This window comes from Acinetobacter baylyi DSM 14961 = CIP 107474, from assembly GCF_000368685.1.
GTDB lineage: Bacteria > Pseudomonadota > Gammaproteobacteria > Pseudomonadales > Moraxellaceae > Acinetobacter > Acinetobacter baylyi.
The window spans coordinates 548,517-606,187 of the sequence record NZ_KB849626.1 but is presented as its reverse complement, the minus strand read 5'-3'; the positions used below and the strand labels follow the sequence as shown (position 1 = coordinate 606,187).

The 57,671-nt window shown below is 41.8% G+C and carries 55 protein-coding genes (1 of these 55 only partly in view); 20 read left to right on the top strand and 35 right to left on the bottom strand.

Features of this window, described 5'->3' with window-relative positions:
* Nucleotides 1-167: 167 nt before the first annotated feature.
* Nucleotides 168-3,071, bottom strand: coding sequence for a DUF2339 domain-containing protein (locus F952_RS07055; protein ID WP_004924575.1), 2,904 nt, complete (start codon nucleotides 3,069-3,071; stop codon nucleotides 168-170).
* Between the two features lie 154 nt (nucleotides 3,072-3,225).
* On the opposite strand from F952_RS07055, the gene polA reads away from it, so the two are divergent.
* The gene (gene polA / locus F952_RS07050) at nucleotides 3,226-5,988 is read left to right on the top strand and encodes a DNA polymerase I (protein ID WP_004924572.1); all 2,763 of its coding nucleotides are present in this window, start codon (nucleotides 3,226-3,228) and stop codon (nucleotides 5,986-5,988) included.
* Between the two features lie 50 nt (nucleotides 5,989-6,038).
* Here the strand turns inward: polA and F952_RS07045 are convergent, their stop codons facing one another.
* Genes F952_RS07045 through ppx form a run of 5 tightly spaced genes read right to left on the bottom strand, consistent with a single transcriptional unit; the run spans nucleotide 6,039 to nucleotide 11,151 of the window.
* Nucleotides 6,039-6,605, bottom strand: coding sequence for a YggT family protein (locus F952_RS07045; RefSeq protein WP_004924570.1), 567 nt, complete (start codon nucleotides 6,603-6,605; stop codon nucleotides 6,039-6,041).
* Between the two features lie 16 nt (nucleotides 6,606-6,621).
* Complete coding sequence (proC, locus tag F952_RS07040) at nucleotides 6,622-7,458, bottom strand: pyrroline-5-carboxylate reductase (RefSeq protein ID WP_004924568.1); 837 nt, start codon at nucleotides 7,456-7,458, stop codon at nucleotides 6,622-6,624.
* A complete protein-coding gene (gene tilS, locus F952_RS07035; RefSeq protein WP_011182676.1) occupies nucleotides 7,455-8,834 on the bottom strand; it encodes a tRNA lysidine(34) synthetase TilS in 1,380 nt (459 codons plus the stop codon). Before tilS ends, proC begins: the two co-directional genes overlap by 4 nt.
* Nucleotides 8,771-9,595 carry an acetyl-CoA carboxylase carboxyltransferase subunit alpha gene (locus tag F952_RS07030; RefSeq protein WP_004924563.1) on the bottom strand — a complete coding sequence of 275 codons (825 nt, stop codon included), beginning with the start codon at nucleotides 9,593-9,595 and terminating at the stop codon, nucleotides 8,771-8,773. The genes tilS and F952_RS07030 overlap by 64 nt, the downstream gene beginning before the upstream one ends.
* A 35-nt stretch (nucleotides 9,596-9,630) precedes the next feature.
* The gene (gene ppx / locus F952_RS07025; RefSeq protein WP_004924560.1) at nucleotides 9,631-11,151 is read right to left on the bottom strand and encodes an exopolyphosphatase; all 1,521 of its coding nucleotides are present in this window, start codon (nucleotides 11,149-11,151) and stop codon (nucleotides 9,631-9,633) included.
* A 277-nt stretch (nucleotides 11,152-11,428) separates the two neighbouring features.
* Here ppx and trxA point away from each other — a divergent pair, with 277 nt between their 5' ends.
* The 3 genes from trxA (at nucleotide 11,429) to F952_RS07010 (ending at nucleotide 14,043) form a co-directional block, all read left to right on the top strand.
* Nucleotides 11,429-11,755: a thioredoxin gene (trxA, locus tag F952_RS07020; RefSeq protein ID WP_004924558.1), complete on the top strand. Its 327-nt coding sequence runs from the start codon at nucleotides 11,429-11,431 to the stop codon at nucleotides 11,753-11,755.
* A 337-nt stretch (nucleotides 11,756-12,092) separates the two neighbouring features.
* The gene (gene rho / locus F952_RS07015) at nucleotides 12,093-13,361 is read left to right on the top strand and encodes a transcription termination factor Rho (RefSeq protein ID WP_004924555.1); all 1,269 of its coding nucleotides are present in this window, start codon (nucleotides 12,093-12,095) and stop codon (nucleotides 13,359-13,361) included.
* A gap of 415 nt (nucleotides 13,362-13,776) precedes the next feature.
* Nucleotides 13,777-14,043, top strand: coding sequence for a hypothetical protein (locus tag F952_RS07010; protein WP_004924552.1), 267 nt, complete (start codon nucleotides 13,777-13,779; stop codon nucleotides 14,041-14,043).
* Between the two features lie 156 nt (nucleotides 14,044-14,199).
* Here the strand turns inward: F952_RS07010 and F952_RS07005 are convergent, their stop codons facing one another.
* The 3 genes from F952_RS07005 to pheS are packed head-to-tail and all read right to left on the bottom strand — an operon-like array spanning nucleotide 14,200 to nucleotide 17,886.
* Nucleotides 14,200-14,493: an integration host factor subunit alpha gene (locus tag F952_RS07005; protein WP_004924549.1), complete on the bottom strand. Its 294-nt coding sequence runs from the start codon at nucleotides 14,491-14,493 to the stop codon at nucleotides 14,200-14,202.
* Nucleotides 14,490-16,871, bottom strand: coding sequence for a phenylalanine--tRNA ligase subunit beta (gene pheT, locus F952_RS07000; protein ID WP_004924546.1), 2,382 nt, complete (start codon nucleotides 16,869-16,871; stop codon nucleotides 14,490-14,492). The genes F952_RS07005 and pheT overlap by 4 nt, the downstream gene beginning before the upstream one ends.
* A gap of 34 nt (nucleotides 16,872-16,905) precedes the next feature.
* Nucleotides 16,906-17,886, bottom strand: coding sequence for a phenylalanine--tRNA ligase subunit alpha (gene pheS, locus F952_RS06995; protein WP_004924544.1), 981 nt, complete (start codon nucleotides 17,884-17,886; stop codon nucleotides 16,906-16,908).
* Nucleotides 17,887-18,040: 154 nt separating this feature from the next.
* Between pheS and F952_RS06990 the strand changes: the two genes are divergently transcribed.
* Nucleotides 18,041-19,081 (top strand): hypothetical protein, encoded by a 1,041-nt coding sequence (locus F952_RS06990; RefSeq protein WP_004924540.1) that lies wholly within the window; start codon nucleotides 18,041-18,043, stop codon nucleotides 19,079-19,081.
* Nucleotides 19,082-19,132: 51 nt separating this feature from the next.
* Here F952_RS06990 and F952_RS06985 read toward each other — a convergent pair whose 3' ends face one another.
* The 3 genes from F952_RS06985 to rpmI all read right to left on the bottom strand — a co-directional run bounded on the left by F952_RS06985 (nucleotide 19,133) and on the right by rpmI (nucleotide 20,364).
* A complete protein-coding gene (locus tag F952_RS06985) occupies nucleotides 19,133-19,330 on the bottom strand; it encodes a hypothetical protein (RefSeq protein WP_004924537.1) in 198 nt (65 codons plus the stop codon).
* A 468-nt stretch (nucleotides 19,331-19,798) separates the two neighbouring features.
* Nucleotides 19,799-20,158 (bottom strand): 50S ribosomal protein L20, encoded by a 360-nt coding sequence (rplT, locus tag F952_RS06975; protein WP_000124858.1) that lies wholly within the window; start codon nucleotides 20,156-20,158, stop codon nucleotides 19,799-19,801.
* 11 nt (nucleotides 20,159-20,169) lie between these two features.
* On the bottom strand, nucleotides 20,170-20,364 hold the full coding sequence (gene rpmI, locus F952_RS06970; protein ID WP_002054552.1) for a 50S ribosomal protein L35: 195 nt from the start codon (nucleotides 20,362-20,364) through the stop codon (nucleotides 20,170-20,172).
* Nucleotides 20,365-20,600: 236 nt separating this feature from the next.
* Between rpmI and F952_RS06965 the strand changes: the two genes are divergently transcribed.
* Together F952_RS06965 and F952_RS06960 are read left to right on the top strand one after the other, a co-directional pair.
* Nucleotides 20,601-21,854 (top strand): MFS transporter, encoded by a 1,254-nt coding sequence (locus F952_RS06965; RefSeq protein WP_004924529.1) that lies wholly within the window; start codon nucleotides 20,601-20,603, stop codon nucleotides 21,852-21,854.
* Between the two features lie 92 nt (nucleotides 21,855-21,946).
* Nucleotides 21,947-22,675, top strand: coding sequence for an energy transducer TonB (locus tag F952_RS06960; RefSeq protein ID WP_004924526.1), 729 nt, complete (start codon nucleotides 21,947-21,949; stop codon nucleotides 22,673-22,675).
* Between the two features lie 42 nt (nucleotides 22,676-22,717).
* On the opposite strand, the gene F952_RS06955 is transcribed toward F952_RS06960, so the two are convergent.
* Nucleotides 22,718-23,143 carry a YqaA family protein gene (locus F952_RS06955; RefSeq protein WP_026056880.1) on the bottom strand — a complete coding sequence of 142 codons (426 nt, stop codon included), beginning with the start codon at nucleotides 23,141-23,143 and terminating at the stop codon, nucleotides 22,718-22,720.
* 105 nt (nucleotides 23,144-23,248) lie between these two features.
* Entirely contained in the window at nucleotides 23,249-23,869 is a 621-nt protein-coding gene (locus F952_RS06950; protein ID WP_004924520.1) for a glutathione S-transferase N-terminal domain-containing protein, read from the bottom strand.
* A 298-nt stretch (nucleotides 23,870-24,167) separates the two neighbouring features.
* Between F952_RS06950 and F952_RS06945 the strand changes: the two genes are divergently transcribed.
* Nucleotides 24,168-24,635 carry an Hsp20 family protein gene (locus tag F952_RS06945; RefSeq protein ID WP_004924516.1) on the top strand — a complete coding sequence of 156 codons (468 nt, stop codon included), beginning with the start codon at nucleotides 24,168-24,170 and terminating at the stop codon, nucleotides 24,633-24,635.
* Between the two features lie 108 nt (nucleotides 24,636-24,743).
* Here the strand turns inward: F952_RS06945 and infC are convergent, their stop codons facing one another.
* Together infC and thrS are read right to left on the bottom strand one after the other, a co-directional pair.
* Nucleotides 24,744-25,295 carry a translation initiation factor IF-3 gene (gene infC, locus F952_RS06940; RefSeq protein ID WP_011182684.1) on the bottom strand — a complete coding sequence of 184 codons (552 nt, stop codon included), beginning with the start codon at nucleotides 25,293-25,295 and terminating at the stop codon, nucleotides 24,744-24,746.
* A 5-nt stretch (nucleotides 25,296-25,300) separates the two neighbouring features.
* Complete coding sequence (gene thrS, locus F952_RS06935) at nucleotides 25,301-27,223, bottom strand: threonine--tRNA ligase (RefSeq protein ID WP_004924510.1); 1,923 nt, start codon at nucleotides 27,221-27,223, stop codon at nucleotides 25,301-25,303.
* Between the two features lie 412 nt (nucleotides 27,224-27,635).
* Between thrS and F952_RS06930 the strand changes: the two genes are divergently transcribed.
* A complete protein-coding gene (locus tag F952_RS06930; RefSeq protein ID WP_004924508.1) occupies nucleotides 27,636-29,279 on the top strand; it encodes an acyl-CoA synthetase in 1,644 nt (547 codons plus the stop codon).
* A gap of 84 nt (nucleotides 29,280-29,363) precedes the next feature.
* On the opposite strand, the gene yjgA is transcribed toward F952_RS06930, so the two are convergent.
* From yjgA to mazG, 9 genes are all read right to left on the bottom strand, one after another.
* Nucleotides 29,364-29,897 (bottom strand): ribosome biogenesis factor YjgA, encoded by a 534-nt coding sequence (gene yjgA, locus F952_RS06925; protein ID WP_004924503.1) that lies wholly within the window; start codon nucleotides 29,895-29,897, stop codon nucleotides 29,364-29,366.
* Nucleotides 29,898-29,899: 2 nt separating this feature from the next.
* The gene (locus F952_RS06920; RefSeq protein ID WP_004924499.1) at nucleotides 29,900-30,169 is read right to left on the bottom strand and encodes an HPr family phosphocarrier protein; all 270 of its coding nucleotides are present in this window, start codon (nucleotides 30,167-30,169) and stop codon (nucleotides 29,900-29,902) included.
* Nucleotides 30,166-31,017 (bottom strand): RNase adapter RapZ, encoded by an 852-nt coding sequence (gene rapZ, locus F952_RS06915; protein ID WP_004924498.1) that lies wholly within the window; start codon nucleotides 31,015-31,017, stop codon nucleotides 30,166-30,168. The genes F952_RS06920 and rapZ overlap by 4 nt, the downstream gene beginning before the upstream one ends.
* A 21-nt stretch (nucleotides 31,018-31,038) precedes the next feature.
* Nucleotides 31,039-31,884 carry a pantoate--beta-alanine ligase gene (gene panC / locus F952_RS06910; RefSeq protein WP_004924494.1) on the bottom strand — a complete coding sequence of 282 codons (846 nt, stop codon included), beginning with the start codon at nucleotides 31,882-31,884 and terminating at the stop codon, nucleotides 31,039-31,041.
* 3 nt (nucleotides 31,885-31,887) lie between these two features.
* Entirely contained in the window at nucleotides 31,888-32,697 is an 810-nt protein-coding gene (gene panB / locus F952_RS06905; protein WP_004924492.1) for a 3-methyl-2-oxobutanoate hydroxymethyltransferase, read from the bottom strand.
* 37 nt (nucleotides 32,698-32,734) lie between these two features.
* On the bottom strand, nucleotides 32,735-33,223 hold the full coding sequence (gene folK / locus F952_RS06900) for a 2-amino-4-hydroxy-6-hydroxymethyldihydropteridine diphosphokinase (RefSeq protein ID WP_004924489.1): 489 nt from the start codon (nucleotides 33,221-33,223) through the stop codon (nucleotides 32,735-32,737).
* The gene (pcnB, locus tag F952_RS06895) at nucleotides 33,220-34,677 is read right to left on the bottom strand and encodes a polynucleotide adenylyltransferase PcnB (RefSeq protein ID WP_004924487.1); all 1,458 of its coding nucleotides are present in this window, start codon (nucleotides 34,675-34,677) and stop codon (nucleotides 33,220-33,222) included. The genes folK and pcnB overlap by 4 nt, the downstream gene beginning before the upstream one ends.
* Nucleotides 34,678-34,801: 124 nt before the next feature.
* Nucleotides 34,802-35,188 (bottom strand): ComEA family DNA-binding protein, encoded by a 387-nt coding sequence (locus tag F952_RS06890; protein WP_004924483.1) that lies wholly within the window; start codon nucleotides 35,186-35,188, stop codon nucleotides 34,802-34,804.
* Between the two features lie 3 nt (nucleotides 35,189-35,191).
* On the bottom strand, nucleotides 35,192-35,959 hold the full coding sequence (gene mazG, locus F952_RS06885; protein ID WP_004924480.1) for a nucleoside triphosphate pyrophosphohydrolase: 768 nt from the start codon (nucleotides 35,957-35,959) through the stop codon (nucleotides 35,192-35,194).
* A 113-nt stretch (nucleotides 35,960-36,072) separates the two neighbouring features.
* Between mazG and F952_RS06880 the strand changes: the two genes are divergently transcribed.
* Nucleotides 36,073-36,855, top strand: a complete 783-nt coding sequence (locus tag F952_RS06880; RefSeq protein WP_004924478.1) for an SDR family oxidoreductase — start codon at nucleotides 36,073-36,075, stop codon at nucleotides 36,853-36,855.
* Nucleotides 36,856-36,901: 46 nt separating this feature from the next.
* On the opposite strand, the gene F952_RS06875 is transcribed toward F952_RS06880, so the two are convergent.
* Genes F952_RS06875 through cysM form a run of 4 tightly spaced genes read right to left on the bottom strand, consistent with a single transcriptional unit; the run spans nucleotide 36,902 to nucleotide 42,418 of the window.
* The gene (locus F952_RS06875) at nucleotides 36,902-39,208 is read right to left on the bottom strand and encodes a RelA/SpoT family protein (protein ID WP_004924472.1); all 2,307 of its coding nucleotides are present in this window, start codon (nucleotides 39,206-39,208) and stop codon (nucleotides 36,902-36,904) included.
* Between the two features lie 32 nt (nucleotides 39,209-39,240).
* A complete protein-coding gene (gene rlmD / locus F952_RS06870; RefSeq protein ID WP_004924469.1) occupies nucleotides 39,241-40,632 on the bottom strand; it encodes a 23S rRNA (uracil(1939)-C(5))-methyltransferase RlmD in 1,392 nt (463 codons plus the stop codon).
* Complete coding sequence (locus F952_RS06865; RefSeq protein WP_004924466.1) at nucleotides 40,629-41,462, bottom strand: 3'-5' exonuclease; 834 nt, start codon at nucleotides 41,460-41,462, stop codon at nucleotides 40,629-40,631. Before F952_RS06865 ends, rlmD begins: the two co-directional genes overlap by 4 nt.
* A gap of 32 nt (nucleotides 41,463-41,494) precedes the next feature.
* Nucleotides 41,495-42,418, bottom strand: coding sequence for a cysteine synthase CysM (gene cysM, locus F952_RS06860; RefSeq protein ID WP_004924463.1), 924 nt, complete (start codon nucleotides 42,416-42,418; stop codon nucleotides 41,495-41,497).
* Nucleotides 42,419-42,573: 155 nt separating this feature from the next.
* Here cysM and F952_RS06855 point away from each other — a divergent pair, with 155 nt between their 5' ends.
* The 5 genes from F952_RS06855 to rsfS all read left to right on the top strand — a co-directional run bounded on the left by F952_RS06855 (nucleotide 42,574) and on the right by rsfS (nucleotide 48,466).
* The gene (locus F952_RS06855; protein ID WP_004924459.1) at nucleotides 42,574-45,372 is read left to right on the top strand and encodes a GacS-like sensor histidine kinase; all 2,799 of its coding nucleotides are present in this window, start codon (nucleotides 42,574-42,576) and stop codon (nucleotides 45,370-45,372) included.
* Between the two features lie 80 nt (nucleotides 45,373-45,452).
* Nucleotides 45,453-46,241, top strand: coding sequence for a crotonase/enoyl-CoA hydratase family protein (locus tag F952_RS06850; RefSeq protein ID WP_004924457.1), 789 nt, complete (start codon nucleotides 45,453-45,455; stop codon nucleotides 46,239-46,241).
* 14 nt (nucleotides 46,242-46,255) lie between these two features.
* Entirely contained in the window at nucleotides 46,256-47,131 is an 876-nt protein-coding gene (locus F952_RS06845; RefSeq protein WP_004924453.1) for an NAD(P)-dependent oxidoreductase, read from the top strand.
* Nucleotides 47,132-47,149: 18 nt separating this feature from the next.
* A complete protein-coding gene (locus tag F952_RS06840) occupies nucleotides 47,150-47,944 on the top strand; it encodes a hydroxypyruvate isomerase family protein (protein WP_026056878.1) in 795 nt (264 codons plus the stop codon).
* A gap of 120 nt (nucleotides 47,945-48,064) precedes the next feature.
* Nucleotides 48,065-48,466, top strand: a complete 402-nt coding sequence (gene rsfS / locus F952_RS06835; RefSeq protein WP_004924449.1) for a ribosome silencing factor — start codon at nucleotides 48,065-48,067, stop codon at nucleotides 48,464-48,466.
* 104 nt (nucleotides 48,467-48,570) lie between these two features.
* Here the strand turns inward: rsfS and F952_RS06830 are convergent, their stop codons facing one another.
* From F952_RS06830 to F952_RS06815, 4 genes are all read right to left on the bottom strand, one after another.
* A complete protein-coding gene (locus F952_RS06830) occupies nucleotides 48,571-48,885 on the bottom strand; it encodes a hypothetical protein (RefSeq protein ID WP_004924447.1) in 315 nt (104 codons plus the stop codon).
* Between the two features lie 76 nt (nucleotides 48,886-48,961).
* The gene (locus tag F952_RS06825; RefSeq protein ID WP_004924445.1) at nucleotides 48,962-50,416 is read right to left on the bottom strand and encodes an NAD(P)(+) transhydrogenase (Re/Si-specific) subunit beta; all 1,455 of its coding nucleotides are present in this window, start codon (nucleotides 50,414-50,416) and stop codon (nucleotides 48,962-48,964) included.
* Nucleotides 50,417-50,428: 12 nt separating this feature from the next.
* The gene (locus tag F952_RS06820; RefSeq protein ID WP_004924444.1) at nucleotides 50,429-50,743 is read right to left on the bottom strand and encodes a proton-translocating transhydrogenase family protein; all 315 of its coding nucleotides are present in this window, start codon (nucleotides 50,741-50,743) and stop codon (nucleotides 50,429-50,431) included.
* A gap of 11 nt (nucleotides 50,744-50,754) precedes the next feature.
* The gene (locus tag F952_RS06815; protein ID WP_004924443.1) at nucleotides 50,755-51,882 is read right to left on the bottom strand and encodes a Re/Si-specific NAD(P)(+) transhydrogenase subunit alpha; all 1,128 of its coding nucleotides are present in this window, start codon (nucleotides 51,880-51,882) and stop codon (nucleotides 50,755-50,757) included.
* A 234-nt stretch (nucleotides 51,883-52,116) separates the two neighbouring features.
* On the opposite strand from F952_RS06815, the gene F952_RS06810 reads away from it, so the two are divergent.
* Complete coding sequence (locus tag F952_RS06810) at nucleotides 52,117-53,043, top strand: DMT family transporter (protein WP_004924442.1); 927 nt, start codon at nucleotides 52,117-52,119, stop codon at nucleotides 53,041-53,043.
* Here the strand turns inward: F952_RS06810 and soxR are convergent.
* Entirely contained in the window at nucleotides 53,040-53,534 is a 495-nt protein-coding gene (gene soxR / locus F952_RS06805; RefSeq protein ID WP_004924441.1) for a redox-sensitive transcriptional activator SoxR, read from the bottom strand. The two genes, F952_RS06810 and soxR, sit on opposite strands and share 4 nt — an antisense overlap.
* Before the next feature lie 65 nt (nucleotides 53,535-53,599).
* Between soxR and F952_RS06800 the strand changes: the two genes are divergently transcribed.
* The 4 genes from F952_RS06800 (at nucleotide 53,600) to F952_RS06785 (ending at nucleotide 57,125) form a co-directional block, all read left to right on the top strand.
* Nucleotides 53,600-54,019, top strand: coding sequence for a RidA family protein (locus F952_RS06800; protein WP_004924440.1), 420 nt, complete (start codon nucleotides 53,600-53,602; stop codon nucleotides 54,017-54,019).
* Nucleotides 54,020-54,033: 14 nt separating this feature from the next.
* On the top strand, nucleotides 54,034-55,230 hold the full coding sequence (locus F952_RS06795; RefSeq protein ID WP_004924439.1) for an MFS transporter: 1,197 nt from the start codon (nucleotides 54,034-54,036) through the stop codon (nucleotides 55,228-55,230).
* A 91-nt stretch (nucleotides 55,231-55,321) separates the two neighbouring features.
* Nucleotides 55,322-56,329, top strand: coding sequence for a tRNA dihydrouridine(20/20a) synthase DusA (gene dusA, locus F952_RS06790; protein WP_004924438.1), 1,008 nt, complete (start codon nucleotides 55,322-55,324; stop codon nucleotides 56,327-56,329).
* 316 nt (nucleotides 56,330-56,645) lie between these two features.
* Nucleotides 56,646-57,125, top strand: a complete 480-nt coding sequence (locus F952_RS06785) for a hypothetical protein (RefSeq protein WP_004924436.1) — start codon at nucleotides 56,646-56,648, stop codon at nucleotides 57,123-57,125.
* A gap of 26 nt (nucleotides 57,126-57,151) precedes the next feature.
* Here F952_RS06785 and F952_RS06780 read toward each other — a convergent pair whose 3' ends face one another.
* Nucleotides 57,152-57,671, bottom strand: partial view of a tRNA threonylcarbamoyladenosine dehydratase gene (locus tag F952_RS06780; protein WP_004924434.1) — the 3' portion only. It continues 254 nt past the right edge of the window; the window shows 520 of its 774 coding nt (coding positions 255-774); its start codon lies beyond the right edge, outside the window; it ends in the stop codon at nucleotides 57,152-57,154.

Here is a 57,671-nt window from a genome sequence, read left to right as displayed (position 1 = left end):
CTTTAGGATGTGTCACCATACAACTGGGTGGCACACCCATCTCAATCGTATATTCCGATGATGAGACGGCAGAGGATGAATGAGAAGGCATCGGAAAGCCATGGAATGTCCACATCAATAGATAAACGCATCCTAAAACCATAACGATAAAAAATAGAATTTTTAAACTATTTATGACCATCGGTTTGTTTCTCTGTATTCCCATTTCCAATAGGCGGTAAAGGTGCCAGATATGCAATTACAAGCATCACGCCACCTGCACCAATAAATGAAACTACACGGGTCAATGTTCCACTTTGCGATAAATCCAAACCCACCAGTTTGATCACCACAATACCAAGTAAGGCAGCACCTACAAACCAGATTTGGCGAATATGTCGTCGACTTGAATAGGTCATCAAAACAAAGGCCAGAATGACCCAAAGCAAGGTCAGGCTAAGCTGTACGATGCCATTTGACCAGACCGAAAGACTCCATAACGGCGTTGCCAAATAAATATGTAAGGCGCGCACAACCACACTACTCAGCACCATTAATGCAGTCAAAATACCAGTCACTTTGAACGTCCATTCGACCGTTTGATTTTGGGTATTGAAGTTATGTTGATAAATCATCCACAACAAACCAGCCAGACACAATAAAGACATGACATCAACAGGATTAAATACAGGAAGATCATACCCAATAAATGTTTGATCAATTAAATTGAGGTGTAATAACCATAACCAGCTAAGTATCCAGACAGAGATCTGGTCCAGCAAAATAAATTGTTTTTGTTTAAATAGCCACATGCCATAGATAAGTGGAAATATTCCTAAACATAGCCATCCAGATGCAGGCCAAACTGCGCAGCCTATTGCTGCCAAGCTTAACCACAGCAAACCACCCCAATATAAACGTAACTCATACTTTAAATGAGCACTTTTTTGCAGCAGGATCAGAAGCGCTGAAAGTATAATTGTGGTGACAAAAAATGAAAGCTGCTGAGTGGTATTCATCCAATGCGATGATGACAGCACAGCAGATTCGGTTAGCTCAAGATAACACAGTAACAATAAAGCACTCACTAGACCCAACTGTGCCAATGCCCATTCAATTTTTGCCTGGAAATACATCAGCCCTGAAAAAAGCAACAATAAAATTGTGGCTACTGCCAGATAAGGACTTAAGCCGTGTCCTAACCATGCCAACGCATTCACAACAGCAACCGCCCCAGCATACAAGGCAAGACCAAGTGAAATAGTTGCAAAAACCGAGTAACTGCTTTGCTGCTGGGTAAATTTGAATAGAAAGTAGGCTGCTATAAATTGAGCAATGGCATAAATACTGGTGCTCAATACTGGAAATTGCTGATCTGTCCAGAATTGATAAAATAAGGCTATCGAACTCAAAAAGATTAATACCATTCCAAGGTAACGACTGGTTCTATAGCGTTCAGAAACACCCCATACAATCAGTGCTGCACCCTGAATCACCCATCCCACTGCTGTCCAATGAGCGCCTTTCCATAATGGAAAAACCAGAGCAATAAAGACCGAAGCTAAAATAAAGAAACTCTTTGCCAGAATAGAAAGTTCTGATTGTTTTTGTTTAATCCAGATTCCCAAAACCGTATAAAGTATGCCAAGCCCCAATGCACCCCATGTCAATGCCATACTGGACTGATGCATTAAAAATGCATGTAAAGAAAATCCCAAGATTGGCACACTAAAAATCAATCCCACATCCAAAATAGGTGGAAGCTGCACGGTCTGTGAATCAAGGATAGGCTGAGCATTGAAAACTTGAGCTTTAAAAGAACGATATTCTTTTTGAATGAGTTGGCTATAACGGATACTCAACCAAATAAAGAGTAAAATATGCAACCACAGAATAATATCTAAAGTCTGATATTGTGCCTGATCGGCATACAGCATAATAAAACTACTGGCAATTAATCCTGTTGCAAAAAAAGCAATCTGATTCAGAATCTTCCATGGCTTGACAAAATTCATCGCTGCCACAGCAAGATTAATCACCAGATAATAACTGATTAGAAATACACTATCTGGCCGATATTGTGGAATGACCAACGGTGCCAGATAAGCCATACTCAACGCCAACATCGAAAGATAGACCGCATTTTGTTTCAGACTCAATCCCACTGTAATCATCAGTAAGATGATGAAACAGACACTCGCACTACTTAAGCTGGCAATCACGGCATAGTGGTGAGCAAAGATTAATGTTAAAAAAATAACTGCAAGTCCGGCTCCTTGTAAGGCAATGCCAAATAGCGCATTCTTGTTGCGTAAAAACAGGCCAAGTACAGTGACTCCTCCACCTGTTAGCGCAATGCCTAATAATTTTATACTCAGGCTGAGCTGCCAATGTTCACTGGCAAATCTGAGTAACAGCACGACCCCAATCATTAATAATGCGATAGCAACACGCAAAATTGGATTCCCATGCATTAACCACTGAAGCGCAGGTTGCCACCATGCAGTTTTTGTTGTGGAAATTGTTGAAAGTGTTGTCGTGGAATGAGTCGATATTGAATTTGAATCAGGTAATTTTTCTGACTGCGACGTTGTAGTGAACCATTCTGGTGAATTTGTTATTGTAGTCGAATGTGCACTGTTCACTGAAGCTGACTTTTCAACAGGTTTCGGCTCTAATATTTCGTGATCGGTTGGAGGCTGTAATATAGGTTGTTGTCTCACCTGTTCGATTCTAGATAAACGTTCATTTAACGAATTCAAAATTTGCAGTAGACACCATACGCCACCGATAATACCGACCAAAAGTAACGGGATAAGTCCCCAATATGCACCGACCAGACCAACCAAAGCACCAAGTCCAATCCCCCACTGCCAGCCACGACTAGAATGAGGCGTGATATTGGCTAGATATTGCTGTTCGAGCTGCTGGAGTCTTTTTTCAAAATGATTGAATTGCTGCATCACAAAAAAGATTATCAATGCCATCACCACAATCACTGCATTGGTCATATCGAGTGCATAACTTACCAGCAAGCCAATTCCGAGAATTAGCAACACTATTGTCATATTATACTTATCATTTTTATACATGATCAGAAAACAAACTCATTGATTTATAGATTATCTTAAACCATACGCCACAGAGCGTATATTTAGACATACAAAACAACCGTAAAAGTGAATCACAGCATTTTGATGCTTTTTCACGTAGAATAAGACGCAATTGATAGTGAGGAAATGTTCAATGCCACCATTTGTCTTGGTTGATGGGTCTTATTTTTTATTTCGTGCCTTTCATGCACTGCCACCCTTGACCACGTCAACAGGCTTACAGACGAATGCCATTCGTGGTGCAATTTCAGCCATTCAAAAACTCATGCGTCGTACTCAGCCCACGCATATGGCTGTCATTTTTGACACACCTGAACCAACATTTCGTCATGAACTTTCTCCTATTTATAAAGGTGATCGCCCAAGTATGCCAGATGAACTGGCACAACAAATTCCATATCTCCATGCCTTAATCAAGGCATTGGGTATTCCGCTTTACATGCTGCCAGGTGCAGAAGCTGACGATGTCATTGGCACGCTTGCAAAACGTGCTGAAAAAGAAGGTCATCAGGTTCTCATTTCGACTGGTGACAAAGATATGGCTCAGTTGGTCACAGAAAAAGTCACGCTTGAAGATAGCTTCAAAGACAAACCCATGGATATTCAGGGCGTGTTTGACAAGTTTGGTGTCTGGCCAAATCAGATTATCGACTACCTGACTTTAATGGGCGATGCATCTGATGGCATTATGGGTGTTCCTGGAATCGGTGCTAAAACCGCAGCCAAACTTTTAACAGAATATGGTTCAATTGGCGGCATTTTAGAAAATGTCGACCAGATTAAGGGTAAAGTCGGTCAAAATATTAAAGACAACGCCGATGGTATTGTCATTGATCACCAACTGGCCAGTATCGTTTGTGATCTGGATTTGGCACTGACCTGGGATGATTTACAATTACGCGATCCGCACGTTGAGACATTACGCAACCTATATACCGAGCTCGAATTTAGAAACCAGTTACAGTCGCTTGATCATCCTCATAATCCTGTGAGTCAAACGTATAAACAAACTGCCCAGCAAATGGACAAGGTAGAAGTCGCACCTCAAATTGAGACAGAAGATCAAGCAAGTCTTACCAGTGAAGATGATCAATTAGGGACAGCAAACTACCATACAGTATTGACTCAAGAGGCGTGGGATGCCTTACTCAAGCGCTTTCAAAGTGAAAAGCGTTTTGCAATTGATACAGAAACCACCAGTTTGGATTATCGTGTTGCAGAAATGGTCGGATTTTCAGTGGCCTTTGATGCTCAGGATGCTTATTACGTTCCATTGACACATGACTATGACAATGCACCTGAACAATTAAATCGCGAGCAGATTCTGGCTCAACTTAAACCGATTCTCGAAGATGAGACTGTCCATAAAATTGGTCATCATCTCAAGTATGATGCGCATATTTTTGCCAATCACAGTGTTGAGCTGAAAGGCTGGTACTTCGATACTATGCTGGCCTCTTACGTAATCAACTCGGTGGCCACACGTCATGGCATGGATGACGTTGCACGCGTGTATTTAAGTCATCTCACCACAACCTTTGAGCAAATTGCGGGCAAAGGGGCCAAACAAAAAACCTTTAATCAGATTGAAATTGAAGTCGCTGCGCATTATGCAGCCGAAGATGCACATGTTACGTATCGCTTATATGAAGTCCTGGCGCAGAAACTAAAAAGTGCACCAGAGCTAGAAAATATCCTCTACAACATCGAAATGCCTGTTGCCCGTATTTTAACAGGTATGGAAGAAGCTGGAATTAAACTGGATCACAGTTTTTTGGGTCAGTTAAGCGTCGAATTTACCGAGACAATTTTAGGACTTGAAAATCAGGCCATTGAACTGGCAGGTGAAAGCTTTAATGTCAGTTCGCCAAAACAGGTCGGTGAGATTCTGTTTGATAAGATGGGGCTTAAGGGCGGTAAGAAAACGGCCACGGGACAGCACAGTACCAGTGAAAGTATTCTGGAAAAAGTTGAGCATCCCATTGCAGAAGTGATTTTGGAACACCGTACGCTTTCCAAACTAAAAAATACCTATACCGATCGTCTGGTCGAACAGTCTCATAATGAAACGCATCGGGTTCATACCAGCTACCATCAAGCCTTGACTGCTACAGGACGGTTATCCTCATCCGATCCTAACCTACAAAATATTCCTATTCGTGGGGAAATTGGCCGTCAAATTCGTAAAGCATTTATTGCACCTGAAGGTCGTATTTTACTTGCTGCTGATTACTCACAGATTGAACTCCGCTTAATGGCGCATTTTTCTCAAGATGAAGCCTTACTTGATGCCTTTCAACACGGTCAGGATGTGCATCGTCGTACAGCAGCAGAAGTGCTGAATATTCCACTCGAAGAAGTCACCAACGACCAACGTCGTCAAGCCAAAGCGGTTAACTTTGGACTACTGTATGGTATGTCCGAGTTTGGTCTGATTCGCCAACTTGGGTTTACCCGTGAAGAGTCGCAAAACTATATCAAGCAGTACTTTCACCGTTACCCTGGTATATATGAGTATATGCAACGTACACGTCAGGTTGCATTAGAACAGGGATTTGTCGAAACAATCTTGGGACGACGTCTATATACCCCAGATATTGATGCGCGTAACATGATGGTACGTAAAGGTGCAGAACGTGCCGCTATTAATGCACCATTACAAGGAAGTGCTGCTGATATTATTAAATTGGCAATGATTGAAGTCGATAAAATGCTACCGAAAGATCAGGCCAAATTATTGCTTCAGGTTCACGATGAACTTGTATTTGAAGTAGATGCAGATCTTGCCGATGAACTTGCTCCAAAGCTTGCTGAAACCATGCAATCGGTAGTCAATATCTCTGTTCCACTATTAGTGGAAGTGGGTCAAGGTCTCAACTGGGAAGAGGCACACTAATTTTTCAAACATAAAAAAGGCCGATTATATCGGCCTTTTTCAGATCTATCTTATAAACCTGTCAATAAAACTTTTGCGACTTCATTCATCAGGATTTCTGCAATATAAAGCGCCAGAAAGGCCAAAATTGGAGATAAGTCAATCATTCCCATATTGGGCAATAAGCGACGGAACGGTGCCAGCAAAGGTTCAGCAAGCTCCTGAATCACCTCAATATACGGCGAACGTGATTGTGTAAACATCACCACCCAACTTAAAATGATGGTTGCAAATATCAAATAACGACAGAAGCGAATTAAGTCTTGAATCATGGTGACAAAAGTCAAAATCAATAAATGAATCGGACTATTTGGCATTACACCCGAAAGATACATGACCCCAAAAATTTTAAGCAAATATAAAACAACCAAAAGTGCAATAGCAGCCAAGTTGACTCGGCCTTTTGCCACTGTCGGAAAAATACGGCTAAAAATATCAACAATTTTGGTGGCTTTAACGGTAGATAAAACAACAGGATTGTACGGACTCACCCCTGTCAACTGGATCAGAAAACGGAAAAATACCAATAAAATGGCAACGTTAATTAAAATACCAAAAATGAGCGCAGAACTCGCCATAGTGTTACTATCCTACTTAAGTCGTTTTGGTGCTGTCACTGAGCTCATGGGCTAACTCTTGACTTCTTTTTTGGGCTGCAGCAAGTGCAGTCTGAATATTTTGTGAAATCTGGGCACGATCAAATACTTCAAGTGCGGCTTGTGTCGTTCCATTTGGAGACGTAACATTCTTACGTAATTCAGATGGGGTATTTGAACTGGTAATTGCCATTTGTGCCGCTCCCAAAGCTGTTTGCAAAGTTAATGCTGTTGCAACTTTTTCGTCCAGCCCCATATTTTTACCTGCACGAATCATACTTTCCATCAAGTAGAAAAAATATGCAGGACCCGAACCTGAAACTGCAGTGACTGCATCAATCTGGGCTTCTGAATTAACCCAAATCGTTAAACCTGTTGCAGCTAAAATCTGGCTCGCGAGATCACGGTCATCACTACCGACATTTTCATTGGCATATAAACCATGTGCACCCGTTTGAACTAAAGCAGGGGTATTTGGCATCACACGTACAATTCGGTCTGTACCAGATAATTCAGCAATAGTTTCAATCTCTGCACCTGCAATAATCGAAACAATCAGTTTTCCATCGAATAAACCCTGTAAAGGTTTGAGGACGGTAGCCAAAACTTGTGGCTTAACTGCTAATACAACAACATCTGCATGCTGAATTGCTTCAACATTGTTGTTAAGTGCTTGAATCTCTTTTTCTTGCAATACTTGGCGAATCGCTTCTACTGGATCAGAAACCATAATCCGAGTTGAAGGTAATCCACGCGCAATCAGCCCTCCGATGAGGGCTTGCGCCATGTTACCACCACCAATAAATGTGATATTTGATTTTAATGTCGCACTCATGAATTCTGCTCAACTCGCAAATAATTTACATCAGAAATTAAATTAGGTTGCCATCCCCCAGCTTCACAATACGATGATTGTGCCAGCCAAAAACCTTTGGGAGTAAAAACGCCTAGCATAACATTATCCAACGCCAATATTTGAATTGTATGACGCAACCAAGGCAAAATTTGTGCCTCCTGAATGGCTTTTTTTAATGGCCAATGTCCTACACGTCCGTACAGATGAATTTTTTCTCCGCCTTGTCTGGGAAGTAGCTGCAAAGGCTGTTCGAATAATTGTGGTGATAAGCCCATTTGCATGGGCTGAATCTGAAATACCCCAGAGGCAAGCTGCAAGGATGCATCCATCTGCAACTCAATAGTACTCACTACATTAGAAACTAAATCTTTTTGCAAATATTTATTTTTTTCAACACGATATAAAATATTTTGGTAGCGTACGTAGTAATGATGATTCCAGTGCAATGCCGCTTTTGCATCAGCTTTTGCACAAATGACTTCCTGTTGTACTCGTTCCACCATTTCAAATGCTGGCCGATAAATCGCCTTCCCTTTCATCCAGAAAGATAAAAGCTGTCGTTGTCTTGCCAGAGAAAGTTGTTGTAATCGACTAAGATCTAGATGATTAAGGTCACCACACTGATTCAAATCTTGCTGCAAAACCTCATGTAGAATTTCATCAGCATCCTGCATCAAAATACTGGTTCGACTGATCGCTTCCTGCATTTTGGGAAAACGCTTTTGAAGGACAGGCCAAACAGTTTCACGGCACCATGCCCGATCATAAGTGGTATCAAAGTTAGTCAAATCTTGGATATAAGGTATTTTAAGATGTTCTACCCAGTGTTCAATCTGTTGTCTTGAAACAGATAACATAGGCCGCCAGCAGCATATATTTTTTTTCTGTTCGATTTCTTTCATGGCACCCAGCCCTTTCACACCACTGCCAGAGAGTAACCTGAGTAAAACGGTTTCAGTCTGATCTTGCTGATGATGGGCCAATACTAAAACTTCATTCGATTTTAAATGCGATTCAAACGCAGCATATCGTGCTTCTCTGGCCTGATTTTCCAGATTACCCGTATCAACAATAACCGGCTGGATAGTGAAGGGAATATGAGACTGTTGTGCAAAATTTTGAACAAACACTCCCCATGCCCGACTACTGGATTGTAGCTGGTGATCGATATAAATCGCACGTACTTTATGAGGAAACAGTTCCGACATCAAATGCAGCAATAACATGGAATCCATGCCACCGCTGCATCCAATTAAGAATACGGTATCAGCAGGAAATTGCTGAGCCTGTATTAAGAGGCGATGCCTAAATTTTCGCTGCCAAATTTCATCAAACGTTGGTAACGCGCTTCGCATCGTTCATCTGCATCCATAGCAAGCAATTCATCTAGCGCCTGTTTTAACACGACTTGAAGATTTTGCATAACCTGTTCTGGATGTAAATGCGCACCTTCGCCTTCATCGACTACGTATTCAACGATACCAATCTTTTGCAGTTTATCTGCTGTCAATGCCAATGCATTGCTGGCTTGCTCAGCTTTTTCAGCAGTTTTCCACAAGATTGTAGCGCAGCCTTCTGGAGAGATCACAGAATAGATGCTGTGAGACAACATCACGACACGATCGGCAACACCGATACCTAATGCACCACCAGAACCACCTTCACCCAGTACTGTCGCAATGACAGGCACTTTAAGGCTCGATAGCTGTGCAAGACTGGTCGCAATCGCTTCTGCCTGACCACGTTCTTCAGCGCCGACACCTGGATATGCACCCATGGTATCGATAAACGTAAATACAGGTAGATTAAAACGCTCAGCCATATCAAGCAAACGTTGCGATTTACGATAGCCTTCAGGATTACACATACCAAAGTTGTGCTTGAGCTTCTCACGTGTACTACGACCACGGTGTTGACCAACCACCATCACAGGTTGACCTTCAAAGCGAGCTAAACCACCCACCATCGCACCGTCATCACCAAACAGACGATCACCATGTAAAGCATCAAATTCGGTGAAAATTTCTCCGACATAATCTAAGAATTGCGGACGATCTGGATGTCGTGCAATTTGAACCGTTGTCCACGCTTTAGACTGAGCAGCTTTATTTTTCATAAGTCGAGCATTATCCCTAAATTAACCAAATCGAGTTAATCGATAAATTTTTCCGACTGAATATTCAACTCAATGTCCCAGTGCTTAAATTGCTCTTGCTCATCGTGCAAATCGGCAACCAGCAATGGCCATTGTTTGGCATCACCAGAAACGCTAAGCTGCCATTGTTGATCATTTACAATGCTTAATTCAATGGCAGGAAGCATCTGATCACTGCGACTATGATTGAGTAAAACAGCAAGGCGAAGCAGCAAACATAGGTAAAGTAGCTTGGTACCGCCTACCTTTAATACGTCATTTTTACTGTCGTTGCGTAGCTTGCGGCGATGGTGGGCTACCAAATGTGCCAGATGATTTTGATCAATTTGTGAAAAGCCAGGAATATCGGAATGTTGCAATAAATATGCACCATGACGATGATATCCGCCATGACTGATGGCCAAGCCAATTTCATGTAAATACGCTGCACGACGCAATAAGTCACTGTCTTCACTCACTAAATCTAGCTTGTGTGCGACATCATCAAACAAATGTTGAGCAGTATTTACCACACGTTCTGCCTGTTTGAGATCGGCATTATAACGTCCCATCAGTGCTTGAACACTGCGGTCGCGGATGTCTTCATGCTTGAAACGTCCAAGCAAGTCGTACATAACACCTTCACGTAATGCACCATCTGAATAAGCCAGCTTATCGATATTCAACACTTCAAAGACTGCGTACAAAATTGCCAACCCAGCTGGCAAAACTGCTCGACGATCATCTTTTAGACCTTCAAAATCAATTTCAGACACATGCTTAAACTTGATTAATCGATCTTTTAACTTTTCCAGACCTTCACGCGTGACATTCTCTTGCTCATCGCTCAGCCCCATATTCACCATAATCTGTTTGGCAGCTTTAATCGTTCCACTCGAACCAACAACCGTATCCCAGCCTTCAGCTTTATAAATATTGGCAATGGCTGATAATTCTTTGCGCGCGGCCACCACCGCCTTATCAAATACTTTCGAGCTAATATCACCATCTGCAAAATAAGCTTTGGTATACGCTACACAGCCCATTTGCAAGGATTCAGTCTGAATCGGCTCAAATTCTTCACCAATAATAAACTCGGTCGACCCCCCACCGATGTCTACCACCAGTCGACGGCCACCATTGGCCATGGTGTGTGAAACCCCCAGATAAATCAGACGTGCTTCTTCACGTCCTGCAATAATCTCAATCGGTTTGGGTAAAATTTCGGCAGCACGCTGAATAAACTCGTGTCCATTTTTAGCCTGACGCAATGCGTTGGTTGCCACAATACGCAAACGATTTGGCTGTACAGAACTTAAACGTCCCACAAACCGTGCCAGACAAGCCAAACCACGTTGCTGAGCAGCTTCAGTCAAATTTTTATTTTCATCAAGTCCCGCTGCAAGCTGAACCTTTTCTGACATAGAAGCCACTTTCTTAACTTCCCCATGATCTACACGTGCAATGGCTAAGTGAAAACTGTTCGACCCCATATCGATGGCAGCAAGTAATTCTTCATCTATCAAAAAGTCAGCCATTATTGATATAAACCTTTATAAAATTCACGCTAAGATTAATTCACATATATACAATTGAAAAGCCATATTTCGGCTCATTTTCAGAGTGTTTACCACTCAAATCGTAATTTTACGATAGTGTAATACGATTACAAGTATCGTGAGCATCCATTAGACAAAATATAAGATAAACTTGAATAATGTAGATCAACCCCTATATTGATATAGAAGACAATGTCATACTTGAAGTTTCATTCGCCGAACTTCTATATCTTTTAAAAATAATTTGGAGCAAACTATGTCTGCCAATATTGTAAATACAACCGATGCTAACTTCCAAGCAGACGTGTTAGATGCTGAAACACCTGTACTTGTAGATTTTTGGGCAGGCTGGTGTGCGCCATGTAAAGCTATCGCACCTGTTTTAGAAGATTTGTCTCGTGAATACGAAGGTAAAGTAAAAATTGTAAAAGTTGACGTCACTGCATGTGAAGATACGGCTGTGAAATACAATATTCGTAATATTCCTGCACTTCTTCTATTCAAAGACGGTAAAGTTGTTGCACAACAAGTCGGTGCTGCACCGCGCTCAAAACTTGCTGCCTTTATTGATGAAAACGTTTAATCCGTTTTTGTGAATAAAATTTAAATACGCTATTGTTCAATAGCGTATTTTTTTTGCAGGGAAATTGACAAATATCATCATCTGACTTATAGTTCTTGAGCAGGAAGTGCTGAAGGAAAATCACTTCATTTGCCTCCTTTTCGCAAGACACAAAACATAAGATCGCCGCTCGGCAACAGAAATTGTTTCACATATTTCTTTTTTGAAATAACCAACCAAACTTCTGCGTTTGTGATTGTGCAAGTGCGATTTTTATCGTCATTTGAATGCTTGCGGCTGACCTTTATATCTTTCCATTTCTGTGCTCTACACACTCCTTTTATCTATCTGACCACTTATGAATTTAACCGAACTCAAGAAAAAACCGATTGGCGAACTCATTAAGATTGCAGAGTTTATGGGCCTTGAAGGTATGGCTCGTAACCGCAAGCAAGATATTATTTTTGCCATCTTAAAACGTCATGCAATGAACGGCGAAGAAATTTTTGGCGATGGTGTGCTTGAAATTCTCTCTGATGGTTTTGGTTTCTTACGTTCAGCTGCAGGTTCTTACCTTGCAGGTCCAGACGATATCTATGTTAGCCCATCGCAAATTCGTCGTTTCAATTTGCGCACAGGTGACACTATTACAGGAACCATTCGTCCACCTAAAGAAGGCGAACGTTATTTTGCATTATTAAAGGTTAATCAGATTAATTACGATACGCCAGAAAACTCGCGTAATAAGATTTTATTTGAAAACCTCACACCGCTTTTCCCAACCGAACAACTCGTGATGGAACTAGGGAACGGTACCACAGAAGATTTAACGACGCGTGTGGTCGACTTAATCGCACCAATCGGTAAAGGTCAGCGTTCGATTATCGTTGCACCACCCAAAGCTGGTAAAACCATGTTGTTGCAAAGTATTGCGCAATCGATTGTTCGCAACAACCCAGAGGTGTTCCTGATTGTTCTTCTCATCGACGAGCGTCCAGAAGAAGTCACCGAAATGGAACGTACTGTTCGTGGTGAAGTCGTTGCCTCAACATTTGATGAATCGCCTGCACGTCACGTTCAAGTAGCAGAAATGGTGATTGAAAAAGCCAAACGTTTGGTTGAACACAAAAAAGACGTCGTAATTCTACTTGATTCGATTACCCGTCTGGCACGTGCTTATAACACTGTTATTCCATCATCTGGCAAAGTATTGACTGGTGGTGTGGATGCACATGCCCTAGAGCGTCCTAAGCGCTTCTTTGGTGCTGCACGTAATATCGAAGAAGGTGGATCACTGACCATCATCTCGACTGCATTGATTGAAACTGGCAGTAAGATGGATGATGTCATTTATGAAGAATTCAAAGGAACAGGTAACCAAGAAATTACGTTAGACCGCCGTATTGCCGAAAAGCGTGTGTTCCCTGCCATGAATATCAAAAAATCAGGTACACGTCGTGAAGAACGCCTGATGGATGAAGATAACCTGCGCAAAGTCTGGATCCTGCGTAAGCTTTTACATCCAATGGATGAGTTGGCGGCAATGGAGTTCTTGCTTGATCGTATGAAAGAAACCAAAACCAATGATGATTTCTTTGATCAAATGAAACGTAAAGCTGCAAACTAAGTTTCATCAAAACTATCAGAAGGCTGTCTATAACGACAGCCTTTTTCATTTGGTTGACTTTGATTACATAAATATACAATTGCAAAATCTGACTGTTAAATTAAGTATAAGCGTTTGATTAATATCAGCTTCAAATACAAAAACTGTATAAATTTTAGTTAGTTATTCATTGTTTATCCAATGCAGAATTCTCTTTTGATTGTTATTTTCTGTTAAAAAACAGACAATTTTATCTGTTTTTTACTTAAATTTTGACTTCAGGCAGTAGTAATTGGCAAATGGCAGTGATAGCATATCCGCAGACCAGTTAGACTGCTCTATGCGTTGTTACCTAACTACGTTTTAGGAATAATTAAAGCACAAACAGGCTAACGTAGGTTTTTTTTAATCTCAATTTTTTTATGAGAGTGATGCCATGTTATTCAAGAAAATCGCTATTGCTGCTGCTATCGCTACTACTTTAGCTTTCGTTGGTTGTGCAAAGAAAACTGAAGAAGCTGCTGCTGACGCTAATGCTGCTGCATCTCAAGCAACTGCTGCTGCTTCTGAAGCTCAAGCTGCTGTAGACGCTTCTGCTGCTTCTGCTCCAGCTTCTGCTGCTGTTGCCGCTACTGCTGCAACTGACGCTGCTGCTGCTGCAACTGACGCTGCTCACGCTGCTTCTGCTGCTGCTTCTAAATAATCTAAAATTTAGATTATTTGAAAAAAGAGAGCCTCTGGCTCTCTTTTTTATTGCTTGCCATTTGGCTTTTAGTCATGGTGTTTCTTTATGTCTAATCAAGAGATCAGAGATAGAGTTATCCTGTTAATCTCAAATAAAAACAAAAAAAAGAGCAGGTTATTCCTGCTCAGTTCCTACGCGCTGTCTAAACTTCTGACCCGCTCTAAATGTGACGACGCGACGAGCAGAAATTGGAATTTCCTCTCCTGTCTTTGGATTGCGTCCTGGACGCTCACGTTTGTCACGTAACTCGAAATTACCGAATCCAGAAAGCTTTACATGCTCACCGGCGATCAAGGCTTGGCTGATTTCATCAAAGAATAACTCTACCATTTGCTTCGCTTCACGGCGATTTAGACTGGTAAGTTCACTTAAATGATCTGCCATATCTGCTTTTGTTAATGCTGTCATGAGGCCCTCAATGTCGCTTGATAAGTGTTTTCCAACACTTCAATTATATTATCCATACCTGACTTTATTTCAGCATCTTCAAGCGTACGTGATGGGTGTTGCCATAAGAGTGCAAATGCCAGAGAACGTTTGCCCTCTTCAACACCTTGACCCGTATACACGTCAAACAACCAAGTTGAATCCAGAAGATCACCACCCGTTTGTTTAATTAACTGCTGAATATCGCTCACATTTATCTTATCACTGATTAATAAGGCAATATCACGTCTAACTGATGGAAAACGTGATAATTCTGTAAAATTAGATACATAAGATTGCAAAATCGCCTGTTGATCCAGTTCAGCAACCCACGTTACGCCCAAATCCAGATCATTTTCTAATGATGGATGTAATCGTCCAAGGTAACCAATTGACTGACCTGCAATTAAAATTTCCGCAGACTGACCTGGATGCAACCATGCACGTTCAGAACGTACATATTCAACCTTTACGCGACCTGCTGCCAGAATTTGCTCGATATCATGCTTCAGATCGAAGAAATCCATAGGCTGGGTTTTACCATGCCATTGTTCTGGCACAGATGAACCTACTGCAATCAGAGCCAAAGTTGGTGTCTGTTGAAGATCATGGATAGATGCTGCATTCTGATAATCAAAACGTAAACCCAACTCAAAAAAGCGAACACGGTTTTGTTGGCGATTGAGGTTGTGTTGTACACACGGAATCAAGCTTGACAGTAAAGTACTACGCATGACAGCCAAATCACTTGAAATTGGATTCGCTAGCGCCAAAGGATTGACGTCTGGATTCAACTGCTTTTCAAGTTTGAGGTCTGCAAAACTAAAACTAATCGCTTCTTGATAACCCAATGTCGCAATCGTTTGACGCAACTGTCCCAGCTCAAGATGATCTTGATATTTTGCAAGTTTTACATCAATTTTTGGAAGACGGATCTGAATATTGTCATAGCCATGAATACGTGCGACTTCCTCAATCAGGTCCTGATAAATCGTGATATCGAAACGATGTGAAGGTGCAACCACCACCCACTCGCCTTGCGCTTTTACAGCAACCTGACAACCAAGACGAGTTAAAGCATCTGCAATAAAGTCGGTTTCAACTTCATAACCTAAAAGCTGACTCACTTGTTGCTGATTCAGTTCAATTGCTTCGCGTTTTGGTAACAATGCTGTATTTTCGGCCACTGTAATTGGACCAAATTCACCGCCTGCAAATTGCTGAATCAATTGTGATGCACGATTCATCGCTAGTAATGGCAGCTCAAAATCGACACCGCGCTCGAAACGCTGTGATGAATCGGTATGCAGCCCAAAGCGACGTGCACGGCCAGCAATTGCAAGCGGTGCAAAGAAAGCACTTTCAAGGAAAATATCTTGAGTGTCATCAGTCACACTCGATTCAAGCCCCCCCATAATGCCAGCAATTGCCAGCACCTTGGCATCATCGGCAATGACCATGATATCTTCGTTTAATTCAACATTCTGATCATTGAGCAGCGTCAATTTTTCTTGAGCTGAAGCCTGACGTACATGAATTGCTCCGTTTAGTTTCGCCAAGTCAAATGCATGCATCGGTTGACCGAGTTCCATCAGCACATAGTTGGTCACATCGACCAGAATACTGTGGGTACGGATTCCCGAAGCAGCCAGTGCCTGTGCCATCCATTCAGGTGTCGTGGCTTTTACATTTACATTTTTGATGATACGCCCTAAATAACGTGGTGCGCCTTCAGTTTCAAGATGAACCTGTTTCTGCTCATTCAACGTTGCTTCTACAGCCTGAATATCAGGTGGTGTAACTTCAAGTTGGTTAAGCACTGCAAGATCACGGGCAATACCACGGATACTAAAACAATCACCACGATTTGGTGTGATACTAATATCAATAATATTGTCATCAAGCTTGAGGTATTCACGGATATTGAGTCCAACAGGTGCATCTTCTGGCAACTCAAGCAAACCATCAATCTTATCTTCAAGATCAATTTCTGATGCACCACACAGCATGCCTTGTGACTCAATGCCACGCAGCTTGCCTTTTTTGATTTTAAACTCGCCAGGCAACACCGCACCAATCGTTGCGACAGGTGCTTTCATTCCCACACGAAGATTAGGTGCACCACACACAATTTGTAGTGGCTCACCATTGCCAATATTCACAGTCGTTACACGCAATCGGTCTGCATCGGGATGCTGTTCAACCGTCAACACTTCGCCCACGACCACACCCGTAAATGGCTTGGCAACTGGTGCCAATTCATCTACTTCAAGACCCAACATGGTGAGCTGATCGGCCAATGTTGTGCTATCAATTGCAGGATTTACCCAAGTGCGTAACCAACTTTCACTAATTTTCATCTTTATAAAACCTTAAATTTAATCCAGAAAATGTTTAAGCAAATTGGCGTAAGAAACGCACATCATTTTGATAGAACATTCGCAAATCATTGATGCCATAACGCAACATTGCAAAACGCTCTACCCCTAAACCAAAGGCAAAACCTTTATATTTTTCAGGATCAATGCCAGCAGCACGTAATACATTTGGATGTACCATGCCACAGCCTAAAACTTCTAACCAGCGACCACGCTCATCCATAATATCCACTTCGGCACTTGGTTCTGTAAACGGAAAGTAAGATGGACGGAAACGGACCTTGAGGTCTTTTTCAAAAAATTCATTCAATAGATTGATCAGCAGGCCTTTAAGCTCTGCAAAACTGGTATTTTCGGCAACGTAAAGACCTTCAATCTGATGGAACATTGGAGAATGTGTCTGATCTGAATCACAACGATATACACGCCCTGGGCACACAATACGAATTGGTGGTTGCGTGGTTTCCATTGTACGAATCTGTACACCAGAGGTATGTGTACGCAATAAATGATTCACATCAAAATAGAATGTATCGTGCATGGCACGCGCAGGATGATGACCTGGAATATTCAATGCTTCAAAGTTGTGGTAGTCATCTTCAACTTCTGGCCCTGTCGCGACACTAAAGCCTGCTTTGGTAAAAAATTGGCAAATACGTTCTTGTACTTGAGTAACTGGGTGAATACTGCCCATATGCTGACCACGCCCAGGCAGCGTAATATCGATGGTTTCACTTGCCAGTTTTTGTTGTAATGCGGCTTGCTGCAATGCAGTCTGACGCTCAGTTAAGGCAGCGTTAATTGCTTCACGGACAGCATGAATGGCTGCACCTTGCACTTTACGTTGCTCAGGATCCATTTTTCCTAATGCTTTCGATTGTTCTGCAAGCTGGCTTTTTTTCCCTGTAAACAGAACTCTAACTTGATCGAGTGCAGCAAGGTCTTGAGCTGCTGCTATAGCAGCAAGCGCTTCGGTGGTCAGGGCTTCCAGTGACATAGTAACTCTCAAAGCAACAATTTATAAATAAAATAAAACTCTGCATTCTAACAGTTTTTAAATGGATTGATGAAGCATAAACACAGGAAAATTACTAGGCAGTAGATTTATAAAACGTATAAGATAAACCACAGTGTGAATGAGAAACTCAACAATGGCACTTGATCAAATCTGGAAACAACAACTCACTCTGGTCACTTATGGCAATGAATATCTTAGCCATGACTTGAGTTTTTCGCGGTGGAAGCAACACTCTATCTTTTGCCAGCATGCCTTATACTTTCGAGATTTGCTATCACAGCATTTATTGGCCCAGCATTTTCAGGTTTGGCTTGAAGGCTTAAAAAGACAAGGTAGTTATCGAATTAGCCTGCATCTTTCAAGCTTGCTCAACGAAGAGCAAAATCCAAATGCCAATGTTGAGCTACTTCCCTATGCACATTTTATTGTGAGCCATGAAAAAAACAAAAAGACGGCATGGCTGCTTGGGAAAGAACTTGCTGAATGGTATTTAAATGACAATGATTTTGAAATACCTGCGTCTCAGCAGGTCAAAATTCATCAGGAAACCTTCTGGCGATTTGAGCTCAATGACAAATTATCTAAGAAAGTTGAAGCAGATTTAGATGCTACAGACTGGAAAAAAATTCCATCGTTCTTAAATACCGAACTATTCGAACAGCGTTTGGCTCAAGGTTTTACAGCCACTCAAGAACTTGATGTTCCATTTTACGGGATCGAAAAATCTAAAATTCAAGAAGTAGAAGACTTAAAACTTCAAGAAGTCCAGTATTTATCCTTATTGCCAACAGATTACTCGGCCGATCTGGCACATGAACTGCTTTATAAGATGGAACGTTTTAACAATTTTATTCAGCAAAAACGTCAAAATCCTTATCACGATTCAGGAGAAATGATTTCTCCAGAAGAACAAATCAATTTAAGAAATTTCAGTCAGAAACTTGATGATTTGTATGCAAAACTGATTGTTAAAATTGCAAATCATTATCAATCTGCACAACGTCTACCTATCGAGATTGTATCGCCTCTTGATCCACAGGCTCAAACTGCTTTTTCTCAAAAGCAAGCTCTAGCATCTGAAAGCACACATCATAAGGTGAGTTCATCTGGTGTCATCAAGCTGATTATTTTGACCATTATTATTTGTGCTTGTGCCTATTATTTTGGTCTGTAATCGCTTACAAAGCCTGAGATCCGTTTGGATCTCAGTTCTCATATTTATTGGTTAGAATGTTGGCTTAATTTTAATAATGACATGGTGCCCGCCATCATGCTGATTAATCACATGATGAACACCCTCAACCAATCCTTCAATTTCAGCATCCGGACCATAAAAAATTCGTACACTTTCACCTAAACGTGGTAACAATCCTAATTCAATTTCAATGGAACCTTGCTCGATACCTTCAACAAGTACTTTCATAAATGATCTCCTTTTTTACTACTTTAAGAAGAATCATCAAAGTATGTCTAATCAATCCTGTTGATCATCTGTAATTTTTAGGCTTTTCCAAACGTGTATCAAAACAAAGCCAAGAAGGTTTAAGCCGCTCCATTGTTTTGGATTTTGAATATTCAGATGTTCTTCGGTCATGCCGATCATCCTAAATAGCATCTCGCAATGTCCAGCAGTCAGATGCTTAATGTCCGTTGAAATGCAGAAGGCAACCATGGGCTTAAGAAGCTATTCTCCACATGATTAGTTTGCTTTGGAATATGCTCACAGAAATATAAATATTAAAAAATGGCCTTGTTCGACTTGTTAAATTAAGTCATTTAAGAATTTTTCATCATTCATTTTTAGTATCTTATTCTTTTTATTTACACTTAATTGTACGTTTTAAAGCAAAAAAAGACCGCTAAAAAGCGGTCTTTTTTTGAATCTCTAAGCTTATGCAGCCAAAGCGCCTTTTGCTTTTTCAGCTAAAGCAGCAAATGCTACTGCATCATGCATAGCGATGTCAGCTAATACGCGACGGTCGATGATCACTTGAGCTTTTTTCAAGCCATCGATCATACGGCTGTAAGACAAACCGTTTTGACGAGCACCAGCGTTGATACGCGCAATCCATAGAGCACGGAATTGACGTTTCTTCTGACGACGGTCACGGTAAGCGTATTGACCAGCTTTGATTACCGCTTGGAACGCTACGCGGTAAACGCGTGAACGAGCACCATAGTAACCTTTAGCGCGAGCAAGAATTTTTTTGTGACGACGATGAGCCACTACACCACGTTTTACACGAGCCATTTATAATCTCCTTAGATGTATGGGCACATACGACGAACTGAATTCATGTCAGAAACATGAACCATTACACAGCCGCGTAATTGACGAATACGTTTCGCAGATTTTTTGGTCAAGATGTGGCGCTTGAACGCTTGTTTACGCTTAAAACCGTTTGCAGTCGCTTTGAAGCGTTTAGCTGCACCACGGCGAGTTTTTAACTTAGCCATAGTAACCTCTTTTGAGCACCTGTTCGGCGCGTTTGCACCATTGCAAATCGACCTGCAGGTAAGGAAGGCGAAATCATACATGATCCTTGCTCAAAACAAAAGCATTTTTAGAGCACACCCAAGACAATCCGATCATTTACTTGAGGAAAAATTTCATCATAAAAAACCAAAAACTGATCATTATTTTTAAGGAACTGCGCTTATAATTAGGCAAATATTCTCAATATATGATACTTATGAAACCTAAGCAGGACGCTTTTGCCGCTCTCCGATATCGTGATTTCTCCATTATTACAGTCAATCAGTTTTGCCTGACACTTGCGATTCTGATTCAGGAGATTATTGTCGCCTATTCACTCTATCAAATTACCAAGGATCCTCTCACCTTAGGATTAATTGGACTTGCAGAAGCCATTCCATTTATCAGTCTTTCACTTTGGGGCGGCTATGTTGCCGACAGGTTTAATAAACAATTGATTATGAAAATCTGTCTGTTTTTTTCCTTTCCATTACCTTTGGTACTTTGGGGATTATTTCACCTTTATGGCCTTGGACAGATTGGTGTCCATACGCTGGCGCTTGGAATTTACGCAGTTATTTTTTGCTTCGGTGTGATTCGTGGCTTTTATAGTCCATCAGCGACCTCACTTAAGCCTTTTCTGATTCCTAGAGCGCTTTATGCCAATGGCGCCACATGGACCACCATCGGCTGGCAAAGTGGGGTTATTCTAGGCCCTATGCTAGGCGGATTTATGCTGGCATTTTTAGGCCGTGAAACCAGTCTTTTTAGCGTCTCCATTTTGCTCTTCATCTGTTTTTGTCTCATTCTCTTATTGAGTAAACGAACATTTCCAAGTATCGAACATGAAAATGTCTGGTCAAGTCTTGGCGATGGCTTTCGTTTTATCTGGAAAACCAAGATTGTACTTTGGGCAATCTCACTGGATCTGGTTTCAGTTCTATTTGGTGGCGTGATCGCATTGTTGCCTATTTTTGCAGAAGATATACTGAAAGTTGGACCCGAAGGTTTAGGCTATTTAAGAGCAGCTCCATCAATTGGCGCATTATTGACAATGATCGCACTGACCAAATTTCCTCCCACCCATCATGCTTGGCGTAATATGCTACTTGCGGTTGCTGGATTTGGTGTATTTACAATTATTTTTGCGTTTTCAAGTCATATGTGGCTATCACTATTTGCTTTAGCCATGACAGGAGCATGTGACAGTATTTCGGTGGTTGTACGTCAAACGATTTTGCAAATTTTTCCTCCAGAAAACATGCGTGGTCGCGTAGCTGCGGTCAATGGTATGTTCGTCTCTAGCAGTAATGAACTGGGTGCATTTGAATCTGGGCTGGCCGCAAAGTATCTGGGAACCATTACAGCAACGCTACTTGGCGGATGCATGACTTTGGGCGTCGTCGTGCTCAGTTGGAGCAAAACTAAAGAGCTATTTAAAGTCGATATTACTAAAAGTTCAGAACATTAAGCATTTTCTTGTTGCGAGTATTCTTTAAACAAGGAATACTTTCAGGAGTTATATTTTTATTTTTTTCCATCACTCATTCTCAAGAACAACGTATGAAAGCTTTTGTTTATTTGTCTTTGCTCCTTTGCATACCCATTGCTCATACGCATGCAAAAGAAATAGCAGCAAACGTTCAACTTACCCCACAAAAAAGTTCGGCTCTTCCTGCACATCTCACGACACGATTACAATGGGCCAGAACACCACAGCTTGAATATTCGGACAATGACTTGAATCATCAGGATCGTGCAGCGATTGTGAGGGTGGTTTCAGATGAAACAGGTCAAGCCACGATTCAAGAAAGTACAGGTCTTCCTCAACTTGACCAGATGCTGACCAGTGCTGCAAAGGCAGCTCAGATCAAACCGTTTACAGTGGACGGTAATGCAATTCCAACCATTGGTTATCAGGCATTTACCCTAAAACTGACCCAGCCACTCAACAGTAACGATTGTATCTATACCTTTAATTCTGAAAACTGGTTGAAACAACAACAAGATAAATCCGTTCCATTTAAATATTTGAAACAGCCAGTATTACAAGTTGAGCGTGAAGAATTAAAAGGTAAAGACCGCTTGATCAAATTCAAATTTAAGGTCGATAAAGACGGACAAGCCACCCGAATCAAAATTAAGAAAGGTTCAGGCATCTATGCATTAGATGAAAAAATCATGCAGGCTATTTCGACGGCCTCTGTTGAAGTACCTAAAACATTATGGCTCTATAAGAAATCAAGTCTAAAAGACCAGATCGAATTTAGGTTGGATAACTGTCAGCAATAAATCTGATGGTGGATCTGAACAAATAAAATTTATTCAGATCCTTTAGAAGAATCCCAGATAAAGTAAATAAATACAGACGTATCGTCCTGCTTTGGCTAAAGTCACCATTAAAATAAAACGATAAAAATTCTCTTTCAGCACTCCCGCAATGAGGGTAATTGGGTCACCAATAATAGGTACCCAACTGAGCAATAGAGAATAAAAACCATATTGGTGATAGATTTTCTGGGCAGATTGCATGTGCCGCTCAGAGACTGGAAACCATTTCTTGTGTTTAAACTGTTCAATCTTAATACCCAGCCACCAGTTCACGCATGAACCCAATACATTCCCAATCGTTGCAACCAGTAAAAGAAAAAGTGCAGATTGCTGTTTCAATGCCAGAAGCGAGAACAAGACTGCTTCAGACTGTAAAGGAAGTAAAGTTGCCGCACCAAAGGCCGAAATAAATAAGGCCAGATAACTCATCATAAACGTTGTCGCATGGATTACATTATCTGGCTAATATCTCAGTTTTAAGTCTGATATCCAATATGTCCATCTTATGCTGATCGAATTTGCTTTTAAGCAAAATTAAATGATTTGAATTGAAAGCGCTTTTTGTATAGCTGGACGTGCGGTCAGACGCTCAACATAATCCTGAACATAGGGATAGTCATTGAGATCAACCGACTGCCATTCATGCCGTAATATCCAAGGTAGGATCGCCATGTCCGCAATCGAATACTCACCAGCAACAAACTTCTGACCAATCAACTGCGTATTGAGCACTTTATACAGACGTTTGGTTTCGTTGACATAACGATCAATTGCATAGGGAATTTTTTCTTTGGCAAAGCGCCCAAAATGATGATTTTGACCCAGCATAGGGCCAAAACCGCCCATTTGCCACATCAACCATTGCTCTACCTCAACCCGTTCTTGCTCATCTATAGGATAAAATAAGCCTGTTTTACGTCCGAGATACTGCAAAATTGCACCTGACTCAAAAATTGAAATCGGCTGATCACGCGGACCATTCTGATCTACAATTGCAGGAATTTTGTTATTCGGCGAAATTCTTAAAAAGTCAGGTTGAAACTGGTCATTTTCTAAAATATTGATGGGATAGATGGTGTATTCCAGCCCCATTTCTTCAAGGGCAATTGTAATCTTATGTCCATTGGGTGTCCCCCAATAATATAGGTCTATCATGAAATACCTTCTTATCCTAATTTTGTTTCTTGGCGTCTTTTTATACTTTTATACATGATTTTAATCTTCGATCAAAAGTATTAAAGACAATTTATTCTAACAGTCACTTAGCTTAACAACCTTAAAGAAACTCATCTGTTGAGAATTTTAGATTTTTGTCTTGAAAAATTAAAAGACGATCCTATATTTTATTTAGCAACAATTTGGCGATGTTGCAAATTCTTGATTGATGCCACGGTATGTTCATCAATCTATTCTTATTCATATGACTTTGCTGAATGATCAGGAGGTTTTATCAATGAGTAGTGTCAGTTTAAGTCCATTATTTCGTCGTAGTATCGGTTTTGATCGTTTGAATGATCTATTTGATTATGCCATGCAATCTGAAACACCGAATTATCCCCCTTATAATATCGAAAAAGATGGAGAAAATAATTATCGGATTTTGATTGCTAGCGCAGGCTTCGATCAGGATGAACTTCGCATCCATCTTGAAAATCAGGTGTTAACTATTAGTGGTCAACCTGATTCCGAACAGGTAGATAAAAATATTGAATATTTACATAAAGGGATTGCTCGGCGAGCATTTAAATTATCGTTACGTCTGGATGAACACATTGAAGTACAACAGGCAGACTATGAAAATGGTTTGCTCAAAATTGAGTTACAACGCATTATTCCAGAAGAAAAAATGCCTCGTCAGATTCCAATTGGCCAGTCTAAAAGCATCAAAAACATTGAAAGCAGTAAAATTGTGAATTCTTGATTCAAAGAAAAAAGGAGTGCCAATATGCACTCCTTTTTTCTTTCTGAGTTATAAAATGGAAGTATAAAAAAACGCAGCTGTTACGCTGCGTTTTTTAGAAATGGTCAATTACTTTTTCTTTTTCGGTCCAAGTAACATTCCCATTTGACGGCCTTCCATTTTAGGTGCTTGTTCAACAACACCATACTCTGTCACGTCTGCTTCAATTTTTTGTAACTGAGCAAGACCCAACTGTTGATGTGCCATTTCACGACCACGGAAACGTAATGTGATTTTAACTTTGTTACCTTCTTCAAGGAACTTTAAAATCGCACGAAGTTTGACCTGATAATCACCTACATCCGTTGCGGGACGCAGTTTGATTTCTTTCACTTGCACTTGATGCTGTTTTTTCTTCGCATCTTTTTGCTTTTGCTTCAAATCAAACAAGTGCTTGTTGTAATCCATGATTTTACAAACAGGTGGTTCTGCATTCGCAACGATCTCGACTAAATCAAGTTCAACTTCTTCTGCAGCACGCAACGCTTCATTTAATGAAACGATTCCTTTTTGTTCCCCATCTGCACCAACGAGACGCACTTCTTTAGAACGAATCTCGTCATTAATCGCAGGACGGTTACTCTTTGCACCTTGTTGTTGGTTACGGTCAGGCTGTTTAATCTCTCTTACTCCACAATGTACCGGCCACGTTCGGCAACGGCAGATTTCACTAAGTCAACGAATGCATCGATTGACATAGTACCTAAATTTTTTCCTGAGCGAGTACGAACATTAACAGTACCTTCCTCAACCTCACGGTCACCTAATACTAAAAGGTACGGAATACGCTCAAGTGTACGCTCACGAATCTTAAAGCCGATTTTCTCATTTCTCAAGTCAGAAATCGCTCTAAGACCATTTTCTTTGAGTTTTGCCACCACTTGTTGACATGCTTCAGCCTGTGAATCGGTAATATTCATCACGCAAGCTTGCACTGGCGCCAACCAAGGTGGCATAAAACCCGCATAGTGTTCAATAAGTATACCAATAAAACGCTCGAAACTGCCAAGTATTGCACGGTGCAACATCACAGGCTGATCACGTTCATTGTCTTCTGTCACAAAAGAAGCATCTAGACGTATTGGTAAGTTAAAGTCACATTGAATGGTACCGCATTGCCAGACACGGCCTAAGCAATCTTTCAACGAGAATTCAATTTTTGGACCGTAGAATGCACCTTCACCCGGCTGTAATTCCCATTCAAGACCCGCAGCATCCAAGGCATCAGCCAATGATTTTTCTGCTAAATCCCAAAGTCTATCATCGCCAACACGTTTTTCAGGACGCGTAGACAGTTTCATTTGAACATCTTCAAAGCCAAAGTCTTTGTAGACATCAAGCGTCAACTGAATAAAGTCTGCCACTTCTTTACCAATCTGTTCTTTGGTACAGAAAATATGACCATCGTCTTGAGTAAAGCCACGTACACGCATAATACCGTGCAATGAACCTGACGGCTCGTTACGGTGACACGAACCAAACTCAGCCAAACGCACAGGAAGGTCACGGTACGATTTCAAGCCTTGATTAAAAACCTGTACGTGACATGGACAGTTCATTGGCTTGACGGCATAGTTACGGCTTTCTGAATGTGTGGTAAACATGTTTTCTGCATAATTGGCAGCATGTCCCGACTTTTCCCAAAGTGTAAAGTCGACAATTTGTGGCGTACGGACTTCTTGGTAGCCGTTGTCTTGCTGAACTTTACGCATGTATTGTTCAAGCGCTTGATAAATGGTCCAGCCATTGGCGTGCCAAAACACCATACCTGGTGCTTCTTCCTGCATATGAAACAAATCAAGTGCTTTACCAATTTTACGGTGATCACGTTTTTCAGCTTCTTCAATACGCTTAATATAGGCTGCGAGTTCTTTCTTGTCTGACCAAGCAGTACCGTAAATACGCTGAAGCTGTTCATTTTTGGCATCACCGCGCCAATATGCACCAGAAATTTTTGTTAATTTAAAATTTTTCAGAAACTTAGTGTTTGGTACATGCGGACCACGGCACATGTCAACGTATTCTTGATGATAGTACAAACCCATTTGAGTTTCTTCGGGCATGTCATCAATCAAGCGTAGCTTGTAGGTTTCACCACGTGTTGTAAATTCTTGAATGACTTGTTCTCTTGGTGTCATTTTTTTTACAACATCATAGTCCTGATCAATCAATTGCTTCATACGCGCTTCGATTGCAGCCATGTCGTCTAGCGTAAATGGCTTTGGACTAAAGATGTCGTAGTAAAACCCTTCTTCAATCACTGGACCAATGACCATCTGTACGTCTGGAAACAATTGTTTTACCGCATGTCCAACCAGATGTGCACAAGAGTGACGAATGATTTCCACACCTTCAGGATCTTTAGGCGTAATAATCTGCAAGGTGGCATCTTCAGTGATCAGGTCACATGCATCGACTAGACGATCATTAACACGACCCGCGACGGTATTTTTAGCAAGACCAGGCCCTATACTTTGGGCGACTTGCATAACGGAGACAGGTTGATCAAATGATTTTTGATCGCCATTTGGCAATGTGATAATTGGCATAAGAAAATCCTTAAGGAGTGATGCCCCGCACAATGGAGCATATCACCGCGAGATTATGATCGAGGTAAGCCTCAAAAGATAAAAACGGTGGATGAATAAAAACAAAAGAGAAGGAATTTTACACGTGTTCAGACATGGATGAAACCTATTCAGGCCTAAAAGATTGAATTGGGGCTGAAATGATGCTTTTCAATGCCATAAATCGAAATACGCAACTTCTGTATGCATAATCATAACGCAGCCGCTATAGACAGAATTACATTTTTACGCGATAAAAAATAACAGGGCTGTTTTTTCGTATCACCGGATGTGTGAAAAAAAGATCTTATTCTAAGACTAAAGCATAAATGATTTGATGAATTCAAACCCATATCTTTTTAAACAGATTAGAACAATTACATGGAGTATCAATATGGTGAGTGCTTATGATGAACTTCCTCGCACACCTGCCAATTTTGTTGCATTATCACCATTACGTTATTTAGAACGCGCAGCTTATATTTACCCTCAACAAGCCGCAATTATTCACGGCACACGTGTCATCACATGGCAGGAAACCTATACGCGCTGTCGTCAGTTTGCGTCACAACTCAAACAACTTGGCATTCAAAAGAACGATACTGTTTCAGTGCTTTTGCCAAATGTGCCTGCCATGATTGAAGCTCATTTTGCAGTGCCAATGAGTGGTGCAGTACTCAATACCATCAATACCCGACTCGATGCCAAAACTGTAGCCTTTATGCTGGAGCATGCAGAGACCAAAGTATTACTAGTCGATCAGGAATTTTCTGAATTAGCCAAAGCAGCGTTATCTTTGATCAATCAGGATATCTTTGTGATTGATGTCGATGATGCCGAGTATGAAAAATGTTTTACCCCACCCATTGGTGCAATTGAATATGAGGACTGGATTTCTGAGGGTGATGAATATTTTGAATGGATTCTTCCCAACGACGAGTGGGATGCGATTAGCTTAAACTATACTTCGGGGACCACAGGAAACCCCAAAGGTGTAGTGTATCACCACCGCGGTGCATATATTAATGCAGCCAGTAATATTATTGCCTGTGGTATGACCCCACGTGCCAAGTATCTCTGGACGCTACCGCTATTTCACTGTAATGGCTGGTGTTTTGCTTGGACGGTTGCTGCAAATGGCGGCACCAATATTTGTTTGCGCAAAGTCGATCCTGCCCTGGTTTTTAAACTCATTGAACAACATAAAATCGATTATTTCTGTGGAGCACCGATTGTTTTATCAATGCTGATTAATGCACCTAAACAACATCAAATCAAATTTAATCATCGTGTTGAAGTGATGGTAGCGGGTGCCGCCCCACCTGCTGCCATTATTGAAGGTATGCGTCATCTAGGGGTCAATGTGACCCATGTATACGGCTTAACCGAAACCTATGGGCCTTCTGGCCTGTGTGCGGCACAGGCAGGCTGGAGTGATCTTTCTATTCAGGAACAAGCACAACTGCATGCACGTCAAGGGGTTCCATATCCCTTGCAGGACAGTATGCGGGTACTCGATCCCAAGACCATGCAACCTGTGCCTGCAGATGGACAAACATTGGGGGAAATTATGTTTCGTGGCAATATCGTGATGAAGGGTTATCTCAAAAATCCGAAGGCGACAGAAGAAGCGTTTGCTGATGGGTGGTTCCACAGTGGCGATCTGGCAGTTTGCCAACCTGATGGCTATGCAAAAATTACAGATCGTGCCAAAGATGTCATTATTTCAGGTGGTGAAAATATTTCTTCTCTTGAGGTTGAGGAGGTGCTATACCGTCATCCTGCCGTGCTGACTGCGGCAGTAGTTGCTAAACCTGATCCGCAATGGCAGGAAGTCCCATGTGCTTTCATTGAGTTAAAAGCAGGCGTAAATATCACCACGGAAGAGCTTATTGAACATTGCAAAAAGGATTTGGCTCGCTTTAAGGTTCCTAAAGATATTGTAATCACCGAAATTCCCAAAACCTCAACAGGTAAATTACAAAAATTTATTTTACGAGATTGGGCAAAAGAGCGCGCTACAGGCCAATTCACTTAGATCAATTGACCAATAAAAAGCCAGTCCATCGTCAGGAACTGGCTTTTTAATGTGCAACATAGATTCAGTGCATATCACATTTGTTTAGTTATCTGACAGAAGCGCCACTTGCTGAACATAGTTAAAGAACTTCTGCTTCGATGCCGTTAGTTCATCTTCAGCTAACCCCTGAGTAATATCTCGCTGGATACGCAATACATGCTGGCGCAATGTATGTCGTTCTGAGGCGTTATGCAACTTATTAAATTCACTAATTGCAGGATCACCCTGTTCAATCATCCGATCTACCCAGCGTTGTAATTGTGCCTGCTTTTTAGCACCTTGCTGTGGTGTAAGGTAAGATAAAATGACGGTTTCATCTTCGTTGCGAAGCAGCTTGCCTACACGCTGAAATTGACGACGTTTAGCCTCAAAAGATGTAATCGTTTGAGCATCTAACAATGCATCAATTAAACGTTCATCCACAGGAAGTTTCTGAATCTGTTTTGGTGAAAGCTGAGCAAGCTGTTCACCTAGTGCAGCCATACGTTGTACAGCTTTTTTTTGCTCTGTTTTACTCGCACGTCCTTCTAAAGAATCAAAATCATCTTCATTATAACGTTGGGTACGACGTGCCACGATTAATCTGCCTCATAAAATTTTGCTGCGAATAATGCTTGAATTTCATCAAGTGCCTTATCTTCATCAGCACCTTCAATCACTAAACGCAAAGTGGTTCCCTTACCTGCACCAAGCATGAGTAAGGACATAATGTTTTTTGCATCGATCAGCTTATCGCCCTTACCAATTTGGATGGAAGAGCGAAATTTTGTGGTCACCTCAATCAGCTTTCCTGATGCGCGTGCGTGTAAACCAAGTTTGTTAATTACATCTACCGTCGTATCAATCATGACCAGTGCTTCATTTCTCTATGTAAGACCTGAATAGACCATTTTGCCTCAAGGGCTTTTTTTAGTCTATCTACAATATAAACTGAACGATGCTGACCGCCTGTGCAGCCTATTGAAACCGTCATATAGTGACGATGCCCCTCTGCAAATACAGGCAACCATTTATCTAAAAAATGAAAAATGTCATCAAACATTTCATTGGTCTGGTCACTAGATTCCAAAAACCGACGAACAGGCTCATCCAAACCAGAAAAACGTCGCAATTCTAAATCCCAATGCGGATTTGGTAAATGCCGTACATCAAAAACATAATCCGCATCTAGCGGTATTCCATGCTTATAACCAAACGACTGTAAGATCAAAATGAGCTTATCGGACTGTCCAAGCTTAGAAAGCAACGTGTGCTTGAGATCGTGCACACTTTTATCAGTGGTATCGATATGCACTGTCGAACGAAACTGGATCGGCAATAACAGTTGTTTTTCTTCCTGAATACATTCATTCAGGCTTTTGAAACGGCTTGCCAAAGGATGCGGACGACGCGAAGCACTAAAACGTGCAATCAATTCCTGATCTTGAGTAGTCAGATAGATGACATCAACCGTTCCATGCTTTTGTAATTGCTCAAATACCAGATCAAATTCCTGCATGTCGGCGCGGGTACTACGAACATCGACCCCTAATGCCAGCTGTTCCAGATTATTTTCATGATCGAGCTTGGCAACAATTTCTGGCAGCAATGCCAAGGGCAAATTATCTATACAGTAGTAGCCTAAATCTTCAAGCACCTGTAATGCCGAAGATTTTCCAGACCCTGATTGACCTGTGACGATAAGAATACGTTTCATGGCATGGCTGTCCTTTCGAAATTATGCCTTCAACTTAACCTGTAAATTATCAATGAGTCGTGTCTTACCCAGCTTTGCAGCAACAAAAAGTACCAGATCACGATCAAATTGCGCAATTGGCTGTAAATTGGGCTGGCGCGCCTCAACATAATCAACAACGAAGCCTGCGGCTGTCAATCGAAACTTTAACTCATCCAATACATCTACCAACTCAACACCTTGATGGAGTTGCTGTTCCGCCAATTTTAATGACTGATAAATGGTAGGCGCAATCTGACGTTCTGCTTCAGACAAATAACCATTTCTTGAACTCAATGCCAGTCCATCATGATCTCGCGCAATCGGCACACCGATAATATCAATCGGCAAATTCAAATCCTGTACCAACTGGCGGATGACAGCAAGTTGCTGATAATCCTTCTGGCCAAAAAATGCGACATTCGGCTGCACAATATTGAATAGTTTGGTGACGACAACGGCTACACCGTCAAAATGTCCAGGACGTGATTGACCGCAAAGATCATCGGTAATATCAGCCACAGAAATATTGGTGAGACGTGGATGTTTACCATACATTTGTTCGACTGAAGGCGCAAAAATAATATCACAGCCTACATCTGCAAGTAGATGGCTATCCTGCTCAAGTGTACGTGGGTAATTTTCAAAATCTTCACCTTCTCCAAACTGGATCGGATTGACGAAAATGCTGACCACGACAATATCACAGAGTTTTTTTGCTTCACGAACTAAATTGAGATGACCTTGATGCAAATTACCCATCGTTGGCACAAAACCAATAATCTTGCGTGTTGTACGTGCAGGATTGAGTGACGCGGTTAATCCCTGAATCGTGGTTTCGGTTTTCATAAATTACAGCTCTACCTGAAATGTATGTTCTCGTGCAGGAAATGACTGGTCTTGTACAGCAGCATGATATGCCTTAAATGCATCTACAATTGCAGTCTCTCCAGCTTGTTCTTTCATAAAGTTACGGACAAAACGTGCTACTTTGCCAAAGCTGAGTCCCAGCATGTCTTGAGCAACCAATACCTGTCCATCAGTTTCTTTACCCGCACCAATACCAATGACAGGCGTTTGTGGAAATAATTCTGCAATTTCCTGCCCTAACTGCGCTGGCACACATTCGAGTAACAAAATTGCGGCTCCCGCATCAACCACCGCCTGACAATCTGCAATCAGTTGATCCGCAGCTTCTCGAGTTTTGGCTTGTAATTTATATCCACCAAAAACATGTACAGACTGAGGTGTTAAACCCAAGTGTACACATACAGGAATACCATTTTGTGTCAAAACACGAATGGATTCGCTTAACCAGGCACCACCTTCAATCTTGATCATCTGTGCCCCTGCCTGCATGACTTTTTTGGCGTTATTCAGGGCATCAGGCAAGGTGGCATAACTCATAAAGGGTAAGTCAGTCATAATAAACGAATGCTGATTACCACGACGTACAGCCGCAGTATGGTAAGCCATATCATCCACCGTAACAGGTAAAGTCGAATCGTGACCCTGAATGACCATCCCTAAAGAATCCCCAATAAGAATCGAGTCAATTTCGGCAAACTCCATCGCTTTAGCCATACTTGCATCATAACAAGTCAAGCAGGAAAATTTGCGTCCTTCAGTTTTAAACTTTCTTAAGTCACTTAGACTAATCATCGTGATGTCCTCTATCAACGCTACCCACAACAGCGCGTTATTTTTCAACCCAGTTTTGATCCTCAATCACAGTAAGTGATGGATCGTGTATGAGTGTTAAATCTTTGAGTTTTTGGCCTTTGACAACCAGTGTAGGATCAATATCCAGTAAAGGAATGACCACAAAATCTCGTTCCAGCAAGCCAATATGCGGTACAGTTAAACGTTCATGATGAATGTTTTGATCTGCATACAACAGCAAATCAAGATCAAGCGTCCGCTCACCCCAGCGACGTAGACGTACACGTCCTGCATCGTGTTCAAACTGTTGCAGTACATCAAGCAATATCAGCGGGTCCAGATCTGTTTTCAGTTGTACCACTGCATTCAAATAATGTGGCTGATCCTGAGGCCCCATAGGCGGACTCTGGTAAAGCCTCGAAACTTGTACCTGTCCCAATGTTTGCAACTGTCGAACTGCTTGTTGAAGCAACTGGCGCGAATCTCCCAGATTACTTCCCATTCCGATATAGGTGGTTATGCTCATTGGGTTGGTCCAAAGACCACCTGTGCCAGATCTCTTTTCACGCGTTTACGTTTTAGAATAGGATGATCTGCGCCAAAATGAGATTCCGAGCCTTGAGATGAGTCGTTACGCTGAGGTGCAGATGATGATCTATTTTGTGTTTTGCGGTCACGGCGACTACGCGGTTCTGGTACATCGACTAGCGGTTCAATCTCTGCCGATTCTTTTTGCTCAACGGCATCTTGCTGCACTTTACGGCGAGTTTTTGCACGTTGACGATTATATTGGCTAATCACCACCTCTTTTTGATCGGCATTCAAGGACTGATAATGCTCCCACCACTCGCCCATCCCCTGAGTAGAAGAATCTCCAGACTTCTCACGCAACAACAAAAAGTCAAATCCAGCACGGAATCTGGCATGCCCCGCCAATGCCTCAATCTGCTGTGGCTTCGGATTTAAAAGACGGGTTTGCATTTCCCATACTTCACGAATAAAAGTTTCTGCAAAACGTGGAATCACGGTGCGTGTTGCCTGACGCTTGAGTACATCCAGCCCAGCCTGTGCACGCGCTTCAGCAGGGACAATACCTTTTTGCAAATAAAAGTCACTACGCTCCAAGAACGAACGCCAGAGCAAAACCGCATAGAAAAATGCAGGATTAATGGTCTTGCCAATCTGGATACGCTGATCTGTGTTTTTCGCTGCACGTTCAATGAAAGGAGTAATTTCAGCTTTGACATCAGCAAACAGTTGACGCCAGATATCAAATTCGATCAGCATCGGCAATACACGGGACAAATGCCCCATAGTAAATAGCTTTTGCGATTCATCATAAAGACGATGTGGTGACACATCTCTAAGCAACTGGGTCATTTCAACATCAAAGATCTTAAGAATCTCGGGATCGATGTCAAAATTCAATTTGGCTGCAAAGCGTAATGCTCGCAGCATACGCACAGGATCTTCTTCAAAACGCTGGGCTGGGTCGCCTAACAGACGTAGGGTTCTTTTTTTGACATCTGAAACAGCATCACAAAAGTCGAGTACGATTCCTTTGCGTGGCTGATAATATAAGGTATTAATTGAGAAATCCCGACGAGCAAAGTCTTGCTCAATCGTTCCCCAGTTATTATCACGCAAAATCATGCCAGATGCACTGGTGACTGCTTTTTTTGGTGGTGCACGAAAAGTCGCAACTTCGATCAGTTCTCGGCCTGAGTAAACATGGGCCAATTCAAATCGGCGCCCAATAATTCGGCAACGACGCCCAAAAACTTCTTTCACCTGAGCTGGTGTGGCATTGGTAACAGCATCGAAATCTTTTGGATTTAGTCCAAGCATCAAATCCCGAACACCACCACCAACGATATATGCTTCATAGCCTGCTTTGTTTAGACTATCAATCACATCTAAAATAGAAGCAGGTAATTGTGTAGTCGATAACCCACATTTTGACGCGCGCAAGGTTTGCAAAAGACGCTGTCTCCTACGTCAGGACGTTAATAATAAGATGTTGCTAATCATATCTCTAACCTGAGTAAAGGGCAATTTGATTCTCTCACTGCTTTATTCGGTATTTTGAGCATGACTCAGCCTCTTAAATGGCTAAACGGTCTCGGTTCTTTTCTATAAATTTAGGGCCAATTCCTTTTACTTTCTGTAGATCATCTACAGACGCAAACTTGCCATACTGCTGACGATATTCAACGATGGCGAGTGCTTTTTTCTCTCCCACCCCATGCAACTGCTGTAATTCTTTGGCCGTTGCGGAGTTAATATTGACTTTCACCCCAGTGCCAGATTGCTGTGTCGGTTTAGACAGGGAATGATGACTAGCAGATGAGTTTAAACGGGTATCATGTGCTTTTTGCTGTGTTTTCCAAGCATCATATTGTTGATCAAACCCTTGTGCAAAAACAATTTGCATAGAAAAAAGTGTAAGCAATGTCGCCCAAAAAAATGTAAAAAAATGACGTATTGACATGAATTAACCATTATTCAGATGTTGTTTGGCTTGATTCCAGAGCCCGTCTATCTCTTGCAGACTCATCTCTTCAAGCACTTTATGTTGTAATTGCGCCTGCTTCTCAATATAAGCAAAACGCTGTCTAAACTTGTGAATTGTAGCAAGTAGTGCCGATTCACTCGATAGGCCTAGTTTACGTCCAACATTGACCAATGAAAATAAACAATCACCAAATTCTTCAAAAATATGATCTACATCCTGCTTATGCAGAGCAGCTTCAAACTCACTTAGCTCTTCTTTGAGCTTTCCATAGGCATCTTCAAGATTGTCAAAATCAAAGCCCAATTGCGCTGCTTTTTTTTGAATATGCTGTGCCTGATTTAAAGCAGGTCCAGGCTTAATGTCATCTAGTCTTGAACGACTTTTACCTTGTTTTTCCTGTTGTTTAATCTGCTGCCAAAGTTCACTCACCTGTTCTGAATCTAAAGCAGAGAATTGCTCTGCCTGAAATACGTGTGGATGACGACGGATCAACTTTTCACTTAAGGTCGCCACAACATCCTGAAAATCAAAAGCACCTTGTTCCTTATACATCTGCGACTGAAAAACCACCTGTAACAGTAAATCACCAAGCTCCTGACGGATTTCATTCAGATCACCTGAGCGAACAGCAGCTTCTACTTCATAGGCTTCTTCAATCGCATATCGGGTTAAGCTTAAAGGCGTTTGTTCACGATCCCAAGGACACTCTAAACGCAAGGTTTGCATGATATCTAACAGTTTTTCCACAAAATGTCTCCGCTTAAGTCACTCAAAATTTAATCTGTTTATCATGAGGTTTGCTATCATGCATCCATCTTCTCCAATACATCGTCTTCATCCATTAAACCAAGAGCAAAAAGATGAAACAAACTATTTTGATCAGTGGTGCAGGTCAAGGCATTGGCGCCGAAATTGCCAAAACTTTTTATGATCATGGCTATTATGTGGGTTTATTTGATCTGAATATTCAAGCAGTGGATACACTTGCCCAGCAATTGGGCAGCAGAGCCTATTCAGGCTACCTTGATGTGAGTGATTATGCATCATGGCAAACAGCTCTTGAGCAATTTATGACTTGGGCAGGTCAGCTTAATATTCTGATCAATAATGCAGGGATTCTTTACTCTGGCTGTTTTGAAAGTATTAATATTGAAGCTCATCAACGAACCATGGCAGTCAACTGTATGGGTGTACTCAATGGTTGCCACGCTGCACTACCCTACCTAAAACAAAGCAACTTTGCGCGCGTTATTAATTTATCCTCGGCCTCTGCCATTTACGGTCAGGCCGATCTTGCGTCTTATTCAGCCAGTAAATTTGCAGTACGCGGGCTCACCGAAGCACTCGATATTGAATGGTCAAAGTACAATATCCGTGTATTAGATGTCATGCCGCTTTTTGTGCAAACAGCGATGGTTAAAGATATGGATGCAGGCAGCATTCAAAACATTGGCGTAGATCTGACACCACGCGACGTTGCAATTGAAGTACTCAAACTCGCTCAAAAAGAACAGACCACTTTTCAAGCTACACATACGCCTGTCGGACTCAAAACCAAAATACTGTATCAATTGTCGAGCGTCAGCCCTCAACTCATAAACCGACTGAGTAATCTTTGGCTATCACGACGCAATAAGTCATAAAACAGATCTAAACGTCAGCCTGCAATTGCAGGCTGACATATGTTGATTAATTGCCTTGAATCAAGCGACGCGCACTAATGATTCCAGGCTGTTGTTCCAAGCGAGCCAGAAGTCGAGATAATTGCGCTAACCCCTTAACCTCAATCAGAAGTTTCATATTGGCAATACCATCTGCCTCTGAAATAGTATTCACCTGACGGATATTAATCTGGTCTGAAAAAATCACTTGGGTCAGGTCTTTGAGTAAACCACGACGATCATAAGCATCAATCACAATTTGCACGCTCTGACCACGGGTCGGCTGCATTTCCCAGTCTGCTTCTACAGCACGCTCTGGTTCATTTTTGATCATACGCTGATAATCAGGACAACCCACTTTATGAATGCTGACCCCGCGATTTAAGGTAATATAACCACCGATAGACTCACCATGTACAGGCTGACAGCACTGCGCAATGTGCAGTTCAACATTATCCAGACCATCAATCAAAATACCATGTGCAGAGAGTGTATGGCTTGCACGCGGATTAAGTGTCGGTTTGAGCACCAGTTCAGGTTCATCCTGATCGAGATGCATCTGACGGTTAATCTGGTTGATCAGTGAATGTAGACTGACATCACCGCTGACCAGTGCAATCAGAACATCATCACCCGACTTGACATTAAAATGAGCACAATAATCACTTAAATCGATACTTTTCGGGTGAATGGCAAGACGGGAAAGTTCCTTATTGAGAATCTCTTTGCCAATTTCCAGGTTTTTACTGCGGTCTTGCTGGCGGAACCAATGACGTAGTTTATCTCTAGCACGTGCGGTGCGGATATAACCCAGTGAGTTGACCAACCAGTCGCGATTTGGTTCGCGATCTTTTTTGGTCAGAATCTCGACCTGCTCACCTGTTTTTAGCGTATAGGTCAGTGGAACATAGCGCTGATTGACACGCGCTGCATAACATTTGTTACCGACCTCAGTATGCACATGGTAGGCAAAATCCAGTACGGTTGAACCACGCGGCAATTCTTTAATATCACCATCACGGCTAAATACATAAATTTTTTCGAAGTCCTCAAAATTTTGCAATTCTTCAAAATTTTCGGCTTCATCATCATTCTTATGTACAGTTGTCTCATTACGTTCTTGATAATGTTCCAGAACCGAACGCAATGAATGTAATCGATGGTTAAAAGAACGATCGGTGGTTTTTGAACCTTCTTTATAATTAAAGTGAGAACAAACACCAAGCTCGGCTTCTTCGTGCATTTCGTGGGTACGAATCTGCACTTCAAGTGATTTGTTCTCGGCAATCACAGCAGTATGCAGCGAACGATAGCCATTTGCTTTTGGATTGGTAATATAATCATCAAACTGATGCGGAATATGTCGCCAGATCTGATGAACAATGCCCAAGGAGTGATAACACTCTGGAATATTTTGAACCAGCACACGCAGAGCACGAATATCATATAACTGATCAAAGCTCAGGTTTTTACTTTTCATTTTTCGATAAATCGAATAAATGTGTTTAACCCGTCCAGTAATTTCGGCGTTTATACCATATTCGGACAATTCAGTTTTTAATTTTAAAATCACCGATTGAATGTATTGTTCACGCTCAAGTCGCTTTTCATTCAATAAGGTGGCAATTTCTTTATAACGCTCAGGAGCCAGGTAACGAAATGCGAGATCTTCCAGCTCCCATTTGAGCTGCGCAATACCTAAACGGTGAGCAAGAGGTGCATAGATGGTAAGAATTTCGCGCGCTACGCGCTCTTGACGCTCACGCGATGATTTTGCCAGTTCACGCAGTGTGAAGGTACGCTCTGCAAGCTTAATTAAAACAACTCGAACATCTTCCGTCACAGCAATCAGCATTTTATAAATGCCTGACAAATGTTCACGCTGGTTATTATTAAAATGATCTTCCAGACGTTTATTTTTTTCGATCATTTCAGAGAGCTTACCCATTGCCAAAGTCCCTGTGACCAGACTATGAACTTGCTCACCAAATTTATCGCGTACTTCTTCTATAGGAATAATCCCTTCACGCACACTACGATAGAGTACTGCTGCGGACAAGGTATCTTCATCGACATGTAAATGTGCCAAAATATCAGCCATTCCAATACCTGTTGTAAAAGTATTAGAAGGATGATTGACGGTTGTTTCCAACACTTTTTTTAAAGTTAGTTGAGCCACTTTCTCAAGTTGTTTTAGCTCAGCCCCGTCTAATATTTCACTCACTCGTTTGAACCATGAAGCCAAATCGAGTTGTGTTTTTTCGGCATGCTCTACAGTCGTTTCCTCAGCCAACTCTGAGAGTCGCTCAGGCAACTGCTCACGTACTGTGACCATACCATTCTCCTATGGTGTTGTAACTCATGTTTTTAATCGTTTATCTCTTGAATTTTCTCAAATAAAGCAATTGATTCAACATGTTCAGTATGTGTAAACATGTCCATAACGCCTACTTTCTTTAACTGATAACCATGTTGAGCCAGTACACCTGCATCCCTTGCCAATGTTGCTGGATTACATGATACATAAACGATTCTTTTTGCCTCAAAATTCGCAATATAGTGCATGATTTCAAATGCACCGGAACGTGGAGGATCAATCAATAATGCATCAAATCCTTGATTTGCCCAAGAATGATGCGAAAAATCTTTTGTTAAATCTTGTGAATAGAACTCAACATTGTGCAAAGCATTTTGGGCTGCATTTTCAAACGCTCGTTGAACCATCTCTTCACTTCCCTCTACACCCACCACACGTCCTGTGTCACCGACACAACGCGCCAAAGGCAGCGAAAAATTTCCCAACCCGCAAAATAAGTCAAGAACATGCTCACCTTTTTGCAACTTAAGCAAATCACATGCCAATTTTAACATTTGTTGATTTACGGTTGCGTTGACTTGTGTAAAATCAAGTGGAGAAAACGCAAAATTTAGGTTAAAAGCAGGTACAGCATAATGCAATCGCATCTCTGCACCAGATCGGTCTACGCGCTTTAAGCTATCTGAACCCTTTGCCTGTAAATAGAGTTGCCAGTTTTTATGCTGCGCATAATCGCACAATTGAGTGATATCACTATCTGGTAAAGTGTTGAGATGTCGAACCAGTAATGAAACCTCATCATCGCCCATTGCCAGCTCAATATGACCAATCTCAGCTTTGGCAACAAGCCGATTTAACACATCATAAAGTTCGGGTAATGCTTGAGAAAGTCTTTGATCTAAAACAGCACAGCTTTGAATGGGTGTTAAACGATTACTCCCATGCTCACGAAAGCCCATGATCAGCTTTTGTTTTGCCGGAATATAACGCACGCCTACGCGTGCGCGACGTCGATAATCTGCACGTAGTGAACGGACTGGCGTTAGCCACTCATTAACGGTTAAACCAGCAAAATGCTGTAAATGCGACGCCAATACATGCTGCTTGATCTGAATTTGTTGGTTAGGCGTAATATGTTGCATACTACAACCACCACAAACACCAAAATGCGGACAGACAGGCACAATACGATCAATAGAAGGCTGATCGAGAATTTCAATCAGCTCACCTTCTTCAAAACGTTTGGTTTCGTGGGTGATTTTTGCCCGAACAACCTCTCCAGGTAAAGCATAGCGAACAAATACCTTTTTGCCATGTTTTGTCTGAGGATGTTCAGCGAACTCACCAAAATGTGCTATCCCTCGTCCTTCATGAGAAAAAGATTCTATCCGAAACGTATAGACCGTTGCAGATTTTGAACGAGATGAAGCATGTTTTTTCAAGAGGAACCTTCTTCCTGCGAAGTGCAAGGAAAATATTGCGATGTAAATGTCGTGTGCTGAGCGGTTTTCTGCCAGACACTTAAAAATTCGTTCTGTTGTGGTTGCTGATGCAAATAACCGATCGTTGTTTGAATCCAGTGATAATGATCATCCAGTGACATTTGTCCTTTTAGCAACAACCAGCGTAAATAAATCAGCCATGTATTGAGCACATCACCTTCGCAGTAGCTGGTCAGTTTAAGCCATTCAGCCTGCCTGACATACTCTGGAACATGATAACCCGACTCACCGCGTTTGCCTGGCAGGCCAAGTACACAGGCCACATCGTCCAGTTTTTGAAAATTACGACCATTAAACATGGCCATAACATCCATCAAATCGATATGACGATGATGGTAACGATTCTGATAGTTATTATAACGCTTTTGCTGATCAAGTTCTCCCTGATCGAACAAACTTGGTGCAGATAAACCATGATACATCGCGCGAAACAAGATAACAGGCAAATCAAATTGCGAACCGTTCCAACTCACGAGTGTCGGATGACGTTTATCAAAAATGGATAGAAATTTGGTCAGAATTTCTTTTTCACTGAGATTTTCCTGACTAAAAGAGAACAGCTTAAAACCTTGCTCATCAATCCATAGTCCCGAAATACAAACGATTTCATGCAATGCCAAACGCTGAAAATCCATCCCAGATTCTTGACGGCGCAGTTTGATCAGTGCCTGCTCAAGATCAGCTTCAGGTAAATCCAGATGATATAAATGCGCACCCGCTTTTAAATCGGTGAGTGTTTCAATATCAAAAACCAGTGTCGGAAAACGCATCAAACTCTCTCAGCTTGCAAATAACTTATCGCTCAATCTTGAACCGAAAATAGTCCAGTCGACAAGTAACGATCACCGCGATCACAAATAATACAAACAATGACTGCATCGGGCTGCTCTTCCGCAATCTTGAGAGATGCCCACACTGCACCCCCCGAAGAAGTTCCTGCACTAATTCCTTCTTCTCTGGCAAGACGGCGCATGGTTTTTTCAGCTTCGATTTGCGGAATATCAATAATTCGATCGACACGTGACGGTTCAAAAATGGTTGGCAAATATTCTTGTGGCCAACGTCGAATCCCCGCAATGCTTGATCCTTCAGATGGTTGTAAACCGACAATCTGGATATCTGGATTTTGCTCTTTTAGATATTTTGATACACCCATAATGGTGCCCGTCGTTCCCATCGAACTCACAAAATGCGTGATTTTTCCATTAGTCTGCTGCCAGATTTCAGGGCCAGTGGTGAGATAATGTGCTTCAACATTATCAGGATTACCAAACTGGTTTAAAACAAGCCCCTGACCTTCTGATTGCATTTTCAAGGCTAAATCACGAGCGCCTTCCATGCCTTGTTGCTGAGTCACTTCAATCAACTCTGCACCATAAGCCAACATTGCATCTTTACGCTCTTGGCTCATGTTATTGGGCATAATCAGCTTCATTTTATAACCACGCATGGCCGCAACCATCGCCAAGGCAATTCCTGTATTTCCGCTGGTTGCTTCAATCAATGTATCGCCTGGTCGAATCTTTCCACGCTTTTCAGCTTGCATGATCATGTTATAAGCAGGGCGATCTTTAACGGATCCTGCTGGATTGTTGCCTTCTAATTTTGCCAATACTACCGATTGTGTATGACACGCCAAACGCTGTAATCGCACCAATGGCGTCTTTCCAACATAATGATCTAACAAAAACTCATCAGCTAAAAAATTAGGTTCTACTGTGTTCATGATCAACACCTGAATCAAGGTGACGGCTATTGTATGAAAAAAACACCTCGCCTGCACTCCTTTCCCTCAGGTTTTTCTCAAGCTTGCTTAAAGCCCCATCAGTTTTGGGTAAAGCATGCTAATATGCCGCTCATAGGGATAGATCTGATCAGGCTATGTCAAATTTTAATAAAAAGTTATCGAAACGTTTACAGTTAAACCATGCCTATGGGCAACTGATCGCTTTAATTTTTGTACCCATTATGGTGTTGGCCAGTGTGGGAACGGTTCTGGTTCTAAATGAAACCAGCGCGGCAGCGAAATCTCAACAACGTCATACCGCTGCTGCATTACTTACGCGCTATGAGCATACAGCCAGTAATTTGCTTGAACTGGTCGAAAGACGTCCTGAGCAATATGATCAGGCACAGCGCATCATGCAAAACATGTTTAATGAACGCTATCTAAAGCGTGCAGCCATTATTGATCAGCAAGGACGAGTCTATCTCAGCATTGGTTATCGAGATACACGCTTCTGGCCACAAATTCCAAATATGGTGTTTTTTGGGCCAGTTACTCACAATCATAATAATATCTACGGACAGCGTATTCAGTCTCCCCTACACCAAGCAGCTTGGCTCGTCGTTGAGATGGACAATCAACCGTTACAGATTGCACATTATCGGGTCTTCCTTGTGCTTATCGTCACTGGCTTGATCACGTTACTTTTACTGTTATTGTGCCTAAACTTTTATTCACGTCGCTGGATTGCACCGATGTACGAAATTCGTATGCAATTACAGCGCCTGAATGCAGATACACTTGACCAGCATATGGTCATTAACAGTACGGGTGAACTACGTTTGCTACAGCGCGATATTGCCAATGTGGTCAAACGTTTACACTTCAGCTTTTTGGAGCTTAAAGAACACACCGAACAAACTGAAGATGATTTACGTCGAACGCTAGATACTTTAGAAGTACAGAATATTACCTACCGTCAGGCACGTGATCAGGCAATTTCAGCCAATCAGGCCAAGTCGGTTTTTCTTGCCAATATCAGTCATGAATTACGTACGCCTCTAAACAGTATCGATGGTTTTATTCATTTAATGCTGCGCCAGCAAAATCTGAGCAATGAGCAGCGCCTTTATATGCAAACCATTCGAAAATCCTCTGCGCATCTATTAGCACTCATTAATGATGTACTGGATTTCTCAAAAATCGATGCAGGGAAACTCGAACTCGAAACCGCCGCCTTTAATCTCGAAGAAGCCATTTTTGATGTGATGGATATGCTGTCGCCACTGGCCGCACAAAAGCACATCGACATGGCATTTTATTATGGTGATAACATTCCAGAAATCGTGATTGGTGATGCCTTACGAGTCAAGCAGATTCTCACCAATCTGATTTCCAATGCCATTAAATTTACTCCAGATGGCGAGATTATTGTTCGGGTTAGAATGGAACATGACGATATTGATCAATGCTTACTGCATTTTAGTGTGCAGGACAGCGGGATCGGTTTAAGTGGTACAGACCGTAAGAAACTGTTTGAATCCTTTTCTCAAGGGGATGCTTCGGTTACACGTCAATTTGGTGGAACAGGCTTAGGCTTAGCCATTTCAAAACAACTGGTTCAATTGATGCATGGTCATATTGGTTTTGAGGACAACCAGGAACGTGCACCGACCGAAAAAGGATCGACATTCTGGTTTACGGCTCAGTTTAAAACTCAAGAAGCACACATTATAGACCACCCAGAGTTCCCACAACTTCAGGTCGTATCGTATTTGGCACACCCTGCGACGGCCAATATTTTACGTCATTATCTGGAAAACTATGAGGTTCAACATACTGAAATCACCTCAATTCTGGAGCTATTTAGTCGACTCAATCACTTAAGTTCAAAAGAAAACACATGGTTAATTGTAGATCATAGTGGCGATACCGAAGCGTTACTCAAAGAAATTCGTCAACGCTATACGGGTAATCTCGCGGTATATGGTTATCAGATGGCACTTGAACCAAACATGCTGAATGAATACCGTGCAAGACCGTTATATCAGCCATTAAGCCGTAGTGCCCTGATCCAGCTCCTCAGCAATCAACCTATTTTTGAGCAGCCCCCTGAGCAATTTAATGGTCGTGGCCTACATGTATTGGCTGTTGATGATCATCTACCCAACCTGATTGTACTTGAAGCCTTATTAAGTGAGCTGAATGTCACCACCAGCAAGGCTTTGAGCGGTCAGGAGGCTTTAAATATTATTGAACAGCGTATCGAGCAAAATGAAAAACCATTTGATGTGGTATTTATGGACATTCAGATGCCTGTTATGTCTGGGATTGATACCACACGTGCCATTCGTTCCCTGGAATCAACACTTGACACCCAGATGCGCTTACCAATCATCGCACTGACCGCACACGCTTTGGCAGATGAAAAACAAAAACTACTCAAAGTAGGGATGGATGATTACGTCACTAAACCGATCCAGATGGAACAGATCATCCATATCTTAAATCAGTGGAGTAAAGCTGACTTTGATCATCCACCTCAAAATGATCATCAAATTTTAATTGATGCACTTGATCCCACTATTCTAGATTGGCAACAAAGCCTGCAACTGGCAGCCAATAAAGAAGACCTCGCCTATGACTTGCTCAAAATGCTGGTGGACAGCTTCGAAACAGAGTTAGGTGAAATGGAACAACTGATTGAGCTTGAAGACTTCCCACAGCTTGAACATGTTTTGCATCGACTTTATGGCGCCACACGCTATGTAGGCACCCCAAAATTACAACACGTGACTGGTGAGTTTGAACAGTTTGTTTCAACTTTACGCAAAGAACGTCGCAAGGCTGATGCAGACTTTGTGCAAAATGTATTAAAGCGTTTCGAAGAACTGCATTTGACTATTCGCGAAGTGGAAGGTGCAGCCAAACATATTTTATCCGAGCAGCAATAAATCTATGACTGAGCTGTTCTTTTTAAAGAGACAGCTCATGTTATGCTCAGGATTATATATTTTTAGATGAGTCCTCAGACATGGAATCGATCAAACTCACGATATCTCAAGGCATCGCACAGGTTACTTTAAACCGTCCAGAAAAACGTAACGCGATGAGTTTCAATCTGCTTCGTGAGCTTATTCAGACAGCTAAAACCATCAAAAAAGACCGCTCTGTTCGTTGTGTCATCCTAAGTGGTGAAGCGCATGTCTTTAGTGCAGGTATTGATTTAAGCGACCTGAATAATCCTAAAAATACAGTATATGCGGCATGGGAATTAATTAAACCAGGACAAAGCCTGTTCCAAAAGGCATTTTTGATCTGGCAAAGCCTGCCTGTGCCTGTAATTGCTGTCATTGAAGGTTATTGTTTTGGCGCAGGCATGCAATTGGCACTCGCTGCCGATATTCGGATTGCTCATCCAGAAACACAAATGTCAATTATGGAAAGCCGCTGGGGTCTTGTTCCAGATATGGGACTTACTCGATCAATCAAAGGACTAATTGGATCAGATCTTGCCAAAGAGCTCACACTGACTGCACGAATTTTCGATGCAGAGTACGCACATGACATTGGTCTGGTCACTCATCTTTCAGCACAGCCATGGCAGCATGCACAACAACTAGCCAGCGAGTTGCAACAGCGTTCCCCAGATGCACTGGCCGCAGCGAAATTTGTCTTAAATGCCATGGAACATCAACCTCAGCGTGCCTTACGCCTGGAGAAGCTGTGGCAGTTAAAGTTATTATTGGGTAAAAATAGTCGACTCGCGCGACAAAAGGACAAACATCCCGAAGTAGAGTTTTTGCCTCGTCAATATCAATAATCAAGGATTACATTATGCGTTTTGATCGTCACACGCCTATTGCTTTTATCGGGATGGGTTTAATGGGTAGCCGCATGGCGACACGACTGGTTCAGGCAGGTTTTTCTGTGGCTGTTTGGAATCGAACACAAAGCGCATGTGATGTTTTACTCGATATGGGTGCACAAGCCCTGAGTCTTGAAAAAATTGCAGATTATCCTGTTATTTTGATGTGCTTGGCAGATGATCAGGCCGTAAATCATGTGTATGAACAAGTTCATCACCTTGTACGTCCTCAACAGATTATTGTGGATTTTTCTAGCTTGTCTGTAAACCAAACCAAATATCTGGCCGACCGTGCTCAGCAGCAGCAAGCCATCTGGATTGATTCTCCTGTTTCAGGTGGAACCTCAGGCGCAGAACAAGGAACGCTGGTCATTTTTGCAGGCGGTAATGAAAGTACGATTCAAGATCTAGGCTTAATTTATAACGTACTTTCACAGCGTGTGACACGCATGGGAGATACAGGAACAGGTCAGGCAACCAAAATATGCAATCAACTAATTGTGGCTGCAAACAGTGCTTTAATCGCTGAAGCTGTAGCACTTGCACATCGTGCAGGTGTTGACACAACACTATTGGCACCTGCATTAGCCAATGGCTTTGCCGACTCCAAACCCTTTCAAATTTTGGCGCCACGTATGGCACGACAAATTTTTGAGCCTGTGCAATGGAAAGTGCAAACGCTCGCCAAAGATTTAAATAATGCTGTTGAGCTGGCAACGCATTATGCGCTAGATATCCCTGTTGCACATCAGGCTCTACATCAGTTACACAGCCACCAACAAAACGGCTATGCGCAAAGTGATTTAGCTACTATGATCAAACAAGTAGAAGATCAAGATCAATAAAAAGTAAGGAAATACATGATGAGTCAGCTTGCAGTCAATCTGTCCATGATATTTACAGAGTCACCTTTAATTGAACGCTTTGCATTAGCGCATCAGTATGGATTTCAGCATGTTGAAATCCAGTTTCCGTATGAGCTCTCTATTGAGGAGATCCAGACTCAATTGGCTCAATACAATTTGAGTTTATGTCTGATCAATGTTCCCGCAGGCGACCTGATGCAAGGTGGTGATGGTCTGGCTGGCATACCAGGTCAAGAACAGGCTTTTGCACAAGCATTACAACAAGCCGTTGAGTATGCCACTGCGTTAAATGTTCCACGGGTGAATATTCTCGCTGGCAAACAACCGGTTGATACAGACCTGCTGCCTTGCTTGAATACACTAGCCAGTAATCTCAAATTTGCATGTGAGCGTTTGACTGAACACGGTATTGAGCCCGTTTTTGAGATGATCAATGGTACAGATATGCCACGCTTCTTGGTTCAGAACATTGCTCAGGCGCAAGAAATGCTAGAAGCTGTAAGGCACCCTGCTCTCAAGATGCAATATGATTGTTACCATATGGCCATGATGGGCGAAGATGTGCTCGCAGGCTTAAAAGAAAATATCGGTCAGATCGGACATATTCAATTTGCAGACTGTCCTGGACGTCACGAACCAGATACTGCGCAAATCCACTTTAATGAAATTTTTCAATGGATACAGCAAAGCACTTATCAAGGTTATATTGCGGCTGAATATCGACCTCAATCCAGCTCAGCGCAATCTTTTGCGTGGAAAAACAAATATTTCGCAAATGATGTAAATAGCTAGTTAAATGCATGTTTCTTTTTTAAACAATTTTTTTCAATATCATCTTCGATCAAAAATTGAAATTTGGACGTAAAGACGCTATATTAAACAATGAGTAATTGTCAGGAAACTATACCCTTTATGAATTTAGAACCATCGCCCAGCGCTTCTAATTCTCACGATCTCGCAATGAATTCAACGCAGCATAATGTACAGACATGCTTAAAAGTCGTACATGATGCGCTTACCGATGTAAAAGCAAAAGACATTTTAGAGCTTGATGTCAGCAACATCAGTAATGTTGCTGACGCAATTATTATTGCTAGTGGTACCTCAACCCGTCACGTTAAAGCCCTTGCAGACAACGTAGCTGATGAAGCACGTAAGTCAGGTTTTCGTCCAATCGGCATTGAAGGTGAACGCGATGCAGAATGGATCCTCATCGATCTAGGCTACGTCGTTGTACATGTAATGCTACCTACTGCTCGTAAGTTTTACGACCTTGAAAGCTTATGGCGCAATGCTCCAGAGGCAACAGCCTAAAATTATAAAAGCATATAAAAAGCGACCCTCATGGTCGCTTTTTTATGATTAAGATTTTGATTAATACATGTATGACAGAGCACAAAACCCCTTAATCCAATCAACTATACACTTTCATGAGGATTCGACGCATAGAGCGTACTGGTCTGCCATTTCTTTTTACGAGTATTGATCAAAATAAATACTCCCACCACAGTTCCTATTGGAAATCCAAGGAGTAATAAACACCCTAAACCTTGTGATAAGGTTTTTCCTACTTCAGTGCCGTTTTTCACTTCGTTTGAAGCCTTAAAATGTAAAAAGAACATGCCACCGTAGATGGCAGTTAGTAAAATTAAGACAGTAAACGTGTCCGACTTGCCATGTTGTATAAAAATAATCCAGGCCAATACCAACATCATCGCATATAAAACTATCATACATCGATGCGTATAAAATAAAGCTTTATTCATCCGTAAAAAAACCACCCGCAGGTGGTTTTCGTTTTAGCTCAGATTAGTGACCATTGCCATTAATGGCTTTGGTCATATCTTCCACCACTTTCTTGGCATCACCAAAAATCATCATGGTTTTTTCGTTATAGAACAAATCATTATCCAGACCTGCATAACCTGTTGCCATTGAACGTTTGATCACCATAATGGTTCGTGCCTTGTGTGCTTCCAAAATCGGCATACCATAAATTGGAGAGCTTGGATCATCTTTGGCAGCCGGATTGACGACGTCATTGGCACCAATGACAAGTACGACGTCGGTTGCTGGAAAGTCTGAGTTAATCTCATCCATTTCCAAAATGTCTTCATATGCAACGTCAGCTTCTGCCAAAAGTACGTTCATGTGACCTGGCATACGCCCCGCCACTGGGTGAATTGCAAAACGCACCTTTACGCCCTGCTCTTTGAGCAATTCGCAAAGTTCTTTTACCGCATTTTGTGCACGACCTTGTGCCATACCATAACCTGGTACAATCACCACACTGTCTGCATTCGACATCAAGAAGCCTGCATCATCTGCCGAACCTGAACGATGGTTACGTTGAACCTGCTCACCTTTGGCAGCACCCGCAACCGCAGCACCGCCCATTGCGCCACCAAACAGAACATTTAAGATGTTACGGTTCATGGCTTTACACATAATGTAAGACAGGATCGCACCCGATGAACCGACTAATGAACCCGCCACAATCAGCATGTTATTTTCTAAGGTAAAACCAATCCCTGCTGCCGCCCATCCAGAGAATGAGTTGAGAAGTGACACCACTACTGGCATATCACCGCCACCGACAGGCGCAATCCAGACCCAGCCAAATGCAAGTGCCAATATGGTCATTGCCCAGAATGCCGTCATATTGCCCGTCGAGAAGAAGTAAAAACCGCAAGCCAACATCGCAATAAAGATGATTGCCTGAACAGGTTTAACCCAAGCGCCAGAAATGGTTTTTGCCCATTTCTTTGCAGCCAGTTTACCGTAGGCAAACACCGAAGCTGTAAAGGTAATCGCACCGACAAAACACCCTACAAACAGTTCAAATAAATGCACTGGGCTCATATGTGCATGCTGAACGCCCGCAGCAGTCAATGCTGCTTCGTTTTGTTCGAACAGAACTGTTAATTGGTTGTTATGCAAAATTGCCGCAATCGCAATGAGTACTGCTGCCAAACCCACCAGAGAGTGCATCAGTGCAACCGTTTCTGGCATTTGTGTCATCGGTACTGTACGTGCACGCACAATCCCCACAATCGCACCCAACACCATTGCCCCAACAATCATCCAGACCACAGGATGATCCGCGACAAAGAACGTGGTCAATACCGCAATCGCCATACCGATCATGCCGTAGCGGTTGCCTGAAATTGCTGTTTTAGGGCCAGACAAACCACGTAGCGTCATAATAAACAGGACAGCACCAATGAGGTAGAACCACTCTGCATTCGCTCGAATAAATTCCATGTTTTCGTCCTCTTATTTTTTCTGCTTCGGCTTAAACATTTCAAGCATGCGCGCAGTCACTGCGAAACCACCAAAAATGTTAATACTGGCCAAGAACACCGCAATTGCGCCTAATACACTCACAACATTAATTGTTTGAAAATCTACGCTACCTTCCACACCAATCATGGGTAAACCCACGGTTTGGATCATCGCGCCCACGATAATGATCGAAGATAAAGCATTGGTCACTGCCATAAGCGGCGTATGTAATGCAGGTGTTACCCCCCATACCACGTAATAACCTACGAAGATGGCAAGGACGAAAATTGTAATCGTTTCAACCATGAGTATTCTCCTTAACCACGCTTAAGCAGCACTTGACCGCCATGAGTGACCAATAGGGCTTTCTGAATTTCTTCTTCTGGATTGATGGCAAAATTTTTGTCTTGATCAAACAGTGTTTCAACAAAATTGAACACATTACGTGCATAAAGTGCTGAAGCTTCTGTCGACAAGGTCGATGGAATATTGGGAACACCTAAAATCTTCACACCATTTTCGGTGAATACCGTTTCGCCGACTTTAGAACCTTCAACGTTACCACCTGTTTCAACTGCCATATCCAAAATCACCGAACCTGGTTTCATTTTGGCCACCGTTTCCGCTTTAATCAGACGCGGTGCATTTCGACCCGGTAATAGCGCAGTCGTAATGACGATATCGGCATTGGATACGGCTTTATCGACAATGGCTGCCTGATCCTTGATGTACTGCTCACCTGGTGTCCAGCCATATCCATTTTTGGCAGCTTCATCGGCACGCGCTTGCTCTTCAGGTGACATTGGCACGTCTAACCACTTCCCCCCAAGCGATTCGACTTGCTCTTTAGCCGTTGGACGCAAATCGGTTGCTTCAACCACTGCACCCAAACGCTTTGCAGTTGCAATCGCTTGAAGACCTGCAACACCAACGCCCATAATCACCACACGTGCAGGTTTTACTGTACCTGCTGCGGTCATGAGCATTGGGAACATACGTTGATATTCAGCAGCAGCGAGTAATACAGATTTGTATCCAGCCAAGTTGGCTTGAGAGGATAAAACATCCATATTTTGTGCACGCGACAAGGTACGTGGTAATAGCTCTAGCGCAAATGCAGACACATTTTGATCCGCAAATGCATCCAGATCAGGATTACGATAAGGATCAAACATTGCCACAACGGTCGTATTGGCTGAAAGCTTTTGAATTTCGTCACTGTGTGGTGCACGAACTTTCAAAATCAATTGGCTACCTTGATAGGCATTATCCGTAATGGTGGCGCCCACCTGTTCATAAGCACTATCGATGTAAGCAGCTTTTACCCCTGCTCCACGTTCAATAACGACATGATGGCCAGCACTAATCAACTTTTTAACAGTCTCTGGTGTCGCAGCAACACGATTTTCACCAGCGATCGTTTCTGTTGGGATTCCGATCTGCATGAGCGTTCCTCAAGCTAATTTTCTTAAGTACAAACATCGTAAAAAACGATGTTCTCCCCCAGGTTGTGTTTTGTTCATTTTTTGGATTCTAATTGAACTTTTTCAAATTACCACCCACTATTTATTTAATAAATACCTATATTTTGAACTAGCAATTCATCTTTCTAGAATAAAAATATAAAATTGAAGGGTTTCACTCTACAATTTAACTATTATTTTTATATTTTTCATTTCATGAGATTTTCCTTCTCACCAGTTCAAACTGGTTCATTATGCGCGGTTTCTGCTGCATTTTTATTTAGTACAAAAGCAATATTCATCAAACAAGCTTATGCTCTTTCACCTTTGGTAGATGCAACATTGCTTATGGCACTTCGCATGATCAGCGCCTTACCCTTCTTTTTACTTTTATGCTGGTTTAATCGCCATCATAATCAAGCCATTTCGGCAAAAGATTGGCTTGTTTTAATTTTCTCTGGGCTTTTAGGGTATTACTTTGCAAGCTGGTTAGATTTTATGGGTCTGATGTTGATCAGTGCATCACTTGAACGCATTATTTTATTTTTATATCCAACACTCACTGTTTTAGCTTCTTCTTTTCTTTATCATCAAAAATTAAATATAAAAACTTGGTTTGCCATTTTTCTGAGTTATGGAGGAACCGTTTTAGTGATGTTACAAGAGGGTAAAAATGCACCAAGTCAGGGCGGTTTTTGGTTGGGTGCAAGTCTCGTATTTGCCAGTGCAGTTGCCTTTGCAGTTTACCTTCTTTTAACTCCTGCTTTAATTAAGAAATTTGGTTCATGGAACTTTACAGGTTTGGCTTCAAGTGTTGCCTGCTTAGGTACTATCATGCATTATTTAATTGCCACTCCTGCACCATTAACGGTCATCAATGAATTACCATTGGCTGTATGGGGTTACGGTATCAGTTTGGGGTTTTTCGTCACGGTAATTCCAACCATATTGCTCATGCAAGGTATCCAGCGATTAGGCGCCTCTCAATCTGCAATGATTGCCTCAATTGGCCCTATTTTAACCATTTTACTTGCTGTCATCTTTTTAAATGAACAATTAAACTTGTGGCAATGGCTAGGCTGTGTACTTAACATTTTAGGCGTACTGCTAATTACTTTAAGTAAAACCCGTTTAAAACATTAATCTTCTGTATCAAGCTGTTCAATCTGGTATTGAACCCTCTGAAAATGTGCGCCATTTGATTGGCTCGCATAATGATCATCAGGATTACGTAGCGGACATTGATCAAGTGAGAGGCATCCACACCCGATACACCAGTCGAGTTGCTGTCTGAGCTGCAATAAGGTCTGAATTTTTTTATCGAGTTGATTCTTCCAGAGATTAGACATTTTTTCCCAGTCTTGTTTAGATGCCATTTTACGATCGGGTAAAACCGAGAATGCTTGTTTAAGCTCTTCAAGACTGATGCCCACCAACTGCGCTACTTTAATAATTGCGATACGTCTGAGCATCGCACGCAGATATCGGCGTTGATTGCCATTAGTTCGAATACTCCAGATCAATTGTTTCGCTTCATAAAAGCGTATGGTCGGCACACTTACACCGCTTCGTTTCGCCAACTCTCCAATTGTGATGAACTGTTGCCCTAAATTTTCTTGATTTGATTGCTTCAATCGCTTGACCTCAAGTTAACTTGAGCTTTGATACTAGCATCAATTCGAGTAACGGTCATATTCTCATGTCATGCAAATCTGTACCTTTTTTTCAAGTCATTAACCCAGAAACGTTATATAATCCCCAGGCATTTGCTTATAGTCATATTGTAGAAATTACACACGTTCAGCGTATCCTGCATATTGCAGGTCAAGGTGGGGAAAATCAGGCAGGTGAAATTTCAGCCGATTTTTCCCAACAAGTATGGCAAGCGTTTCACAATGTTAAACGAGCACTTCAATATATGCAGGCCTCTATTCATCATATCGCGATGTTAAGGCTACTGATTGTGAATCATGATACGAGCAAACATCAGGTCGTGATTAAAATCATGCAGACATTATGGCCTGAACAAAACTTTCCTGCTTGTACACTTATCCCTGTAACACAACTGGCATTGCCCAGTATGCAATTTGAAGTTGAAGCAACTGCGTATACCCATTGAAATGAGAAAACTTTATGCAAGAAACATCTGATATTAGCCAGAATAAAAAACTACTTTGGTTGATGGCACTTGCATGTGGTTTAACCGCTGGTGCAAATTACTTTTGCCAACCGCTGATTAATTCGATTCAACATGCCTTTGGGGTCACTACAGCCCAAGCTCAATTGACTGTTACATTTGCGCAAATGTCGTATGCATTTGGCTTACTTCTGATTGTACCTCTGGGCGATATTGTCAATAAAACCAAATTTATTCCGCTATTGATGGCCTTGGCTGGTGTTGGACTTTTGATATGTGCCACATCAGTGAATTTAACCATGCTCTGGGTCGGAACCGTCATTACAGGTCTATTTTCAGTTGCAGCTCAGGTATTGATTCCGTTTGCAACCATGACCGTTCGGCCTGAAAAAATAGGCGAAGTGGTTGGATTCTTAATGAGTGGGCTGCTGGTTGGCATTTTACTTTCGACCAGCTTGTCAGGACTACTGTCGCAATTGGTGCACTGGAAATTGATTTATGTGGTTAGTGCAGTACTCATCTTTATTTTAGCCTTTAAACTAAAATCCGAACTGCCTTATGCCATGCGCATTCGAATGAAATACAGCGATGTATTTAAATCGATGGCTGAACTGTTGGTGAGTGAAAAACGTTTATCGATTCGGGCCTATGCAGGCGCAGGTGCATTTGCGTCTATGAGTGTGATTTTCTCGACCATTGCCGTGTATCTATCTTCCGCACCATTTCATTTGCAAGATATGTGGATTGGCTTGGTCAGTTTGGTGGGTGTATTTGGGGCCTTGTCTTCCCAGTTTGTAGGAAAGTATGCCGATCGTGGCTACGGAACGCTGTTTACTTTTCTGGGCTGTGGTTTCTTAATTTTAAGCTGGATAATTTTTTATTTTTCTTCGGCTGGATTGGGATTGTATTTAATTGGTTTTGCCACGACCAACTTAGGCTTGGCGTTTGTGCATTCGTGCAATCAAAATATTATTTTTCGAATTCGTCCCAATGCCAAATCTCGCCTGAATGCCATCTATATGACGCTATATTTTGGTGGCGCTGCAACGGGTTCTGCGATTGGTACATATGCATGGAATCATGGTGGATGGGCATATACCTGCATGGCAGGTTTGGCACTAGCGATCTTTGCCAGCTTCTTTGCGCTTTTAGATTACTTGCTATATCGGAATGAAAAACCCAATGTAGTGTGACAAACGTCCCCAATTGCATAATTTGGGGATTTAGCATAAACCGCGTATAATTTATGCCCTCGTTGCACACTCATTGTTTGGATCTGTTTTCATGAAATCATCACTAGAAACCTTAAAGCCGCGTATTTCGGTTGCCCCGATGATGGATTGGACGACCAAGGACTATCGCTTTTTTGCTCGACTGTTTAATCCCAATGTGGTGTTGTACACCGAAATGGTCACGACAGGCGCGATTTTATTTGGTGATACCAAACGCCATCTCGATTACAGCCATGGAGAACACCCTATTGTGCTACAACTGGGTGGCTCTAATCCCAAAGATCTGGCCGAATGTACCAAAATGGCACAGGACTGGGGCTATGATGAAGTCAATCTGAATGTTGGATGTCCAAGTGACCGTGTACAAAACAATAAAATTGGTGCATGCCTGATGGCAGAACCTGACCTCGTGGCTGAATGTATTGCGAAAATGCAACAGGTCGTTGATATTCCAGTACATGTCAAACATCGTATTGGCATTGATGACATGCAGTCTTATGACGAAATGCTGAATTTTGTAGATACTGTAGCAAAAACAGGCTGTCATCATTTTGTTGTCCATGCCAGAATTGCCTTGCTTAAAGGGTTATCACCTAAAGAAAATCGTGAAATTCCGCCGTTACGCTATGAAGATGTGTACCGTCTGAAACAAGACCGTCCTGAACTGTTTATTGAAATCAACGGTGGCATTAAAACAGTCGCAGAAACACAAGCACATTTACAACATGTCGATGGCGTGATGATTGGTCGCGAAGCCTATCATAATCCGTATTTATTGGCAGAATTGGGGCAGCTCTGGAACTTGGACTTACCTGATCGTTTCAATATCATGCAACAAATGATGCCTTATATTGAACAACGTTTGGCTGAAGGTGCACCACTGTCGATTATTACGCGTCATATCTTAGGTCTGTTTCAAAACTTGCCAGGTGCCCGTAAATGGCGACAAGCTCTCAGTGGGGGAAATGCAAAAACACGAAGCGATATTGAACATGCCTTATGCAATATTCATGAAGCAATTCAGCGAACAGAAGCATCTCTGCAAGTGCAAGATATTTGAAGAGACAAAGCCTTTATGATGCAATCATGAACATAAAGGTTTATTTTTTAATTGAGTCGCATATTGCAGAGCAGGTTTTAATTTTTACAATGATAGGAATGATTCCTCATTTCAATTTGATAAAAAATGATCAAACAATTATCACAAATAAAAACATAACAAGTTGATATAAATAATTATTTTAAAAAATGTTTCAATGTTATGAAATATTATTACATTTATTAAAACACTTTTTAAGGTTTAAGCGATACCATCACCACCCAAATAAATACATTGTTATTGATATGTGTGAATGATGTAAGAACGAGTTTAAACTATGATTTATGACGGACAATCAGTAGATAGTTATCAAACACAGAATACACCTCAGGTAACTGTGACTGAAAACAAGGAAAGATCAGCACCATTTTCTTTTGGATCAGATGGCTCACGAAGCCAGATTGATATCCATAAATTTGTCGCCAAATTACAAAGTATCAGCGGTTTTTCTAGTACAGCAAAATGTGCCAAAAGTGTTCGTATTGCATTGCAATCGGCAGGTGCAAAAATTATCAGTCATCCTGTTGCTGCATCCGATTGGGGCGACACTTTAACCAAAATTGGTTATCGTCAAATCCAACCTGCTTTTGATCACCCACAAAAAGGTGATATCTACATCATCAAACGGACACCCAACCATATCTATGGACACATTGCGGGATATAGTGGCAGTCAGTGGATCTCTGATTTTAAGCAAAATAGCTATGATGTATATAGAGATGACAATGTCACTTATACGTACTATCGACCATTGTGATTAATCGAATTTATCTAAAACGAAGCTTATTCAGGCTTCGTTTTTTTCATATCTAACTTCTTTAATACTTCAGCCGCTGCAATCATGCCAAAGGTAGATGTGACGACAACAGCAGAACCATATCCGCCACAACGTAGTCCAGCCGCCGCACAGACTTCTGTACCTGAAAATGGATTATCAATCGAATAAACACAGGTTATCCCAAATTTCTCTTTGGGTTTTTTACAAATGCCTTTTGCTCGCAATTGACTACGCAATTTTGCCAGCATTGGATCTTGTTCTGTCTTGGATAAATCTGCCACTCGAATCTTGAGTGGATCTAGTTTTCCACCTGCCCCACCTGACACAATCAACGGAATTTTGTTAAAACGACAATACAGCATTAATGCCAGTTTTGCTTTCACATCATCAATGCAGTCAAGCACGACATCAGGTTGTGATGCGAGAATATCTGCAACATTATCAGCCGATAAAAAATCATCCACGATATTAATTTTAACGTGCGGATTAATCTGGCGACAACGCTCTGCCATGATGTCGGCTTTT

Coding starts and splice junctions, on each gene's coding strand:
- F952_RS07055 (WP_004924575.1), bottom strand. CDS start 3,071: ATGTATAAAAATGATAAGTATAATATGACAATAGTGTTGCTAATTCTC.
- polA (WP_004924572.1), top strand. CDS start 3,226: ATGCCACCATTTGTCTTGGTTGATGGGTCTTATTTTTTATTTCGTGCC.
- F952_RS07045 (WP_004924570.1), bottom strand. CDS start 6,605: ATGGCGAGTTCTGCGCTCATTTTTGGTATTTTAATTAACGTTGCCATT.
- proC (WP_004924568.1), bottom strand. CDS start 7,458: ATGAGTGCGACATTAAAATCAAATATCACATTTATTGGTGGTGGTAAC.
- tilS (WP_011182676.1), bottom strand. CDS start 8,834: ATGCGAAGCGCGTTACCAACGTTTGATGAAATTTGGCAGCGAAAATTT.
- F952_RS07030 (WP_004924563.1), bottom strand. CDS start 9,595: ATGAAAAATAAAGCTGCTCAGTCTAAAGCGTGGACAACGGTTCAAATT.
- ppx (WP_004924560.1), bottom strand. CDS start 11,151: ATGGCTGACTTTTTGATAGATGAAGAATTACTTGCTGCCATCGATATG.
- trxA (WP_004924558.1), top strand. CDS start 11,429: ATGTCTGCCAATATTGTAAATACAACCGATGCTAACTTCCAAGCAGAC.
- rho (WP_004924555.1), top strand. CDS start 12,093: ATGAATTTAACCGAACTCAAGAAAAAACCGATTGGCGAACTCATTAAG.
- F952_RS07010 (WP_004924552.1), top strand. CDS start 13,777: ATGTTATTCAAGAAAATCGCTATTGCTGCTGCTATCGCTACTACTTTA.
- F952_RS07005 (WP_004924549.1), bottom strand. CDS start 14,493: ATGACAGCATTAACAAAAGCAGATATGGCAGATCATTTAAGTGAACTT.
- pheT (WP_004924546.1), bottom strand. CDS start 16,871: ATGAAAATTAGTGAAAGTTGGTTACGCACTTGGGTAAATCCTGCAATT.
- pheS (WP_004924544.1), bottom strand. CDS start 17,886: ATGTCACTGGAAGCCCTGACCACCGAAGCGCTTGCTGCTATAGCAGCA.
- F952_RS06990 (WP_004924540.1), top strand. CDS start 18,041: ATGGCACTTGATCAAATCTGGAAACAACAACTCACTCTGGTCACTTAT.
- F952_RS06985 (WP_004924537.1), bottom strand. CDS start 19,330: ATGAAAGTACTTGTTGAAGGTATCGAGCAAGGTTCCATTGAAATTGAA.
- rplT (WP_000124858.1), bottom strand. CDS start 20,158: ATGGCTCGTGTAAAACGTGGTGTAGTGGCTCATCGTCGTCACAAAAAA.
- rpmI (WP_002054552.1), bottom strand. CDS start 20,364: ATGGCTAAGTTAAAAACTCGCCGTGGTGCAGCTAAACGCTTCAAAGCG.
- F952_RS06965 (WP_004924529.1), top strand. CDS start 20,601: ATGAAACCTAAGCAGGACGCTTTTGCCGCTCTCCGATATCGTGATTTC.
- F952_RS06960 (WP_004924526.1), top strand. CDS start 21,947: ATGAAAGCTTTTGTTTATTTGTCTTTGCTCCTTTGCATACCCATTGCT.
- F952_RS06955 (WP_026056880.1), bottom strand. CDS start 23,143: ATGAGTTATCTGGCCTTATTTATTTCGGCCTTTGGTGCGGCAACTTTA.
- F952_RS06950 (WP_004924520.1), bottom strand. CDS start 23,869: ATGATAGACCTATATTATTGGGGGACACCCAATGGACATAAGATTACA.
- F952_RS06945 (WP_004924516.1), top strand. CDS start 24,168: ATGAGTAGTGTCAGTTTAAGTCCATTATTTCGTCGTAGTATCGGTTTT.
- thrS (WP_004924510.1), bottom strand. CDS start 27,223: ATGCCAATTATCACATTGCCAAATGGCGATCAAAAATCATTTGATCAA.
- F952_RS06930 (WP_004924508.1), top strand. CDS start 27,636: ATGGTGAGTGCTTATGATGAACTTCCTCGCACACCTGCCAATTTTGTT.
- F952_RS06920 (WP_004924499.1), bottom strand. CDS start 30,169: ATGATTGATACGACGGTAGATGTAATTAACAAACTTGGTTTACACGCA.
- rapZ (WP_004924498.1), bottom strand. CDS start 31,017: ATGAAACGTATTCTTATCGTCACAGGTCAATCAGGGTCTGGAAAATCT.
- panC (WP_004924494.1), bottom strand. CDS start 31,884: ATGAAAACCGAAACCACGATTCAGGGATTAACCGCGTCACTCAATCCT.
- panB (WP_004924492.1), bottom strand. CDS start 32,697: ATGATTAGTCTAAGTGACTTAAGAAAGTTTAAAACTGAAGGACGCAAA.
- folK (WP_004924489.1), bottom strand. CDS start 33,223: ATGAGCATAACCACCTATATCGGAATGGGAAGTAATCTGGGAGATTCG.
- F952_RS06890 (WP_004924483.1), bottom strand. CDS start 35,188: ATGTCAATACGTCATTTTTTTACATTTTTTTGGGCGACATTGCTTACA.
- F952_RS06880 (WP_004924478.1), top strand. CDS start 36,073: ATGAAACAAACTATTTTGATCAGTGGTGCAGGTCAAGGCATTGGCGCC.
- F952_RS06875 (WP_004924472.1), bottom strand. CDS start 39,208: ATGGTCACAGTACGTGAGCAGTTGCCTGAGCGACTCTCAGAGTTGGCT.
- F952_RS06865 (WP_004924466.1), bottom strand. CDS start 41,462: ATGCGTTTTCCGACACTGGTTTTTGATATTGAAACACTCACCGATTTA.
- cysM (WP_004924463.1), bottom strand. CDS start 42,418: ATGAACACAGTAGAACCTAATTTTTTAGCTGATGAGTTTTTGTTAGAT.
- F952_RS06855 (WP_004924459.1), top strand. CDS start 42,574: ATGTCAAATTTTAATAAAAAGTTATCGAAACGTTTACAGTTAAACCAT.
- F952_RS06850 (WP_004924457.1), top strand. CDS start 45,453: ATGGAATCGATCAAACTCACGATATCTCAAGGCATCGCACAGGTTACT.
- F952_RS06845 (WP_004924453.1), top strand. CDS start 46,256: ATGCGTTTTGATCGTCACACGCCTATTGCTTTTATCGGGATGGGTTTA.
- F952_RS06840 (WP_026056878.1), top strand. CDS start 47,150: ATGAGTCAGCTTGCAGTCAATCTGTCCATGATATTTACAGAGTCACCT.
- rsfS (WP_004924449.1), top strand. CDS start 48,065: ATGAATTTAGAACCATCGCCCAGCGCTTCTAATTCTCACGATCTCGCA.
- F952_RS06830 (WP_004924447.1), bottom strand. CDS start 48,885: ATGATAGTTTTATATGCGATGATGTTGGTATTGGCCTGGATTATTTTT.
- F952_RS06825 (WP_004924445.1), bottom strand. CDS start 50,416: ATGGAATTTATTCGAGCGAATGCAGAGTGGTTCTACCTCATTGGTGCT.
- F952_RS06820 (WP_004924444.1), bottom strand. CDS start 50,743: ATGGTTGAAACGATTACAATTTTCGTCCTTGCCATCTTCGTAGGTTAT.
- F952_RS06815 (WP_004924443.1), bottom strand. CDS start 51,882: ATGCAGATCGGAATCCCAACAGAAACGATCGCTGGTGAAAATCGTGTT.
- F952_RS06810 (WP_004924442.1), top strand. CDS start 52,117: ATGAGATTTTCCTTCTCACCAGTTCAAACTGGTTCATTATGCGCGGTT.
- F952_RS06800 (WP_004924440.1), top strand. CDS start 53,600: ATGTCATGCAAATCTGTACCTTTTTTTCAAGTCATTAACCCAGAAACG.
- F952_RS06795 (WP_004924439.1), top strand. CDS start 54,034: ATGCAAGAAACATCTGATATTAGCCAGAATAAAAAACTACTTTGGTTG.
- dusA (WP_004924438.1), top strand. CDS start 55,322: ATGAAATCATCACTAGAAACCTTAAAGCCGCGTATTTCGGTTGCCCCG.
- F952_RS06785 (WP_004924436.1), top strand. CDS start 56,646: ATGATTTATGACGGACAATCAGTAGATAGTTATCAAACACAGAATACA.